This window comes from Mesorhizobium sp. ES1-4 (assembly GCF_020164745.1).
Classification (GTDB): domain Bacteria; phylum Pseudomonadota; class Alphaproteobacteria; order Rhizobiales; family Rhizobiaceae; genus Mesorhizobium.
Map to the genome: position 1 here is coordinate 278,536 of NZ_JAIUGV010000007.1, position 57,131 is coordinate 335,666.

At 64.0% G+C, this 57,131-nt stretch carries 50 protein-coding genes and 1 pseudogene (2 of these 51 only partly in view); 27 read left to right on the plus strand and 24 right to left on the minus strand.

What is annotated here, in order from left to right; genetic code table 11:
- The 3 genes from LB556_RS15935 to htpX form a co-directional block, all read right to left on the minus strand.
- Positions 1 to 443: the 5' portion of a heparinase II/III family protein gene (locus LB556_RS15935; RefSeq protein WP_224568573.1), read on the minus strand. It extends 1,282 nt beyond the left edge of the window; 443 of the gene's 1,725 nt are visible here — the first part of the coding sequence; its start codon is at positions 441 to 443; the stop codon falls past the left edge of the window.
- Between the two features lie 146 nt (positions 444 to 589).
- The gene (locus tag LB556_RS15940) at positions 590 to 1,978 is read right to left on the minus strand and encodes an RsmB/NOP family class I SAM-dependent RNA methyltransferase (RefSeq protein ID WP_224568575.1); all 1,389 of its coding nucleotides are present in this window, start codon (positions 1,976 to 1,978) and stop codon (positions 590 to 592) included.
- On the minus strand, positions 1,975 to 2,967 hold the full coding sequence (htpX, locus tag LB556_RS15945) for a zinc metalloprotease HtpX (RefSeq protein ID WP_224568576.1): 993 nt from the start codon (positions 2,965 to 2,967) through the stop codon (positions 1,975 to 1,977). The genes LB556_RS15940 and htpX overlap by 4 nt, the downstream gene beginning before the upstream one ends.
- Positions 2,968 to 3,072: 105 nt before the next feature.
- Between htpX and LB556_RS15950 the strand changes: the two genes are divergently transcribed.
- Positions 3,073 to 3,279, plus strand: coding sequence for a DUF1674 domain-containing protein (locus LB556_RS15950; protein ID WP_224568577.1), 207 nt, complete (start codon positions 3,073 to 3,075; stop codon positions 3,277 to 3,279).
- Between the two features lie 165 nt (positions 3,280 to 3,444).
- On the opposite strand, the gene LB556_RS15955 is transcribed toward LB556_RS15950, so the two are convergent.
- A complete protein-coding gene (locus LB556_RS15955; protein WP_224568578.1) occupies positions 3,445 to 4,110 on the minus strand; it encodes an HAD-IA family hydrolase in 666 nt (221 codons plus the stop codon).
- A 169-nt stretch (positions 4,111 to 4,279) separates the two neighbouring features.
- On the opposite strand from LB556_RS15955, the gene LB556_RS15960 reads away from it, so the two are divergent.
- The 3 genes from LB556_RS15960 (at position 4,280) to LB556_RS15970 (ending at position 8,601) form a co-directional block, all read left to right on the plus strand.
- Positions 4,280 to 5,149, plus strand: coding sequence for a transglutaminase-like domain-containing protein (locus tag LB556_RS15960; protein ID WP_224568579.1), 870 nt, complete (start codon positions 4,280 to 4,282; stop codon positions 5,147 to 5,149).
- Positions 5,150 to 5,529: 380 nt separating this feature from the next.
- Positions 5,530 to 6,954: a pilus assembly protein gene (locus LB556_RS15965; RefSeq protein ID WP_224568580.1), complete on the plus strand. Its 1,425-nt coding sequence runs from the start codon at positions 5,530 to 5,532 to the stop codon at positions 6,952 to 6,954.
- A 378-nt stretch (positions 6,955 to 7,332) separates the two neighbouring features.
- Complete coding sequence (locus LB556_RS15970) at positions 7,333 to 8,601, plus strand: SAM-dependent methyltransferase (RefSeq protein WP_224568581.1); 1,269 nt, start codon at positions 7,333 to 7,335, stop codon at positions 8,599 to 8,601.
- A gap of 25 nt (positions 8,602 to 8,626) precedes the next feature.
- Here the strand turns inward: LB556_RS15970 and LB556_RS15975 are convergent, their stop codons facing one another.
- The 3 genes from LB556_RS15975 to acs form a co-directional block, all read right to left on the minus strand.
- Complete coding sequence (locus LB556_RS15975; protein WP_224568582.1) at positions 8,627 to 9,445, minus strand: sugar phosphate isomerase/epimerase family protein; 819 nt, start codon at positions 9,443 to 9,445, stop codon at positions 8,627 to 8,629.
- A gap of 154 nt (positions 9,446 to 9,599) precedes the next feature.
- Complete coding sequence (locus LB556_RS15980) at positions 9,600 to 10,352, minus strand: MOSC domain-containing protein (protein WP_224568583.1); 753 nt, start codon at positions 10,350 to 10,352, stop codon at positions 9,600 to 9,602.
- Complete coding sequence (acs, locus tag LB556_RS15985) at positions 10,352 to 12,307, minus strand: acetate--CoA ligase (protein WP_224568584.1); 1,956 nt, start codon at positions 12,305 to 12,307, stop codon at positions 10,352 to 10,354. The genes LB556_RS15980 and acs overlap by 1 nt, the downstream gene beginning before the upstream one ends.
- Before the next feature lie 305 nt (positions 12,308 to 12,612).
- Between acs and LB556_RS15990 the strand changes: the two genes are divergently transcribed.
- Positions 12,613 to 12,885: an usg protein gene (locus tag LB556_RS15990; protein WP_224568586.1), complete on the plus strand. Its 273-nt coding sequence runs from the start codon at positions 12,613 to 12,615 to the stop codon at positions 12,883 to 12,885.
- A gap of 42 nt (positions 12,886 to 12,927) precedes the next feature.
- Here LB556_RS15990 and LB556_RS15995 read toward each other — a convergent pair whose 3' ends face one another.
- Together LB556_RS15995 and LB556_RS16000 are read right to left on the minus strand one after the other, a co-directional pair.
- A complete protein-coding gene (locus LB556_RS15995; protein ID WP_224568588.1) occupies positions 12,928 to 13,962 on the minus strand; it encodes an aldo/keto reductase in 1,035 nt (344 codons plus the stop codon).
- 40 nt (positions 13,963 to 14,002) lie between these two features.
- A complete protein-coding gene (locus LB556_RS16000; RefSeq protein WP_224568589.1) occupies positions 14,003 to 15,190 on the minus strand; it encodes an MFS transporter in 1,188 nt (395 codons plus the stop codon).
- A gap of 121 nt (positions 15,191 to 15,311) precedes the next feature.
- Between LB556_RS16000 and LB556_RS16005 the strand changes: the two genes are divergently transcribed.
- Positions 15,312 to 16,217, plus strand: a complete 906-nt coding sequence (locus tag LB556_RS16005; protein ID WP_224568591.1) for a LysR family transcriptional regulator — start codon at positions 15,312 to 15,314, stop codon at positions 16,215 to 16,217.
- Between the two features lie 61 nt (positions 16,218 to 16,278).
- Here the strand turns inward: LB556_RS16005 and LB556_RS16010 are convergent, their stop codons facing one another.
- Positions 16,279 to 17,328 (minus strand): aldo/keto reductase, encoded by a 1,050-nt coding sequence (locus tag LB556_RS16010; RefSeq protein WP_224568593.1) that lies wholly within the window; start codon positions 17,326 to 17,328, stop codon positions 16,279 to 16,281.
- A 129-nt stretch (positions 17,329 to 17,457) separates the two neighbouring features.
- Positions 17,458 to 18,120 carry a YggS family pyridoxal phosphate-dependent enzyme gene (locus LB556_RS16015; RefSeq protein ID WP_224568595.1) on the minus strand — a complete coding sequence of 221 codons (663 nt, stop codon included), beginning with the start codon at positions 18,118 to 18,120 and terminating at the stop codon, positions 17,458 to 17,460.
- Positions 18,121 to 18,267: 147 nt separating this feature from the next.
- On the opposite strand from LB556_RS16015, the gene leuS reads away from it, so the two are divergent.
- The 3 genes from leuS to LB556_RS16030 all read left to right on the plus strand — a co-directional run bounded on the left by leuS (position 18,268) and on the right by LB556_RS16030 (position 24,225).
- Entirely contained in the window at positions 18,268 to 20,892 is a 2,625-nt protein-coding gene (leuS, locus tag LB556_RS16020; protein WP_224568597.1) for a leucine--tRNA ligase, read from the plus strand.
- On the plus strand, positions 20,879 to 21,457 hold the full coding sequence (locus tag LB556_RS16025; protein ID WP_224568598.1) for an LPS assembly lipoprotein LptE: 579 nt from the start codon (positions 20,879 to 20,881) through the stop codon (positions 21,455 to 21,457). Before leuS ends, LB556_RS16025 begins: the two co-directional genes overlap by 14 nt.
- 296 nt (positions 21,458 to 21,753) lie before the next feature.
- On the plus strand, positions 21,754 to 24,225 hold the full coding sequence (locus tag LB556_RS16030) for a DNA translocase FtsK (RefSeq protein ID WP_224568600.1): 2,472 nt from the start codon (positions 21,754 to 21,756) through the stop codon (positions 24,223 to 24,225).
- Between the two features lie 74 nt (positions 24,226 to 24,299).
- Here LB556_RS16030 and fsa read toward each other — a convergent pair whose 3' ends face one another.
- Positions 24,300 to 24,956, minus strand: coding sequence for a fructose-6-phosphate aldolase (fsa, locus tag LB556_RS16035; RefSeq protein WP_224568602.1), 657 nt, complete (start codon positions 24,954 to 24,956; stop codon positions 24,300 to 24,302).
- A gap of 91 nt (positions 24,957 to 25,047) precedes the next feature.
- Here fsa and LB556_RS16040 point away from each other — a divergent pair, with 91 nt between their 5' ends.
- The 8 genes from LB556_RS16040 (at position 25,048) to LB556_RS16075 (ending at position 33,932) form a co-directional block, all read left to right on the plus strand.
- Entirely contained in the window at positions 25,048 to 27,231 is a 2,184-nt protein-coding gene (locus tag LB556_RS16040; protein ID WP_224568604.1) for a primosomal protein N', read from the plus strand.
- A gap of 50 nt (positions 27,232 to 27,281) precedes the next feature.
- A complete protein-coding gene (locus tag LB556_RS16045) occupies positions 27,282 to 27,977 on the plus strand; it encodes an aspartate/glutamate racemase family protein (protein ID WP_224568606.1) in 696 nt (231 codons plus the stop codon).
- 109 nt (positions 27,978 to 28,086) lie between these two features.
- On the plus strand, positions 28,087 to 28,482 hold the full coding sequence (locus tag LB556_RS16050; protein WP_224568608.1) for a DUF4345 family protein: 396 nt from the start codon (positions 28,087 to 28,089) through the stop codon (positions 28,480 to 28,482).
- Positions 28,483 to 28,728: 246 nt separating this feature from the next.
- Positions 28,729 to 29,289: a F0F1 ATP synthase subunit delta gene (locus tag LB556_RS16055; RefSeq protein WP_224568610.1), complete on the plus strand. Its 561-nt coding sequence runs from the start codon at positions 28,729 to 28,731 to the stop codon at positions 29,287 to 29,289.
- Positions 29,289 to 30,818 carry a F0F1 ATP synthase subunit alpha gene (atpA, locus tag LB556_RS16060; protein ID WP_127275643.1) on the plus strand — a complete coding sequence of 510 codons (1,530 nt, stop codon included), beginning with the start codon at positions 29,289 to 29,291 and terminating at the stop codon, positions 30,816 to 30,818. Before LB556_RS16055 ends, atpA begins: the two co-directional genes overlap by 1 nt.
- A gap of 46 nt (positions 30,819 to 30,864) precedes the next feature.
- A complete protein-coding gene (locus LB556_RS16065; RefSeq protein WP_224568612.1) occupies positions 30,865 to 31,749 on the plus strand; it encodes a F0F1 ATP synthase subunit gamma in 885 nt (294 codons plus the stop codon).
- A 70-nt stretch (positions 31,750 to 31,819) separates the two neighbouring features.
- Positions 31,820 to 33,415, plus strand: coding sequence for a F0F1 ATP synthase subunit beta (gene atpD / locus LB556_RS16070; RefSeq protein WP_224568613.1), 1,596 nt, complete (start codon positions 31,820 to 31,822; stop codon positions 33,413 to 33,415).
- Between the two features lie 109 nt (positions 33,416 to 33,524).
- Positions 33,525 to 33,932, plus strand: coding sequence for a F0F1 ATP synthase subunit epsilon (locus LB556_RS16075; protein ID WP_224568615.1), 408 nt, complete (start codon positions 33,525 to 33,527; stop codon positions 33,930 to 33,932).
- 136 nt (positions 33,933 to 34,068) lie between these two features.
- On the opposite strand, the gene LB556_RS16080 is transcribed toward LB556_RS16075, so the two are convergent.
- Entirely contained in the window at positions 34,069 to 35,574 is a 1,506-nt protein-coding gene (locus tag LB556_RS16080) for a mannitol dehydrogenase family protein (protein ID WP_224568617.1), read from the minus strand.
- A gap of 173 nt (positions 35,575 to 35,747) precedes the next feature.
- Between LB556_RS16080 and uxaC the strand changes: the two genes are divergently transcribed.
- The 8 genes from uxaC to LB556_RS16120 all read left to right on the plus strand — a co-directional run bounded on the left by uxaC (position 35,748) and on the right by LB556_RS16120 (position 42,915).
- Positions 35,748 to 37,160, plus strand: coding sequence for a glucuronate isomerase (uxaC, locus tag LB556_RS16085; RefSeq protein WP_224568618.1), 1,413 nt, complete (start codon positions 35,748 to 35,750; stop codon positions 37,158 to 37,160).
- A 33-nt stretch (positions 37,161 to 37,193) separates the two neighbouring features.
- On the plus strand, positions 37,194 to 38,171 hold the full coding sequence (locus LB556_RS16090) for a TRAP transporter substrate-binding protein (RefSeq protein WP_224568619.1): 978 nt from the start codon (positions 37,194 to 37,196) through the stop codon (positions 38,169 to 38,171).
- Positions 38,172 to 38,233: 62 nt separating this feature from the next.
- Entirely contained in the window at positions 38,234 to 38,758 is a 525-nt protein-coding gene (locus tag LB556_RS16095; RefSeq protein WP_224568719.1) for a TRAP transporter small permease, read from the plus strand.
- A 3-nt stretch (positions 38,759 to 38,761) separates the two neighbouring features.
- Positions 38,762 to 40,042 carry a TRAP transporter large permease gene (locus LB556_RS16100; RefSeq protein ID WP_224568620.1) on the plus strand — a complete coding sequence of 427 codons (1,281 nt, stop codon included), beginning with the start codon at positions 38,762 to 38,764 and terminating at the stop codon, positions 40,040 to 40,042.
- Positions 40,043 to 40,157: 115 nt separating this feature from the next.
- A complete protein-coding gene (locus LB556_RS16105; protein WP_224568621.1) occupies positions 40,158 to 40,931 on the plus strand; it encodes a FadR/GntR family transcriptional regulator in 774 nt (257 codons plus the stop codon).
- Positions 40,932 to 40,953: 22 nt separating this feature from the next.
- Complete coding sequence (kduI, locus tag LB556_RS16110; protein WP_224568622.1) at positions 40,954 to 41,805, plus strand: 5-dehydro-4-deoxy-D-glucuronate isomerase; 852 nt, start codon at positions 40,954 to 40,956, stop codon at positions 41,803 to 41,805.
- Entirely contained in the window at positions 41,802 to 42,566 is a 765-nt protein-coding gene (kduD, locus tag LB556_RS16115) for a 2-dehydro-3-deoxy-D-gluconate 5-dehydrogenase KduD (protein ID WP_224568623.1), read from the plus strand. The genes kduI and kduD overlap by 4 nt, the downstream gene beginning before the upstream one ends.
- A gap of 10 nt (positions 42,567 to 42,576) precedes the next feature.
- A complete protein-coding gene (locus LB556_RS16120; protein ID WP_224568624.1) occupies positions 42,577 to 42,915 on the plus strand; it encodes a cupin domain-containing protein in 339 nt (112 codons plus the stop codon).
- 176 nt (positions 42,916 to 43,091) lie between these two features.
- Here the strand turns inward: LB556_RS16120 and LB556_RS16125 are convergent, their stop codons facing one another.
- Complete coding sequence (locus LB556_RS16125) at positions 43,092 to 44,114, minus strand: glycosyltransferase family 9 protein (RefSeq protein ID WP_224568626.1); 1,023 nt, start codon at positions 44,112 to 44,114, stop codon at positions 43,092 to 43,094.
- A 178-nt stretch (positions 44,115 to 44,292) separates the two neighbouring features.
- Complete coding sequence (locus tag LB556_RS16130) at positions 44,293 to 45,714, minus strand: coniferyl aldehyde dehydrogenase (protein ID WP_224568628.1); 1,422 nt, start codon at positions 45,712 to 45,714, stop codon at positions 44,293 to 44,295.
- A gap of 258 nt (positions 45,715 to 45,972) precedes the next feature.
- On the opposite strand from LB556_RS16130, the gene recQ reads away from it, so the two are divergent.
- A complete protein-coding gene (gene recQ / locus LB556_RS16135) occupies positions 45,973 to 47,817 on the plus strand; it encodes a DNA helicase RecQ (protein ID WP_224568630.1) in 1,845 nt (614 codons plus the stop codon).
- Positions 47,818 to 47,880: 63 nt separating this feature from the next.
- Here the strand turns inward: recQ and LB556_RS16140 are convergent, their stop codons facing one another.
- Entirely contained in the window at positions 47,881 to 48,207 is a 327-nt protein-coding gene (locus LB556_RS16140) for a low affinity iron permease family protein (RefSeq protein WP_224568632.1), read from the minus strand.
- 136 nt (positions 48,208 to 48,343) lie between these two features.
- Complete coding sequence (locus LB556_RS16145; protein WP_224568634.1) at positions 48,344 to 48,637, minus strand: hypothetical protein; 294 nt, start codon at positions 48,635 to 48,637, stop codon at positions 48,344 to 48,346.
- Between the two features lie 362 nt (positions 48,638 to 48,999).
- On the opposite strand from LB556_RS16145, the pseudogene scpB reads away from it, so the two are divergent.
- Positions 49,000 to 49,354, plus strand: a pseudogene (gene scpB / locus LB556_RS16150) (SMC-Scp complex subunit ScpB); the annotation flags it as partial.
- Between the two features lie 207 nt (positions 49,355 to 49,561).
- On the opposite strand, the gene LB556_RS16155 reads toward scpB, so the two are convergent.
- From LB556_RS16155 to LB556_RS16185, 7 genes are all read right to left on the minus strand, one after another.
- Positions 49,562 to 50,143 (minus strand): NAD(P)H-dependent oxidoreductase, encoded by a 582-nt coding sequence (locus LB556_RS16155; RefSeq protein WP_224568636.1) that lies wholly within the window; start codon positions 50,141 to 50,143, stop codon positions 49,562 to 49,564.
- A gap of 99 nt (positions 50,144 to 50,242) precedes the next feature.
- Entirely contained in the window at positions 50,243 to 51,172 is a 930-nt protein-coding gene (locus LB556_RS16160) for a LysR family transcriptional regulator (RefSeq protein ID WP_224568637.1), read from the minus strand.
- A gap of 179 nt (positions 51,173 to 51,351) precedes the next feature.
- Positions 51,352 to 52,893 (minus strand): ABC transporter ATP-binding protein, encoded by a 1,542-nt coding sequence (locus LB556_RS16165; protein WP_224568639.1) that lies wholly within the window; start codon positions 52,891 to 52,893, stop codon positions 51,352 to 51,354.
- A 9-nt stretch (positions 52,894 to 52,902) separates the two neighbouring features.
- Positions 52,903 to 53,835 carry an ABC transporter permease gene (locus LB556_RS16170; RefSeq protein WP_224568640.1) on the minus strand — a complete coding sequence of 311 codons (933 nt, stop codon included), beginning with the start codon at positions 53,833 to 53,835 and terminating at the stop codon, positions 52,903 to 52,905.
- A gap of 5 nt (positions 53,836 to 53,840) precedes the next feature.
- The gene (locus LB556_RS16175; RefSeq protein ID WP_224568641.1) at positions 53,841 to 54,941 is read right to left on the minus strand and encodes an ABC transporter permease; all 1,101 of its coding nucleotides are present in this window, start codon (positions 54,939 to 54,941) and stop codon (positions 53,841 to 53,843) included.
- Positions 54,942 to 55,003: 62 nt separating this feature from the next.
- Positions 55,004 to 55,894: a BMP family protein gene (locus LB556_RS16180; RefSeq protein WP_224568642.1), complete on the minus strand. Its 891-nt coding sequence runs from the start codon at positions 55,892 to 55,894 to the stop codon at positions 55,004 to 55,006.
- A gap of 156 nt (positions 55,895 to 56,050) precedes the next feature.
- Positions 56,051 to 57,131 carry the 3' portion of an amidohydrolase family protein gene (locus LB556_RS16185; protein ID WP_263485287.1) on the minus strand. The gene runs 230 nt beyond the window's last position, so the window shows 1,081 of its 1,311 coding nt (coding positions 231-1,311); its start codon lies off the right edge, out of view; its stop codon occupies positions 56,051 to 56,053.

Here is a 57,131-nt window from a genome sequence, read left to right on the forward strand (position 1 = left end):
GCGATGATGCGTTTGGCCGTCGTGCCCGGCTCCCAGGCAATGCCCGAAATATGGCTGCCATGCATGGCGATCCAGTCGGAAACCAGCGCGCGGGCGTTTGCCGCGGCAAGCTCCGTGCCGGCGGCACGCATATGGCGCAGCCAGCGGAAGCCATGCAGCGTCTTTTGCCAACCGTGATTGGGGACATTGATCTGGAAAGGGGATTTGCCGCCGGTCTCGACCAGATGGCCAGACAGCGGATAGCGGCCGTAATAGATTTCGAGCGCGATCTGCGGATCGGCCAGGCGCAGGTCGGGCGGCGCGATCAGGACGCGTTCGGGCGTGCGTCCGGAATAGCGCCAGCGATAGATCGGCCCGGCACGCAGGCGCCGGCGCGTCTTGCGCCAGAACTCCTTCGCGACCAGCGTCCACAGACGCGTCGTGTTGCCGGCAGCAACTGCCAAAACCCCTCCTGATCGTCCTCTACCCCGGCACAAGCTACATGATCGAACGTTTCGTGCGAAGACGAATTCCTGACAACGGTTCCGGTTAACTAGTCCTTAACCCGGATCCGCCCTAAAAAAGTCAGCAAATACGGATGTTTACACGCTTAGCCGGCACGACGCATGCGCGCAGCGAAGAAGCCGTCCAGACCGGAGCGCTCCGGCGCGCCGAGATCGAGATCGGCGGGCGTGGTACGCAGCGTGCCTTGCGGCGTCAGGAACAAGTCGATCCCGGCGATCTCGCCGTGCCGCAGCGGATCGTCGATGATTGCAGCCGTGTCCTTGAGGAAGGAACGATGCAGTTCTTCGCCTTCAAGCGGGTCGAGCGAACAATTGGAAAAGACGATCCGGCCGCCGGGCCTGACCAGCGTAGCGGCGCGGGCGAGCAGCCTGCGTTGCAGGTCGGCGAGCTTCTCGACGTCCGCCGCCGTCTTTGTCCACGGCACGTCGGGATGCCGGCGTACCGTGCCGGTCGAGGAGCACGGCGCATCGAGCAGCACGGCGTCAAACAATTCGCCGGGCTCAAACTTGAGCAGGTCGGCCTGGACGATGTCGGCCGACAGGGCAAGGCGAGCGAGGTTCTGCGCCAGCCGCGCCAGCCGGTTCTTCGAAGTGTCGATGGCGGTCACCCTGGCGCCGGCGAGAATGAGCTGCGCGGTCTTGCCGCCAGGCGCGGCGCAGAGATCGGCGACGCGCAGGCCGGTGACGTCGCCGAACAGCCGTGCCGGCAGGCTGGCCGCGGCATCCTGGACCCACCACGCGCCCTCTGCGAAGCCAGGCAATTCGGTGACGGCGCCGGCAAGCTTTTCCACCCGGACCGTTCCCGTGGGCAGGACGATGCCGCCGAGCTTTTCGGCCCAGAGTTCGGCATCGGCCTTGACCGAGAAATCGACTGGCGCCTCGTGGCGATGGGCAGCCAGGATCTGCCGGGCCTTCTCGGGGCCGTAGGCGGCCTTCAGCCGGTCGGAAAACCATTTTGGCGCTTCGTCGGTGGCGGCAAGCGCGGCCGGAAGCTCGGCTTCCTTGGCGCGCGCCAGCGTGCGCAGCACGCCGTTGACCAGACCGGAAAAGCGCTGGGTGCGGGGGTCGGACTTGGCGTGGGTCACGGCGAGGTCGACGGCGGCGCTGTCGGGAATGTCGAGGAACAGGATCTGCGCGGCCGCCACGTGCAGGATGTGCGACAAGGCAGTGGCATTGGGCGGCAGCGGCTTTTCCAGGCGCCGCGACAGCAGTCCCGATATGGTCATGCGGTAGCGCAGCGCGGTGACCAGGATGGCGCGTACCAGGCCGCGGTCGCGCAAATCGAGCGCCCTGTATTGCGGATGGCCGTTTTCATGATCGGTCAGGCCGTCGAGCGGCGTACGCGCGTCGATGACGGCGGCCAGCAGTCGCGCCGCCGCCTTGCGCGCCGCGAGACCGGCAACGAATTCGCCGCCGGCATTGTGTTCCTGATCGCTTGAAACCGTGCGCCGAGGTGCCCTGCCCGCCACGCTCACGACCACGGGCCCCTGGGCCCGGTCGGATTGCGGCCCCACGGATTGGATGTGGGCCTGGCCGGTTCCGCCGGCGGTTCAGGGGGGAGTGGCTTGCCCTGCGGTGGCGTCGGCGCCTGGCGCTGCGTCGCCCGTGGCGCGCCATCGCCTATCTGCTGAGCCATCGCCTGCAGCGCTGCGATGCGGTTGTCGGTGCTCGGATGGGTGGAGAACAGACTGTCCATGCGCTCGCCATGCAGGGGGTTGATGATGAAGAGATGCGCCATCGCCGGATTGCGCTCGGCGTCGGGGTTGGGAATGCGTTCGGCCCCTCGGGCGATCTTGTCAAGCGCGGAGGCCAGCCACAGCGGGTGTCCACAGATTTCGGCGCCGCGCCGGTCGGCCTCGTATTCGCGGGTGCGGCTGACCGCCATCTGCACGATCATGGCGGCAAAAGGCGCCACGATCATCGCCGCCAGCACGCCGACGAAGCCGAACGGGTTGTTGTTGTCGCGGTTGCCGCCGAAGAAAAAGGCGAAACTGCCGAGCATCGAGATGGCTCCGGCAAAGGTTGCGACGATGGTCATGGTCAGCGTGTCGCGGTGCTGGACGTGGGCGAGCTCATGCGCCATCACGGCGGCGACCTCTTCATGGGTCAGCCGCTGCAACAGGCCGGTGGAGGCGGCGACCGCCGCGTTCCGCGGATTGCGGCCGGTGGCGAAGGCATTCGGCTGCGGACTGTCGATCAGATAGGTCCTGGGCATCGGCAACCCGGCCTGCTTGGCCAGTGCCTGGACGATGGCGTAATATTCCGGGGCGTTCTTCTCATCGACCTCGACGGCGTGGTTCATCGACAGCACCATCTTGTCGGCGTTCCAGTAGCTGAACAAATTGGTGCCGGCGGCGATCACCAGCGCGATCATCATGCCGCCCGAGCCGCCGATCAAAAACCCAACGCCCATGAACAGCGCTGTCATCGCGGCAAGCAGCATGGCGGTGCGAATGGTGTTCATCGTCTGCTCCTGTCTCGACGGTGGCAAAAAAGGGTCGATCCTTGTGTGGTCATCGCTATATGATGGGAAACGCCCGTTCCTGTTTCAATCCGCCCGAGACGTCGCATGCACGAGGAAACCAGCAAAACGCCCGCCGCCGGCCCGAAGGAACTGACGCCGGCTGCCCGCCGCGCGCTGCAGGAAGCCGAGGCAAGGCGGCAGGACTACCGCCGCAGGGAAGCAGCGCTTCCCCGCGAGATCGGCGGCCGTGGCGGCAAGGAACCCGGCCGCTATGGCGACTGGGAGGTGAAGGGCCTGACCAGCGATTTTTAGAGCAATTCCAGGAAAAGTGCGTAGCGGTTTTCCGTCCGGAATTGCGCGAAAACAAAGAGTTAGAGCGGTTCGGCGATTCAAACGCTCACCGCTTTAGAGTGAGTTGATATTCGGGGTGAGGCCGGCCTGACCTGAATATCGACACGCTCCCGGCAGCGTTGCGTTTTATGCAGCGTCGCGCTGAGGCTCGAGCGCAATCCAGCCACGTTCGTCGAGAGCGATGTCGATCGCATCGTAACCTGCGATCGCGGCATGATGCGTCGCCAGCGGATGCTGGTGCGTGGCGTTGATCACCATGACCGACGCGCCCGCCGCCTCCGCCGCCGCGATGCCGGCCGGGGCATCCTCGAACACCAGACAATCGCGCGCCTCGAAGCCAAGTCGTCTTGCGCCGAGCTGGAAGCAATCGGGCGCCGGCTTGCCGCGGGAAACGTCCTCCGCCGTGACGAGGACCCCGGGGACAGGAATGCCGGCGACCTTCATGCGTGCAAGCGCCAAAGAGCGTGGCGCCGAGGTCACGATCGCCCAGCGCTCCGGCGGCAGCGCGTTGAGAAACGCCACGGCGCCGGCGATCTGGAGGATGCCATCGAGATCGGCCGCCTCCGCCTCCAGGAGCAGATCGGCTTCGTGCGCCGGATCGACGCCTGGGAGTGCCAGGGCGGTGATGGTTTCGATCGCCCGCACGCCATGGATCGTCGGCAGGAAGGCAGCGACGTCGAGGCCGTGACGCCGCGCCCAATCGCCCCAGACGCGCTCCGCCGAGGCGATGGAATTGATGAGCGTGCCGTCCATATCGAAGAGGAAGGCGGCGAATTTTCTGCCTGCGAACATGATTTTCCTTGAAGTGCGGGGAGGTGCGGTGGGAAGGACGCAACCGTAACGGCTGGGCGCCGATATGGAAAGACGCCAGAGCGCGCGTTGGGCGCGATCGAGGGAACAACCGTCACCTTGCGACGTTGAACGGCACCATCCCCTCCATGCGAACCAAGGGACGACGCCCATGCTGATCCGCCTCGGCTATGAGATTGCCATTGAATGCGCCGAGGCCACTCCGGTGATTTCGTTGCTCGAGATCCACAAGGACAGGCAGGCCGACATCAAGCGCCAGACGCGTGTGCTCACCTCGCCATCGGTGCCGTCCAGGCTCTATCACGACCTGCATGGCAACGCCTGCCGCCGGTTCACCGCGCCCGCCGGAGGCTTTCGCATCCTCTACGACGCCGTCGTCGAGGACAGCGGCGAGACGGACGAGGTCAACACGCTGGCCAGGGAAGTGCCGGTGGCGGAATTGCCGGATGAGGTGCTGGGCTATCTCCTGGGCAGCCGCTACTGCGAGACGGATCATCTGAGCAATCTCGCCTGGCAGCTTTTCGGGCACCTTCCATCCGGTTGGGCCCGGGTGCAGGCGATCGTCGATTATGTCCATAATCGCCTGTCCTTCGGCTATGGCTATGCGCGGTCGACCCGCACCGCCGCGCAGGCGCACGAGGAACGCGTCGGCGTGTGCCGCGACTTCGCCCATCTGGCGATCACGCTTTGCCGCTGCATGAACATTCCGGCGCGCTACGTGAACGGCTATCTCGGCGACATCGGCGTGTCGGCGGACCCGGCGCCAATGGATTTCTCGGCCTGGATGGAAGTTTTCCTCGACGGCAAGTGGTACACGTTCGATCCGCGCCACAACCGGCCCAGGATCGGTCGTGTCGTCATCGCGCGCGGCCGCGACGCCACCGACGTGCCTTTGCTGCACAGCTTCGGCCCGCACCAGCTCAGCCTTTTCAAGGTGTGGACATATGAGCAGGAAGGCAGGCTGTTCAATCCGCCCCACCACGGCATCGACAGGACCGTCAGCACACAGATGCTGGCCTAGGTATGTCGTTGTCCGGGTGAGGCCGGCCTTGCTGGCTGGCCCTCCTTCCAAACGCATTCGCCGCTCACCAGCGCACGGGATCGTGGCCTGCAACCATGGGACAGTTGGTCCGCTTCGGCACACAAAAGCCTGTGCCGCAACAGGACGTCGGCCCGCTTCGGCAATTGTCTCGTCGCCGGTATGGTAAGCGCCCCGTTAACGCGACGGTCGGCCCGGCTTTTCCGTTTACCGGCCGTTCACCTTTGCGAAGGGCGAAAGCAAGCAAAATCAAATGGTTGATGTTTGGCCGAAGGGGCCCCGGCCGGAGGCGGCGTCGTCCGGCTGGAATCCTGCATTGCCCTCTCCGCGGCGACGAGGCCGAGGCAAGCGGAGGCTGTTGGATGCGAAATTACGGGGGTCTTGTTCACGCGGTCGGCGGGTTCGCCAGGGACCGCGGTGGAAATTTCGCGGTCCTGTTCGGCTTTGCTGCCTCGGTCTTGGCGCTGGCCGCGGGCTTTTCGGTCAATGTCACTCAGCTCTACAATGCCAAATCGAGCCTGCAGGGCGTGGTCGATGCGGCCGTGACATCGACGGCGCGTGACCTGACCACCGGCGCCATCAAGGAAGCCGACGCCAACAAGTCGGTGCAGGCCTTTCTCGACGCCAACGACAGCGCCGGAATTCTGCACCCCGGCCAGATCGTGCTCGACAAGCTGATCGTCGACAGGACAGCCAATACGGTGCAGGCGGATGCCCACGTCGATGTCTCCCTGTTTTTCCCGATTTTCGGTATGGCGGACATGAAGCGCGTTACCGCCTCGACGACATCGCTCTATTCGGACAAGAACATCGAAGTGGCGATGATGCTTGATGTGACCGGTTCGATGGCCGCCAACTGGTGGGCCAAGACCGACAAGATCGGCGACCTGCGGGCTGCCGCTTCCGGCGCCGTCGAGGACCTGCTCGACAATAACATCGACCCCAACAATCCGCGCGTGCGCGTGGCGATCGTTCCTTATGCCGAAGCGGTGAACACCGGCGGCCTCGCGAACAGCGTCTTCGTCGAGCAGCCGGGTGGTTCCGATGTGCCGCCAGCAGTGGACGCACCGATACAGGTGGGTTCATCCGCACCCACCCGACCCGACAACTGTGCCACCGAGCGCAAGGACAAGGATGGCTATGCGGATTATTCGTCCGACGGGCCCTCGGCGCCGCGACTGAACAAACAGGGCAAGACCTATCTCGCCAAGATCAACCGGGACGATCGCATGGGAAGCTGCCCGAAGCCGGAGCTTATTCCGCTCTCAGCCGACAAGCAGAAATTGCTGAGCACTATCGCCAGTTTCAAGGCAGGTGGCGTGACCGCCGGCGGTATTGCCGTGCAATGGGGTTACTACATGCTTTCACCCACATGGCGCTCGACCATTGTCGACGCAAGGCTGGGCGCCGGCCCTGCCAATTTCGACAGCAGGAGAGTGGGCAAGGTCGCCATCCTGATGACGGACGGTCAGTTCAATACAGCTTTCGCCGGCGGGCGCGGCGCGCCAAGATCGCAGAATGCGGGCCAGATGTCGCGAAGCAATGCCGAAAGCATTTGCGATAACATGAAACGCGACGGCATCGAGATATTCACGATCGGCTTCGATCTCGACGATCCGTCCATGACATCGACCGAACGCGACCAGGCCAAGAGCGTGCTTCGGGACTGTTCCACTGCGGACACGTCCTCGCTGAAGCATTATTACGAAGCGGCAACGGGTCCGGAACTGAATGATGCCTTTAGCGCTATCGTACAAAACATCGAGCGTCTGACGCTGACCAAATAGCGGATGCGCCAAAAGGAAAAGGCCGCCGCTTCTTTCGAAGCCGGCGGCCTTCCGTGTTTCCGTCCATGGCGCGGCTCAATGGCGGTGACGCCCACGTCACCCGCCGCGCATCTCGCGCCTTAACGGGAAGACTGCTTCCCGAAAGTGCAATCCGCTGAGGCCACGTTCTGGAAAACGAAATCACTCGACATCGGATCACCTCCTTTCAGTTTGTTGAACACACCTTCATGATGGGGTGCGTCGCAGCAAATGACAAGGAGCCACGCTGAAAAAGGCACACCGTCAGCAACGCCGTTGAGAAGAGGGCCTCTCGCTCGGCTTGCGATCCACGGCCCAAACGGACAAGATCGTCCCATCTCGGGCCATGGGGAAACGAGCATGGACGCCACAGAAAGAGCCGCGCGCATCGTTCGAACGGCGATCGAGACCCTGAAACCGGGTTTCGCCGTCAGGCTGTGGACCGGCGAGCGCATCGGCCCCGCCGACGGGCCGGTTCTGGCGATCAATGATCAGGATATCGTCTGGCAGTTGGCCCGGCGGCCAAGCTTCTCGACGCTGGTCGAGATGTGGATTTCCAAAACCATCGATGTCGAAGAGGGGTCGCTGTTCGACCTCTATGCCCTGCCGTCCCAGGGCAAGCTGCGGGCGAAGCTTGGATCATTGCCCAAGCTGGCGATCCTGCGGGACTTGCCGGCCGTGCTGTTTTCGCGAAAGCAGATGACGGCACGGACCGACTTGTCCGGTCGCAACCCTTATGTCAGCGGGTCGAACAAGGAAGCGATCCAACATCATTACGACATTTCGAATGCTTTCTACCGGCTCTTCCTCGACGAACGGATGGTTTACAGCTGCGGCTACTTCAAGGATTTCGCCAATGACATCGATCAGGCGCAAATCGACAAGCTCGACCATATCTGCCGTAAGCTGAGGCTAAAGCCGGGCGAAAGCCTGCTGGACATAGGTTGCGGCTGGGGGGCGATGCTGATCCACGCCGCGAAGCATTACGGCGTCGTCGGTCATGGCGTGTCGCTGTCAGAAGAGCAGACGAAGTTGGCGCGCGAGCGCATCCGCGCCGAGGGGCTTGAGGAGCGGATCACCATCGAGATAAAATCCTACGCCGAGCTCTCCGGCACTTTCGACAAGATATCGTCGATCGGCATGTTCGAGCATTTGGGCCTCGCCAACCACGCTGCCTATTTTTCCGCGGTGCACCGTTTGCTGAAACCTGGCGGCATCTACCTGCACCACGCCATCACGCGGCGCAGCAAGGGCGACCTGAGGAAGACCTTGCGCAAGGGGCCGGAATACAAGGCGCTGATCAAATACATTTTTCCGGGCGGCGAGCTCGACACGATCGGGATGACGCTCGGCAATCTCGAAGCGCATAGCTTCCTCGTCCACGACGTCGAAAACCTGCGCGAGCACTACGCCCGCACCTGCGGGCTATGGGCCGAGCGCCTGCATGCGCGATTTGACGAGGCCATTGCCGAGGTGGGCGAGCCCAGGGCAAGGCTTTGGCTGCTCTACCTGACCGGCTGCTCCATCACCTTCGAACGCGCCTCGGCACAGATATTCCAGACGGTCGCCACCAAGCGCGCGCGAGGACCGAGCGGCCTGCCGCCGACGCGGGCCGATCTTTACCGGTAGCCGGCGCTGGGCGCTCGCCGCCGTCTCACTCGGCGATGCCCAGCGAAGCCATATAGGCCGCCGAAGCCGGGATCTTGGACTTGTCCTTGATCTCGATGATGAGGCGCGGATTGCTGTCGAGTTTGGCGAGCGCGGCAAACACCGAACGCCATGGGATCGTGCCTTCGCCGAGGCTCCAGTGACGATCGGCGTAGCCGTCGGCGTCCTGCAGATGGACATGCCGCAGGCGGTTGCCGGCGGCGTGCACGTAGTAGTCGACCGGCGGTGCCTCGGTCGAGCCATGGGCATAGTACGCGTGGCCGGTGTCGATGGAGACTGCGACCGCGGGCGACTTGAAGCTGTCGGCCAATGCCACGCGGATATGCGGATCCTTGTCCTCGATGTTTTCCAGAACCATGGTGCAGCCGATGTCTTCGGCCCGCCCGACCGCTTCGCTCAGCGTCAACCGACAGTATTCGATGATTTTTTCGCGCTCGCCAGGATTGTTGTCGAGGTTGTTGTAGGACCAGGTCGTATAGGGGCTGTGGACAACCATGTGCGTCGCCCCGATGGTGGCACAGACATCGAGGCCTTGCAGCAGGCGTTTGCTGACGACGTCGCGAATATCGGCGTCCTGCGAGGCGATGGTGAAGCCCCAGAATGGCCCGTGGATCCCGAGCCGTCCCTCATAGCCATCGAGAAGCTTTTTGGCCCGGGCCGCGAGCGGCCCCCAGTCGCCATTGAGAACACTGGCCTCGGTGAAGCTTTGCAATTCGAGGTCGCGCTGCTTTTCGAAAAGCCAGTCGCGATGGATTTCGAGGTCGTCCAGGGTCATGGCGGCGCCAAGGATGGGCAGGGACGTCATAGGCACTCCGGTTGGCGGGATGTGAAATGGATGCCGACGGAAGCGGCAAGGCGGGTCGCGCCAGCTGTATGGCGCGGTTTTCTGTCACCCGTATTACAAGCCGCGCGAACGGCGACGCCACACCTCGATCGCACCGGGCGGCGAGCTCCGAAAACTATGCCGTTACAAATCGCATCGGCGCGCCGATCTCGAGACGGCCGGGCTGGTCGACGGTGCAATAGACGCCGAGATTGTGCGCGTTGTGGCGGACAAGGTTGCGCAGGATGGCCGGATCATTGTCGAAGCCGTCCTGGGCGACGATGGTAAAGCCGCAGCGGCGGCAGGGTTCGGAGATGGTCAGGACGAGGTCGCCGATGGCGAGCTTGCGGCCGATCCATTCGGTTTCGGGAAACGAGCCGTCGACAGGAGCCATGTCGACGACGATATTGGGGCGGAAACGGCGGGGATCGGCGGCACCGTCCGGATGAAGCGCCTTCAGCCGCGCCAGGGAGGCCGTGGTCAGGAGATGGACCGGCGCCTTGCGATAGCGCTCCGCGGTCAACGGCCCGGCATAGCCGGCCGCATTCTGCCCGCGGAACGGCCGGATCGAGGCGCCGAAGCCGAGATAGGCAGACACGGCGCGGTCGCATTCGGCCCCGGGAGCGGCGAGCCAGGCGCCGTCCGGGACGGCGATTTCCAGTTCGCCGTCGCGGTTCAACCGGGTCCGGATGCGCGGCACCTTGTGCCACTTGGCGTCACGGTCGGGCCGGGCGATCTCGTTGTCGGCGGTATCGACGAGGCCGAACATGCGGTCGCCCTCGATGCTGTCGGTGCCGACCATGATGGCGTCCTGGCGCTCGCCGGCGAGCGAACTCGCCGGATAGCGCCACAACTGGGTGACGGTGCCCAATGCCGGGTCTTCCCGCATCAGCCCTTCTTGTTCTGCCGGTTGGCGACGAGGTCGTCGACGACGGCCGGATCGGCCAGCGTCGAGGTGTCGCCAAGGGCGGCGAAGTCGTCCTCGGCGATCTTGCGCAGGATGCGGCGCATGATCTTGCCCGAGCGCGTCTTGGGCAGGCCCGGCGCGAACTGGATCTTGTCGGGCGAGGCGATGGCGCCGATCTCCTTGCGGACGTGGGCGACGAGCTCCTTGCGCAGCTCCTCGGTTGCCTCGACGCCCTTCATCAAGGTGACGTAGCTGTAGATGCCCTGGCCCTTTATGTCGTGAGGATAGCCGACGACGGCGGCTTCCGAGACCTTCTCATGGCTGACCAGTGCCGATTCGACCTCGGCCGTGCCCATGCGGTGGCCGGAAACGTTGATGACGTCGTCGACGCGGCCGGTGATCCAGTAATAGCCATCGGCGTCGCGGCGGCAGCCGTCGCCGGTGAAGTATTTTCCCTTGTAGGTCGAAAAATAGGTCTGCACGAAGCGGTCGTGGTCGCCATAGACGGTGCGCATCTGGCCGGGCCAGGAATCGGTGATGCAGAGATTGCCGTCGGCGGCGCCTTCCAGCACCTTGCCTTCGCCGTCGACCAGCTGCGGCTTGACACCGAAGAACGGCCGCGTCGCCGAGCCCGGCTTGAGGTCGGTGGCGCCCGGCAGCGGCGTGATCAGGATGCCGCCGGTCTCGGTCTGCCACCAGGTGTCGACGATCGGCACCTTGCCGTTGCCGACGACGTTGAAATACCACTCCCAGGCTTCCGGATTGATCGGCTCGCCGACCGAACCCAGCACGCGCAACGATTTGCGCGATGTCTTCTTCACGGGATCGTCGCCGGCGCCCATCAGCGCGCGCAACGCCGTCGGAGCGGTGTAGAAGATGTTGACCTTGTGCTTGTCGATGACTTCCCAGAAGCGCGACTGCGATGGATAGTTGGGCACACCTTCGAACATAAGCGTGGTGGCCCCATTCGCCAGCGGTCCGTAGACGATGTAGCTGTGGCCGGTGACCCAACCGACATCGGCCGTGCACCAGTAGATGTCGCCGTCATGGTAGTCGAAGACATATTGGTGCGTCATCGAGGCATAGACGAGATAGCCGGCGGTGGTGTGCAGCACGCCCTTCGGCTTGCCGGTCGAGCCGGATGTGTAGAGGATGAACAGCGGATCCTCCGCCTTCATCTTCTCCGGCTTGCACTCGGGTTTCACGGTCGCTACTTCGTCGTGATACCAGACGTCGCGCCCCGGCGCCCAGGCGATCTTGCCGCCGGTGCGGCGCACGACGACAACGCTCTTGACCGTGACATGGTTCTTGGCGGCGATGTCGATCGCCTTGTCGGTGTTCTCCTTCAGCGGGATCGGCTTGCCGCCACGAAGGCCCTCGTCCGATGTGATGACGAAGGTCGATTCGCAGTCGACGATGCGGCCGGCCAGCGCATCCGGCGAAAAACCGCCAAAGACGATCGAATGGATGGCGCCGATGCGCGTGCAGGCCAGCATCGCATAGGCGGCCTCGGGGATCATCGGCATGTAGATGGTGACGCGGTCGCCCTTCTTGACGCCGTGCTTCTTCATCACATTGGCGAGCCGGCAGACATGCTCATGGAGCTCGTTGTAGGTGATCTTCTTGTCGTCATAGGGGTTGTCGCCTTCCCAGATGATGGCGGTCTGGTTGCCGCGTTTCTTCAGGTGGCGGTCGATGCAGTTGTAGGAAACGTTGGTCAGCCCGTCCTCGAACCACTTGATCGACACCTTGCCGTCGAACGAGGTGTTCTTGACCTTGGAAAAGGGCTTGAACCAGTCGATGCGCTTGCCGTGCTTGCCCCAGAATTTATCCGGGTTCTTGACGCTGTCGGCGTACCATTTGAGATAGGTGTCGTTGTCGATCAGCGCGTTCTTCTTCCACGCCGGCTGGACGCGATGCACATGCACTTCGGACATTTCTTGACTTCCCTCCCGAATCGATCCGCCGGCTTGCAACGCCGTCAGGATCGCGGCGACGCGGCCACGAATTCGCGCGCATTATTAACAGTTCCGCGAAGACGGCAATATTAGACGTTGGATTCGCGTGGCGCGATGCCGCAGCGGTTGCGCAAAGCGCTGTCAGCACTCCCGGAGCATCGCTGCTAAGCGCATGTTTTGCCGTAGAAAAAGCCCGGCGTGGTCGCGAGAAATCAATAGACAGTTAAGCAACCGCGCGCACAATCCGACGTTGGGAGGAAAGGAGAATCAATCTGGGGACCGCAATGCGCGACCATTCCGAAATGGATCTGATGCTCAAGGGCTATGGCCTGACCACCGCCAAGATCCTCTATCATTTCCCCGACCATCCGCATTTGCTGCAGAGCTTCATCTGGCAGGACTACGACATCGCCCCGAAATTTCCGGTGCTGATCAAATTCATCGAGTTCTGGAAGGCAAGGCTCGACGGGCCGCTGCATTCGGTGTGCTACACCCACCAGAAGCTGATCGCGCCAAATGAATGGCGCAAGGTCGATGGCGAGTTCGTGTTGCACTGAACGGAGTAATCTCCCCCCTCGAGGGGGAGATCAGCGGCTTCATCACACCGCCGGCGGATTCAGCCGGGCAAATCCTTCCTGGCGGCGATAAGGGAAATACGGATAGGGCGCGGTGACTTCGCTTGCCGCGTCGAGTTTTTTCATCTGTTCCGGCGTCAGGGTCCAGCCGACGGCGCCGAGATTCTGGCGCAGCTGCTCCTCGTTGCGGGCGCCGATGATCACCGATGAAACGGTCGGGCGCCGCAGCAGCCAGTTGATGGCGATCTGCGGCACCGTCTTGCCGGTTTCCCGCGCCACCGCATCGAGGGCATCCATGACCCGGTAGAGATGCTCGTCCTCGACCGGCGGGCCGAAGCTCGCGGTCTCGTGCAGCCGGCTCCTTTCCGGCAGAGGCTGGCCACGGCGGATCTTGCCGGTCAGGCGGCCCCAGCCCAGCGGGCTCCACACCAGAGCGCCGACGCCCTGGTCGAGGCCGAGCGGCATCAGCTCCCACTCATAGTCGCGGCCGAGCAGGGAATAGTAGACCTGATGCGCGACATAGCGGGGATAGCCATGTTTCTCCGCCAGGCCGAGCGACTTCATCACTTGCCAGCCGGAGAAGTTGGAGACGCCGACATAACGCAGCTTGCCGGCGCGTACGAGGTTGTCGAGCGTGGACAGCACTTCCTCGATCGGCGTCACGGCATCGAAGGCATGCAGCTGCAGCAGGTCGATATAGTCGGTGCCGAGGCGCTTCAGCGCGGCGTCGACGGACTTGATCAGCCGCGAACGTGACGAGCCATGGTCCGCCGGCCCGTCGCCCATGGGCAGCGCGGTCTTGGTCGAGATCAGCACGGCGTCGCGGCGGCCCTTGATCGCTTCACCAAGCACGTCCTCCGAGGCGCCGTTCGAATAGACGTCGGCGGTGTCGAACAAGTTGACGCCGGCCTCGAGGCAGATGTCGATCAGCCGCCGCGCCTCTTGCGCGTCGCTGTTGCCCCAGGCGCCGAACAGCGGGCCGGAGCCGCCGAAGGTGCCCGCGCCGAATGATAGCACCGGCACCTTGAGACCCGATGCGCCGAGAGGTCGATAGTCCATGATTTCGCTCCTTGTAATGTCGGTTGTGGATTGGCGTCTGTCAGCACCCGGCCGTGGCCGGGACGGCGATCGCGGCGCCGCGCTCCAGGCGCAGCGCCAGAAACACCACGGCGAGTGCCGCGAGCGGCACGATGCCGGCGATCAAGGGAACAAAGCCGAGGCCAGGGCCATGATCGATGACGAACCCGCCGAGCCACGCGCCAATCGCATTGCCGAGGTTGAAGGCGGCGATGTTGAAGGAAGAGGCGAGACCCTGGCCGGCGCCCTTGGCCTTCTCCAGCACCCATATCTGCAGCGGCGCTACGGTGGCGAAGGCGGCCGCGCCCAGCAGACCGACGGCGATGATCGCCGCGATCGGCTGGTGCATGGCCACGGTCATGACGAACAGGACGGCTGAAAGCGCGACCAGCGTGCCGATGACCGTCGGCATGAGATGCCGGTCGGCGAGGCGCCCGCCGAGCAGATTGCCGGCGACCAGCCCGCCGCCGAAGACGAGCAGGATCGGCGACACGGCGGCTTCTGAAAAGCCGCTTATGCGGGTGAGGATCGGCGCCAGATAGGTGAAGGCGGCAAAGACGCCGACCCAGCTCAGCACCGTGGTCAAAAGGCCAAGCAGCACCGGCCGGCGGCCAAGCACGGCAAGCGCGCCCTCGGAACTCTCCTCGTCGTTTGCCGCGGCCGGTTCGTCGCGCGGCACCAGCAGCGCGATCACTGCGAAGGCGACGACGCCGACCAGGGTCACGGCAAGGAAAGTCGAGCGCCAGCCATAGGCCTGGCCGAGCCAGGTGCCGAACGGCACGCCCAGGATGTTGGCGACTGTCAGGCCGGTGAACATCAGCGCGATGGCCGAAGCCTTCTTGTTGGGGGCGACGAGACCGGTGGCAACGACCGAGCCGACGCCGAAGAAGGAGGCATGGGCGAAGGCGGTGAGCACGCGCGCGGCCATCAGCGTCCAGTAGTCGGGCGCCAGCGCGCAGGCGAGGTTGCCGACGGTGAAAACCACCATCAGGGCGAGCAGCAAGGTCTTGCGCGACAGCCGGCCGGCTACCGCGCCGAGCAGCGGCGCGCCGACCACCACGCCCAGCGCATAACCGGAAATGAGCAGGCCCGCCGCCGAGATCGAGACGCCGAGATCGGCGCTGACGTCGAGCAGCAGGCCCATGATGACGAATTCGGTGACGCCGATGCCGAAGGCGCCGGCGGTCAGAGCGTAAAGAGCAAGAGGCATGGCGGTGGGTCCATCTTTCAGCAGAGGACGCCTGGTTCGCGCCCCGGCCTGGAACATCGTGATCCGCCATGTTGTGAACCAGACTTGCGCAAGGCATATTTCTTGTGAAATAGATTCACAGATGGCCAGGCCCGATATCAACCGCTCCGGCGAGATCGAAGTCTTCGTGCGCGTCGTCGAGGCGGGCAGTTTCTCGGCCGCGGCGCGACGGCTGCGCATGACGCCATCGGCGGTCAGCAAGCTGATCGCGCGGCTGGAGGCGCGGCTCGGGGCACGGCTGGTCAGCCGCTCGACGCGCAAGCTGCAACTGACGCCGGAAGGGACGGCTTTCTACGAAAGCGGAGTGCGCGTCCTGGCCGATCTCGATGCGGCCGAGCGGGAAGCCGCGGCGGGTGCGGCGCCGCGCGGCCGGCTGAGGGTCAACGCCTATGTGCCGTTTGGCCAGCATCGGCTGCTGCCGCTGCTGCCACGGTTTCTCGAACGCCATCGCGAAATTTCCGTCGAGGCGGTGCTGACCGACAACGTCATCGATCTCATGGAAGAGCGCGCGGACGTCGCGATCCGCGCCGGGCCGCTTCGCGAGTCACGATTGGTGGCGCGCAAGCTCGGCCAGAGCCGGATGGCGGTGGTTGCCGCGCCCTTCTATCTCGAAGCGCGCGGCACGCCGCTGACGCCCGGCGATCTCGTCCACCACAACATGCTTGCCTTCGGCTTCGTCCGGTACATCGACGGCTGGCCGTTCATCGACGCGGCCGGCGCATCGGTCATGGTGCCGATCAAGGGCAACGCCACGGTGAGCGACGGCGAGGCGATGCGGCTCTCCGCCCTTGCGGGAGCGGGCATTGCGCGGCTGGCACGCTGGCATGTCGAGCCCGACATCGCCGCCGGCCGGCTGGTGCCGCTGCTGGAGGACTTCAACCCCGGTGACGAAGAGCCGACACATGCGGTCTATGTCGGCCAGGGCAAGCATCTTCCTGCACGCGTGCGGGCCTTCCTCGACTTTCTTGCCGAAAGCGTCCGGTTGTAAACGAAAGCCGCACCCATGAGACACACGGCTTTCGAACAGGCCGGCTTGCCCGCGGCCCGAACTATGCCTTCGGCACGAAAGGCGCCGGACGACGGCCAGCACCCTGGCGTTCGACCATCCAGCCGGGATATTCGGCCGGCAGAGCGCTCACGTCATCCAGTCTGGCGAGGTCGTCGGCGTCGAGCTTTACTTCGGTCGCGGCAAGGTTCTGCTCGAGCTGCTCCATGCGGCTGGCGCCGATGATCACGCTCATCACGAAAGGCTTGGCCAGGACATAGCCGAGCGCCACCGTGGCGACGCTGACATCATGCTTCCCAGCGATTTCGCGCATGACAGCGACAGACGCCCAGGCGCGATCCTCGTTGACCGGCGGGAAGTTGAACGAGGCGCGGCGGCCCTCGCCATTGCCGGGCGCACCCGGCCCATATTTGCCGGACAGCAAGCCGCCAGCCATCGGCGACCACACCATCAGGCCGAGCTTTTCCTCGTTGATCAGCGGCACGATCTCGCGTTCGAGGTCGCGGCCGGCGATCGAATAATAGGACTGGATGGTCTCGAAACGGGCAAAGCCCTTGCGGTCAGCGATGCCGAGCGCCTTGGCGATGCGCCAGGCCTGCCAGTTGGAGACGCCGACATAGCGGACCTTGCCACTGGAGACGAGATCATCAAGCGCCCGCAGCGTCTCGTCGATCGGCGTCACGGCATCGGTGCCGTGCAGCTGATAGAGGTCGATATGGTCGAGCTGCAACCGTTCGAGGCTGGCATCGACCGAATCCATGATATGGCCGCGCGAGGAGCCACGCTGGTTCGGGCCTTGGCCCGTGGCGCCGTGGACCTTGGTGGCGATGACCACGTTCGTTCTGGCCACGCCGAGGTCCCTGAGCGACTGGCCGAGCAGGCGTTCGGACTCGCCGAAGGAATAGACGTCGGCCGTGTCGAAGAAGTTGACGCCGGCGGCAAGCGAGCGGCCGACGATCTCGTTGACGCCTTTCTGGTCGAGGCTGGCGATCAGGCCCCATTGGGCGTTCTGGCCGGCGGCGCCGAAGGTCATGGTGCCGAGGCAAAGTTCGGAGACGAATAGCCCGGTATTTCCAAGCTGGTTGTAACGCATGGTGAGGCTCCAGGAGAATGTGTGTGATACACAAGACAAATAGGAACGGTACGTTTCGTTTCAAGCGTCGGCATAGTGGCGCTCGTTGAGCAGGGCTTATAGCACAGCAAGCTGGAGATTCGGGTCGGACTACCTGCTGCCGAAGATCGCCGACCCGACCCGGACGCTGGTGGCGCCGAAGGCGATCGCCGTCTCGTAGTCGCCCGACATGCCCATCGAGAGCTTCGCGACGCCAGCCTCTCTCGCCAGTTTTTCCAGCAGCGCGAAATGCGGGCCGGGATTCTCGTCCGCCGGCGGAATACACATCAGACCTTCGATGGCGAGACCGTGGACTTCCCGGCAGCGCTTGACGAAGGCGACCGCCTCGCGCGGCTCGATGCCGGCCTTCTGCGGCTCGGAGCCTGTATTCACCTGGACATAAAGCTTTGGCGCACGGCCTTGCCGGATAGTTTCCTTGGCGAGTTCGGCGGCGATCTTCTCGCGGTCCACCGTCTCGATGACGTCGAACAGCGCCACCGCCTCCCTGGCCTTGTTCGACTGCAGCGGACCGATCAGGTGCAGTTCGATATCCGCAAATGCCTCTTTCAGATCAGGCCACTTGCCTTGCGCCTCCTGTACGCGGTTTTCGCCGAAGACGCGCTGGCCGGCCTCGATCACCGGCCGGATGTCGGCAGCGTCGAAGGTCTTGGAAACCGCCACCAGCGTCACCGCGCCGGCTTCGCGACCGGCTTCCCGCTCGGCGGCGGCGATCTTCGCCTTTACCGCGAAAAACTGCTGAACGGTGTCACCCATATGCAAATCCCGCTGTTTTGACCCGCGTTTTTGACCGCCAAGATGCCCATATGGTTGACGGGTTTGCCAAACCATGGTGAACACCCGGACCACAATCCATGACTGCCGCGCCCGGCAGTCCGCATGCTTTTAAGTGAAAAACGTCCCATGGCAACCGAACGATACAATCCGCGCGCGTCAGAGCCCAAATGGCAGAAGGCCTGGGCCGAAAAGAAGCTTTTCGAAGCGCACAATGACGATCCGCGCCCGAAATACTACGTGCTGGAGATGTTCCCTTATCCATCGGGGAAGATCCATATCGGCCATACGCGCAACTACACGATGGGCGACGTGGTGGCGCGCTACAAGCGGGCCAAGGGTTTCAACGTGCTGCATCCGATGGGCTGGGACGCGTTCGGCATGCCGGCCGAGAACGCCGCCATGCAGAACAAGGTCCATCCCAAGGAATGGACCTACCAGAACATCGCCACCATGCGCGAGCAGCTCAAGGTCATGGGTTTGTCGCTGGACTGGGCGCGCGAGTTCGCGACCTGCGATGTCGATTACTATCACCGCCAGCAGATGCTGTTCCTCGACTTCGTCGCGAAAGGGCTGGTGACGCGCAAATCCTCCAAGGTCAACTGGGACCCGGAGGACATGACGGTGCTCGCCAACGAGCAGGTCATCGACGGGCGCGGCTGGCGCTCGGGCGCGCTGGTCGAACAGCGCGAACTGACGCAGTGGTTCTTCAAGATAACCGACTTTGCCCAGGACCTGCTGGACTCGCTCGACGGTCTCGACGAATGGCCCGAAAAAGTGAAGCTGATGCAGCAGAACTGGATCGGCCGATCGGAAGGCCTGCTGATCCGCTGGCCGCTCGCCTCGGACGTTGCCGGCGAGCATGAGCTGGAAGTCTACACGACGCGGCCCGATACCATTTTTGGCGCCTCGTTCATGGCGATCGCCGCCGACCACCCGCTGGCCAAAAAGGCCGCCGATGGCAATCCGGCTTTGGCCAAATTCATCGAGGAGGTCCGTCATATGGGCACTTCGGTGGCGGCGCTGGAGACGGCCGAGAAAAAGGGTTTCGACACCGGCATCCGCGTCGTCCATCCGTTCGACGACAGCTGGACGCTGCCCGTCTATGTCGCCAATTTCGTGCTGATGGAATACGGCACCGGCGCCATTTTCGGCTGCCCGGCGCATGACCAGCGCGACCTCGACTTTGCCAACAAATACGGCCTGCCGGTGGTGCCGGTGGTGATGCCGGACGGCGAGAACCCAGCGACCTTCCAGGTGATCGACGAGGCCTATGTCGATGACGGTGCGATGATCAATTCGCGCTTCCTCGACGGCAAGAAGCCGGCCGAGGCCTTCGACGAGGTCGCCACGCTGCTGGAGCAGAAGACCATCGGCAACCGGCCAATGGCCGAGCGCAAGGTGAATTTCCGCCTGCGCGATTGGGGTATTTCGCGTCAGCGCTATTGGGGCTGCCCGATCCCGATGATCCATTGCGAGGATTGCGGCGTGGTGCCGGTGCCGAAGGCCGACCTGCCGGTCAGGCTGCCGGACGATGTCGATTTCGACCGGCCGGGCAATCCGCTCGACCGGCATCCGACATGGCGGCATGTGAAATGCCCGCAATGCGGCAAGGACGCGCGGCGCGAAACCGATACGATGGACACGTTCGTCGATTCGTCCTGGTATTTCGCCCGCTTCACCGCGCCCTGGGCGTATGAGCCGACCGATCCCAAGGCCGCGAACGAATGGCTGGCTGTCGACCAGTACATCGGCGGCATCGAGCACGCGATCCTGCATCTGCTCTATTCGCGCTTCTTCACCCGCGCCATGCGGGAGACCGGCCATGTCGACCTGGCCGAGCCGTTCAAGGGCCTGTTCACGCAAGGGATGGTGGTGCACGAAACCTACCGTGTCGGCTCGGCATCGAACGGCCGTTGGCTGGCGCCGGCCGAAGTCCGGCTGGAGGATGTCGACGGCAAGCGCCGCGCCATCGACGTCGCCACCGGCGAGGCGGTCACCATCGGCCCGCTCGAGAAGATGTCGAAGTCGAAGAAGAACACGGTGAGCCCGGAAGACATCACCGATGGCTACGGCGCCGACACGGCGCGCTGGTTCATGCTGTCGGATTCGCCGCCCGAGCGTGACGTCGAATGGACCGACGACGGTGCCGCCGGCGCGCATCGCTTCATGCAACGCATCTGGCGGCTGGTGTCGACGGCGGCCGAGACGCTGGCAGGGGTCAAGCCCGCCGCGGCCGCCGCCGGCGAGGCGGGAGTGGTCTCCAAGGCCACGCACAAGATCCTGAAGGCGGTCGGCGAGGATATCGAGAAGCTCGCCTTCAACCGTGCCATCGCCCGCATCTATGAACTGGCCAATGCGCTGACCACGCCGCTCAACGACGTGGCGGAAGGCAAGGCCGATCCGGCACTCAAGAGCGCCTGCCGTCAGGCCGTGGAGATCCTGGTGCATCTGGTCGCGCCCGTCATGCCGCATCTGGCAGAGGAGTGCTGGGAGACGCTCGGCGGCACCGAACTGGTCGCCGAACGGCCATGGCCGCTCTTCGATCCGGCGCTGGTCGTCGACAACGAAGTCACCTATCCGGTGCAGGTCAACGGCAAGAAGCGGGGGGATTTGACAATTGCCCGCGACGCGGACCAAGGTGCGGTCGAAAAAGCGGTACTGGCTCTCGACTTCGTGCAGAAAGCACTTGAAGGGAAGGCTCCGCGCAAGGTGATCATCGTGCCGCAGAGGATCGTCAATGTCGTTGCCTGATCGGGAAAAGACAGCGTTGAGCCGGTTGCTGCGCCGCATCGCGCTTGCCGGCCTTGTCGGCTCGCTTGCGCTGGTGTCGGCCTGCCAGGTGCGGCCGCTCTATTCGAGCGCGCCGCTGTCGACAGGCTCCACCGCCAATGCCGAACTGGCGTCGATCGCCATCAAGCCGGTCAAGACGCGTTATGCCCAGCAGGTGCGAAACAATCTGATCTTCGGATTCGGGCGCGGCGCCGGCGAACCGGCCTCACCCCTCTATTCGCTCGATCTCAGCGTGACCGAAGCTGTTGAATCCTCGGCACTCGTCCAGGTCGGAACCGACCAGGACGAGCCGACCGCCGGTTCGGTGACGCTGACCGCCGGCTATACGCTGACCGATGCGAGAACCGGCGTGGTCATCACCGTCGGCAAGCGGGCGATCACCTCGTCCTTCGACAAGCCGCGTCAGGAGTTTGCTTCCTACCGGGCGCAGATCGACGCCGAGAACCGTGCCGCGCGCGAATTGGCCGCAGCCCTGCAACTGTCCATCGCCCAGGATCTGGCCAGGTACGGCAGGGCGGCCAGCTAGCGCCATCGCCGTCTCGAAGGAGGGCCGAATCACCCTCTCTCGTTGCTCTCCGTTTCCTGTATCCAGCGCTCGAATCCGTCCGCGGGTTGCCATGCGAGCAAAGGCTCGCCCTCCTTTCCAGTAAGACGCATGCGGATGAGCAAGCGGCCGTGGAAACACGATCGGTTCCTCGAATCATCGTCGCGCGGCATCGTCGTGAAAGATGCGTCCCGATCGCTTCAGCGACGCTGACGGGAAGCAACTGTTAACCACTCGCTCCCTATTGCTCAGCAGACGTTTCACAGTGAGTCTTGAGCATGGAAGCCAGGCGTTTTTCTCGGGTCAATTCGTTGCACACAGCTTCGCCCGATGATCCCCAAGGGGTGCGTCCCGGCGGCGACGGAAGAGCCACCGCGGGGCCGAATGGGAAGCCTGCCGCGGACGCTGTTTTCCCGCACGGCGGCGATACCGAAAGCCCTGCCTGGCAGGAGTATTTCTTCCTTGCGCCCAATGTGCGTTTTACCCGCACGCCGGACTATGAGCCCAAGCATCGCCAGCCGCACCACGAAGTCGCCGAGCAGGGTCCACCGTCGCTCGCCACGCAGCACGTGGCGCCTGGCGCGGTGATGCATAATGGACCGTCACCGGACGCGGCCGCCCGGTCAGCGCGCGGCGGCGAGACGACCCCGAGCGTTCCGCCGGGGGCTCGGAAGGTGTCCGCGGCGGCACGAGCGGCCACGCGTCCGGCGCCGGTTGTCGGGGCGGGCGCGCCGGTCAAACCAGCCACCACTGAAAAAACCCGGCGGCCCTATCTCTCGGATCACGCCTTCTTCGAAGGCCTGGCGCCGCTGCTGGTCGACGTAACGTCGCCGGGCCGCCAAATCAGCCCGGCCGCGCCTGCGCCGGTCCCCGCTCCGCCGGTTGCCGCCGCGCGGGCCGATATCTCCGCGCTCGCCGCGGCCGATGTCACGGCCTTGTTCCGTGTCATCGAATGCCTTCCGGGCCAGGCTCCGTCCGCCTTGCCGGAGGTCTTTCCGGCCAACTCCAACAAAGCCGTGAGCGAGCCGCCCGCTCCGGCGGGCAGGGCCGCCCGACAGGCTCGGACGACGGCTGCCATCGCGCCTGCTGGCAGCGCCGCTCCGGCGCCAAGTCTACGGCGGGTGGAGGAAACGGTTCCCGCCGTGCGAGCGCCTTCGCTGCCGATGGCTGGCAAGGTTGCGCAACCGGTCACAGGCGAACGCTATGAGCTCCCCTCGGAGGAACTGCTGCAGCAGCCCCCGGAAGGGCAGGGCTTCTACATGTCGCAGGAGCGGCTCGAGCAGAATGCCGATCTCCTGGAAAGCGTGCTCGAGGATTTCGGCGTGCGCGGCGAGATCATCCACGTCCGCCCCGGTCCGGTCGTCACCCTTTACGAGTTCGAGCCGGCACCGGGCGTCAAATCGTCACGCGTCATCGGTCTCGCCGACGATATCGCCCGCTCCATGTCGGCGGTCTCGGCGCGCGTCGCCGTGGTGCCCGGCCGCAACGTCATCGGGATCGAGCTGCCGAACGAGACCCGCGAGACCGTCTATTTTCGCGAACTGATCGAATCGCAGGGCTTTCGCAAGACCAGCTGCAAGCTGGCGCTTTGCTTGGGCAAGACGATCGGCGGCGAACCTGTCATCGCCGAGCTGGCGAAGATGCCGCACCTGCTCGTCGCCGGCACCACCGGCTCCGGCAAGTCTGTCGCCATCAACACCATGATCCTGTCGCTGCTCTACCGGCTGAAGCCGGAAGAATGCCGGCTGATCATGGTCGACCCGAAGATGCTCGAGCTGTCCGTCTATGACGGCATCCCGCACCTTCTGACCCCTGTCGTCACAGATCCCAAGAAGGCCGTCACCGCGCTCAAATGGGCGGTGCGCGAGATGGAGGACCGCTATCGCAAGATGGCGCGGCTCGGCGTGCGCAACATCGACGGCTACAACGAGCGCGCGGCCCAGGCCCGCGACAAGGGCGAGACGGTCGTCATGACCGTGCAGGCCGGCTTCGAGAAGGGCACCGGCGAACCGCTGTTCGAACAGCAGGAGATCGACCTCGCGCCGATGCCCTACATCGTCGTCATCGTCGACGAGATGGCCGACCTGATGATGGTCGCCGGCAAGGAGATCGAAGGCGCCATCCAGCGCCTGGCGCAGATGGCGCGCGCCGCCGGCATCCACCTGATCATGGCAACGCAGCGGCCTTCGGTCGACGTTATCACCGGCACGATCAAGGCCAATTTCCCGACCCGCATCTCCTTCCAGGTGACGTCGAAGATCGACAGCCGCACCATCCTGGGCGAGCAAGGCGCCGAGCAACTGCTCGGCCAGGGCGACATGCTGCACATGATGGGCGGCGGCCGCATTGCCCGCGTACACGGCCCCTTTGTCTCCGACGCCGAGGTCGAGCATGTCGTGGCGCATCTGAAGGCGCAGGGCCGGCCGGAATATCTGGAGACCGTGACGGCCGACGAGGATGAAGAGGAAGAGGAAACCGACCAGGGAGCGGTCTTCGACAAGGGAGCCGTTGCCGCCGAGGACGGCGATTCCAGCTATGACGAGGCTGTCAAGGTGGTGTTGCGCGACAAGAAATGCTCGACATCCTACATCCAGCGCCGCCTCGGCATCGGTTATAACCGCGCCGCTTCACTGGTCGAACGCATGGAAAAGGAAGGTCTGGTCGGCGCACCCAATCATGTCGGCAAGCGCGAGATCATGGCGGGCAAGCGCCAGCCGGTTGCCGCGCCCGGCGACGACGGCACGGACTGAACGGGCAGGCTGCCACGAGACCCCAACAAAAAAGGCCGGTTGCCCGGCCTTTTTCGCATCTGGTATCGGGCAGCTCAGCCGATCTTCTGGCCGGTCTTGGCCCAGTCGGCGAGGAACGCGGCAAGGCCCTTGTCGGTCAGCGGATGGCTGACCAGCGCCTTCAGCGTCGCCGGCGGCGCGGTGATGACGTCGGCGCCGATCAGAGCCGCCTGCTTGACGTGGTTCACCGTGCGCACGGAAGCGGTCAGGATCTCGGTCTGGTAATCGTAATTGTCGTAGATCTGACGGATCTCCTGGATCAGCTCCATGCCGTCCGAGCCGGTGTCGTCGATGCGGCCGACGAAGGGCGAGATGAAGGAAGCGCCGGCCTTGGCGGCGAGCAGCGCCTGGTTGGCCGAGAAGCACAGCGTGACGTTCACCATGCGGTTCATCTGGGTGCGGATGGTCTTGCAGGCCTTCAGGCCATCCAGCGTCAACGGCACCTTGATGCAGACATTGGGTGCGATCTTGGCCAGCACCTCGGCCTCCGCCATCATCTGCTTGTATTCGGTGGCCACCACTTCGGCCGAAACCGGACCTTCGACGATGTCGCAGATCTGCTTGGTGACCTCGGCGATCTTGCCACCCGATTTCAGGATCAGCGAGGGGTTGGTGGTGACGCCATCGAGTAGCCCCAGATCGTTCAGTTCACGGATTTCCTTGATATCGGCTGTGTCGACAAAAAATTTCATGGCGGGTCTCCTGACGATTTCGCTGTGCTTGGGAAGGCACGTTCAGCCTTGCTCTTTGATCTAGACCAAAGTCGGGGCAAGGTCACGCCTCATGATCGAAGATTCGCCCTTTGTCGCGGCCGCGCCGGTGCTGGTGCCGATGCCGGCCGAACGCCCCTACACCTATGCCGTGCCTGCCGGCATGCGCGTGGTCCCAGGGTCGATCGTGCGCGTGCCGCTCGGGCCGCGCCAGGTCGCCGGTATCGTCTGGGACGGCGCGGTCGAGACTGTCGACGCCAAGAAGCTGCGCCCGATCGAACAGGTTTTCGACTGCCCGCCGATCGACCGCGCCATGCGCCGCTTCGTAGACTGGGTCGCGCAATACACGCTGTCGGCACCCGGCATGGTGGCGCGCATGCTGCTCAGGGCACCGGAGGCCTTTGATCCCGAACCCTGGATCGAAGGGCTGCAGCGCACGCTCCTTTTACCCGACCGGATGACGGATGCCAGGGCACGCGTGCTGGAAACGGCCGAAGGCGGGCTCGCCTGGACACGCTCCGGCCTCGCGCACGCCGCGGGCGTGTCGTCGACGGTGATCGAGGGGCTCAGGGCACAAGGCGTGTTCGAGACGGTGATGATCCCGCCGCGCCCGGTGGTGGCCGCGCCCGATCCCACTTACGCGATACCGGAGCTGATGCCGGACCAGAACGAGGCCGCGTCGATGCTGCGCGCCAATGTCGTGGCCGGCGCATTCAATGTCGCGCTGCTCGACGGCGTCACCGGTTCGGGCAAGACGGAGGTTTATTTCGAGGCGGTGGCGGCGGCGCTCGACCGGGGCAGCCAAGTGCTCATCCTGCTGCCGGAAATCGCGCTGACACATGCTTTCCTCGAACGCTTCCAGCAGCGTTTCGGCGCCAAGCCGGCCGAGTGGCATTCCGACCTGCCACCGCGAATGCGTGAAAAAGTCTGGCGGCAGGTGGCGGAAGGCGGCGTGCGCGTCGTCGCCGGCGCCCGCTCGGCGCTGTTCCTGCCGTTCAGGGACCTTGGCCTGATCGTCGTCGACGAGGAACACGACCCTGCCTACAAGCAGGAAGACCGCGTCTTCTACAATGCGCGCGACATGGCCGTCGTGCGCGGCCATATAGGCGGCTTCCCTGTCGTCCTGGCGTCGGCGACGCCGTCGGTCGAGAGCCGGGTCAACGCCAGCCAGGGGCGGTACGCGAGGGCTGTCCTCTCCGCCCGCTTCGCCGAGGCGGCACTGCCGGATCTCAAGTCGATCGACATGCGGCGCGCGCCGCCGGCGCGTGGCGGGTTCCTGTCGCCGGTGCTGATCGACCATATGCGCCGGACGCTGGAGAAGAAGGAACAGTCGCTGCTGTTCCTCAACCGGCGCGGCTATGCGCCGCTGACGCTGTGCCGGGTCTGCGGCCACCGCTTCGGCTGCCCAGTGTGCTCGGCCTGGCTGGTCGAGCATCGCTTTCGCGGCCAGTTGGTGTGTCACCACTGCGGTCACAATGAGCGCCGTCCGGAGGCCTGTCCGGAATGCGGCACGCTCGACCATCTGGTTGCCTGCGGGCCGGGGGTGGAACGCATCGCCGAGGAGGTCGTGACGCATTTTCCGGACGCGCGCACCATCGTGCTGTCATCGGACATCATGGGGGGTGTACGACGGCTGCGGCTGGAACTGGAGGCAATCGCCAATGGCGAAGCCGATATCGTCATCGGCACGCAACTGGTCGCCAAGGGCCACAATTTCCCCAACATGACGCTGGTCGGCGTCGTCGATGCCGATCTCGGCCTTGCCAATGGCGATCCGCGCGCCGCCGAGCGCACCTTCCAACTGCTCAGCCAGGTGACCGGCCGCGCTGGCCGCACAGGGAAGAAAAGCCTTGGCCTGCTGCAGACCTTCCAGCCCGATCATCCGGTGATGCGGGCGATCGTCTCTGGCGATTCGGAAGCGTTTTACGAGCGCGAGATCGCGGAGCGCGAGCGCGCTGCCTTGCCGCCCTTCGGCCGGCTTGCCGGCGTCATCGTCAGCGCCGTGACGCGAGCGGAAGCGGAAGGCCATGCACGCGGCCTGCGCCGCGCGGCGCCCGAAGCATCGGACCTGTTCGTGCTTGGGCCGGCCGAGGCGCCGCTGTCCCTGCTCGGCGGCCGCCACCGCTTCCGCCTGCTGATCCAGGGCGAACGGCGCGCCGACATGCAAGGTTTCATAAGAGCCATGCTGGCCAATGGACCGAAGCAGCGCGGCTCGGTCCGGGTGCAGGTCGACATCGATCCGCAGAGTTTTCTGTGAGGGCGCAATTTCATCTACAGCTGTCCTGGCGAGAAAAACGGAAAGATCACATGAAAACCCTTGGCCTGCTCGGCGGCATGAGCTGGGAATCGACCGCCATCTACTACCGCCTGCTTAACGAGATCGTGCGCTCGCGGCTGGGTGGGCTGCATTCGGCCAAGCTGCTGCTCTGGTCGTTCGATTTTGCCGAAATCGCCGAGCGGCAGCATCACGGCGACTGGGACGGGGCCGGCGCGCTGCTGACCGGGGCCGCGCGCAAGCTCGAGGCCGGCGGGGCGCAAGGCCTGCTTCTGTGCACCAACACCATGCACAAACTGGCCGACCAGGTGCAGGCGGCCATGTCGATCCCGCTGATCCACATCGCCGACGCCACCGCGATGGCGATAAGAAAAGCCGGCTTGCAGCGGCCGGCATTGCTGGCGACACGCTTCACCATGGAGCAGGATTTCTACACAGGGCGGCTCGCTGACAAATACGGGCTCTCGCCAGTGGTGCCCGACGACGCCGGGCGCGACATGGTCCATCGCGTCATCTATGACGAGCTCTGCCAGGGCGTTGTTTCCGAGGTTTCGAAGGCAGCGTTTATCGTCGAGGCCAACCGTCTGCGCCGGGAAGAGGCCACCGACAGCCTCATCATGGGATGCACCGAGATCACCATGCTGATCGGACAGCGCGATTTCGATATTCCCGTCTTCGACACGACACGCATCCATGCCGAGGCGGCAGTGGAATTCGCGCTTAGTTGATGCGCTTGCCCTCTCGGCGCCTGTCCTAAAGTCGGGTAGCCATCTGGTGAAACGCTTTTCCTCGGCTAGAATGCCGGAAAATTTCAAAGCAGGCATTTCGAGGGACAAGATGGATTTTGCGCTTCCATGGCCGACGAGCCAGGGCGAATGGCTGGCCTGGTCGAGCGCGGTGTTCACCGTGCTGCTCGGGCTTCTGTTTTTCCTGGCGCCGGGGCTGGCATTCCGTATCCTGCGCCTGCAGGCGAAACCCGAGAAGGCGGCCGCGATCGCCGAAGGGCGGGGCCGCATGTCGGGCTTCTATCTCGGGGTCGGCCTGTGCTGCATCCTGCTCGCGCAGCCGCTGGTCTACATGGCGCTCGGCTTCTCCTGGCTGTTCACCGCCTTCGGCCGTCTGCTGTCGATGATGTCGGATGGCGCCAATACACCTTTCAATTGGGCCTCCATTGTGGTGGAATTGGCGCTCGCGGCCTTGCCGCTCGCCTTTGCCTTCGGCTTTGTGCCCTGAATCCAAGCCTATTCCGGCGCGCAGGATGCTGATCTTTCGCCGGATGCGACAATAGTGCCTGAAAACCATGCGGAACGACGCATTGCGGTCTTAAAATGCCTGTGCTAGACGGCAATCGACTTTCGGTCGGGGATAGCGGAAGCCGCGCCTCCGTGCTTGAAAAAATGCAGTAAGGTCAAAGATTTAGCCAGAGTTTTTGCTCGCGCCAACAATCTGCGGCCTGTCAGACAAGAGAAAAGACGGTCCGTGGCTCAATCGTCATCGCCAATCTCAGGTGTCGCAGAACGCTATGCCGGTTCGCTGTTCGAACTGGCATCGCAGGCAAATACCGTGGCCAAGGTCGAGGCCGACCTCAACGGTTTCGAGGCACTGCTCGCCGGCAGCGCGGACCTTACCCGGCTGATCAACAGCCCGGTGTTTTCCAGCGAGGACCAGGCCAAGGCCATCGCGGCGATCGCCGACAGGGCCGGCATCACCGGCCTGACCGGCAATTTCCTGCGCGTCGTCGCCAAGAACCGCCGCCTGTTCGCCGTGCCCGGCATGATCAAGGCGTTCCGCCAGATCGCCGCAGAGCACCGTGGCGAGGCCGCCGCCGAAGTTACGTCGGCGCATGAACTCACCGCGGCCCAGGAAACCGAACTCAAGGCGGCGCTGAAGAGCGTTGCCGGCAAGGACGTGGCCATTTCCGTCACCGTCGATCCGTCGCTGCTCGGCGGGCTGGTGGTCAAGATGGGCTCGCGCCAGATCGACACGTCGCTCAAAACCAAACTCAATTCGCTCAAGCTTGCACTGAAAGAGGTCGGCTGATGGACATCCGCGCCGCGGAAATTTCCGCAATTCTGAAAGACCAGATCAAGAATTTCGGCAAGGAGGCCGAGGTCTCCGAAGTCGGACAGGTGCTGTCCGTCGGTGACGGTATCGCCCGCGTCTACGGCCTCGACAATGTCCAGGCCGGTGAAATGGTCGAATTCCCCGGCGGCATCCGCGGCATGGCGCTCAACCTCGAAGCCGACAATGTCGGCGTCGTCATCTTCGGCGCCGACCGCGACATCAAGGAAGGCGACACCGTCAAGCGCACCGGCGCCATCGTCGACGCCCCCGTCGGCCCCGGCCTGCTCGGCCGCGTCGTCGACGCGCTCGGCAACCCGATCGACGGCAAGGGCCCGATCAAGGCGGTCGAGCGCAAGCGCGTCGACGTCAAGGCGCCCGGCATCATTCCGCGCAAGTCGGTGAACGAGCCGATGTCGACCGGCCTCAAGGCCATCGACGCGCTGATCCCGGTCGGCCGCGGCCAGCGCGAGCTGGTCATCGGCGATCGCCAGACCGGCAAGACCGCCATCATCCTCGACACGATGCTCAACCAGAAGTCGGTGCACGACAACGGTCCCGAGAAGGAAAAGCTCTACTGCGTCTACGTCGCCGTCGGCCAGAAGCGCTCGACCGTCGCGCAGTTCGTCAAGGTGCTGGAAGAGCGCGGCGCGCTCGAATATTCGATCATCGTCGCCGCCACCGCTTCCGATCCGGCGCCGATGCAGTTTCTGGCGCCGTTCACGGCCTGCACCATGGGCGAATATTTCCGCGACAACGGCATGCATGCGCTGATCAGCTATGACGATCTGTCGAAGCAAGCCGTGGCCTATCGCCAGATGTCGCTGTTGCTGCGCCGTCCGCCGGGCCGCGAAGCCTATCCGGGCGACGTCTTCTACCTGCACTCGCGCCTGCTTGAGCGTGCCGCCAAGCTCAATGACGATCTCGGCGGCGGCTCGCTGACCGCCCTGCCGGTCATCGAAACGCAGGCCAACGACGTGTCGGCCTACATCCCGACCAACGTGATCTCGATCACCGACGGCCAGATCTTCCTCGAAACCAACCTGTTCTTCCAGGGCATCCGTCCGGCCGTCAACGTCGGCCTGTCGGTGTCGCGCGTCGGCTCCTCGGCGCAGATCAAGGCGATGAAGCAGGTTGCCGGCTCGATCAAGGGCGAGCTCGCGCAGTACCGTGAAATGGCGGCCTTCGCGCAGTTCGGCTCGGACCTCGATGCCGCCACGCAGCGCCTGCTCAACCGCGGCTCTCGCCTGACCGAACTCCTGAAGCAGCCGCAGTTCTCGCCGCTGAAGACGGAAGAGCAGGTCGCGGTGATCTTCGCCGGCGTCAACGGCTATCTCGACAAGCTGCCGGTCAACCAGGTCGGAAAGTTCGAGCACGGGCTGCTCAGCCACATGCGTTCGGCCGGCAAGGACGTCCTCGACGCCATCCGCAAGGAAAAGGCGCTGTCGGACGATCTGCGCGCCAAGCTGAAGGCCGAGATCGACGCTTTCGCCAAGACCTTCGCCTGAGCGAAGCGCCAGTCCGGATGAGAGAAGACGGGATCAGGTTTGAAGCATGCCTTCATTAAAAGACCTTCGTAACCGTATCGCCTCGGTCAAGGCGACGCAGAAGATCACCAAGGCGATGCAGATGGTCGCCGCGGCGAAGCTGCGCCGTGCGCAAGAGGCAGCGGAAGCGGCGCGTCCCTATTCGGAGCGCATGGGTTCCGTCCTGGCCAACATCACCCAGGCGGTCGGCGGCGGTGGCGATGCTCCGGCGCTGATGACCGGAACCGGCAAGGATGACGTGCATCTGCTCGTCGTCTGCACCGCCGAGCGTGGCCTGTGCGGCGGCTTCAATTCGCAGATCGCCCGTCATGCCCGCGACCATATCCGCCGGCTTCTGGCCGACGGCAAGCAGGTCAAGATCATCTGCGTCGGCAAGAAGGGTTTCGACATCCTGCGCCGCGATTACGCCTCGATGATCATCGACCGCGTCGATCTGCGCGAGGTCAAGACGCTCGGCTTCGTCAATGCCGACGCGATCGCCCGCAAGGTCATCCACCTGTTCAACGAGGGCGCCTTCGACGTCTGCACGCTGTTCTACTCGCAGTTCAAGTCGGTGATCAGCCAGATTCCGACCGCCCAGCAGATCATTCCTGCCGGGTTGGCCTCCACGCCTGCCGCAGCAACGGATGGCGGCAATGCCGTTTATGAATACGAGCCGGAGCCGGGCGAAATCCTCTCCGACCTCATCCCGCGCAACATCGCGGTTCAGGTTTTCCGTGCGCTGCTCGAGAACGCGGCGGGCGAGATGGGCGCCAAGATGAGCGCCATGGACAATGCGACGCGCAACGCCGGCGAGATGATCAACAAGCTGTCGATCACCTACAACCGCCAGCGGCAGGCGCAGATCACCAAGGAACTGATCGAAATCATTTCGGGCGCCGAGGCGCTCTAGGCGCGGTCGGCGGGTCATTGTCCCGCGAACCGGACCGCGTGAGAAACAAAGGACGAAAAGGGTAAAGACGATGGCGAAAGCAGCGACCCCAAAGACGGCGGCCCCCAAGATGGCGACCCCAAAGGCAGCGGCTCCCGCGAAGGCGGCAAAGGCTCCAGCGGCAGCCGCGAAGGCGGCTCCGGCCAAAGCGGCGGCAGCGCCGGCCAAGGCAGCCGCGGCCAAGACCTCGGCAGTGGCGATCAAGGCAACTGGTGTTGTCGGCAAAGTCCGGCAGGTCATCGGCGCCGTCGTCGACGTGCAGTTCGGCGAGCAGCTGCCGCCGATCCTGAATGCGCTCGAGACCAGCAATGTCGGCAACCGCCTGGTGCTCGAAGTTGCCCAGCATCTGGGTGAAAACACCGTGCGCTGCATCGCCATGGACTCCACCGAAGGTCTGGTGCGCGGCCAGGAAGTGCGCGACACCGGCGGCCCGATCGCCGTTCCGGTTGGCCCGGGCATGCTCGGCCGCATCATCAACGTCATCGGCGAACCGGTCGACGAAGCAGGCCCGGTCGACGCGGTCGAACTGCGCTCGATCCATCAGCCGGCTCCGGCCTATATCGAACAGTCGACGGAAGCGCAGATCCTGATCACCGGCATCAAGGTGCTCGACCTCCTGGCTCCCTACGCAAAGGGCGGCAAGATCGGCCTGTTCGGCGGCGCCGGTGTCGGCAAGACCGTGCTGATCCAGGAACTGATCAACAACATCGCCAAGGCGCATGGCGGTTACTCGGTGTTCGCCGGCGTCGGCGAGCGCACCCGCGAAGGCAACGACCTTTACCACGAGTTCATCGAATCCGGCGTCAACAAGAAGGGCGGCGGCGAAGGCTCGAAGGCGGCGCTGGTGTACGGCCAGATGAACGAGCCGCCGGGCGCGCGCGCCCGCGTCGGCCTGACCGGCCTGACGGTCGCCGAATATTTCCGCGACCAGGGCCAGGACGTGCTGTTCTTCGTCGACAACATCTTCCGCTTCACGCAGGCGGGCTCGGAAGTGTCGGCGCTGCTCGGCCGCATCCCGTCGGCCGTGGGTTATCAGCCGACGCTCGCCACCGACATGGGCGCGCTGCAGGAACGCATCACCACCACCACCAAGGGCTCGATCACCTCGGTGCAGGCGATCTACGTGCCGGCCGACGACTTGACCGACCCGGCGCCGGCGACCTCGTTCGCTCACCTTGACGCGACGACGACGCTGAACCGTTCGATCGCCGAAAAGGGCATCTATCCGGCCGTCGATCCGCTCGATTCCACCTCGCGCATGCTCGACCCGCTGGTCGTTGGCGAAGAGCACTATGGCGTCGCCCGCCAGGTGCAGTCGATCCTCCAGCGCTACAAGTCGCTGCAGGACATCATCGCCATCCTTGGCATGGACGAGCTCTCGGAAGAGGACAAGCAGACGGTGGCCCGCGCGCGCAAGATCGAGCGCTTCCTGTCGCAGCCGTTCTTCGTCGCCGAAGTGTTCACCGGCGCGCCGGGCAAGCTCGTCGACCTCGCCGACACCATCAAGGGCTTCAAGGGCCTCTGCAACGGCGACTACGACCACCTGCCGGAAGCCGCCTTCTACATGGTCGGCGGTATCGACGAGGCGGTCGAGAAGGCACAGCGCCTGGCGGCTGAAGCGGCTTAATCAGGGAATAGGGAGTAGTCAGTAGTCAGTCGTGAATGGTGGCTGGGCGATCGGATAGTTGTCCTCTCTCCCTACTTCCTACTCACTATTACCTACTCACTAAATTGACATGGCTGAAGCTTTCAAGTTCGAACTGGTTTCTCCGGAGCGCCTGCTGGTTTCCGCCGAGGTCGAATCCGTCGTCATTCCGGGTGCAGAAGGCGAGATGACCGTCATGGCCCATCACGCACCGGTCATGACCACGATCAAGCCGGGTGTCGTCACGGTGAAGAGCGCCTCGGGCAGCGAAGAACGCTATGTCGTGTTCGGCGGCTTCGCCGACATCGTTCCGGCCGGCTGCACGCTGCTGGCGGAGTCGGCTGTCGCGGTGAAGGATCTGGATCGCGCTGATCTCGCCCGCCGCATCCAGGAAGCCAGGGAAGACGCCAACGACGCCAAGGACGACCAGGTGCGCAGCAAGGCGGAACAGTTCCTTAGCCAGCTCACCACGCTGGAAGGCGCCATTCTGCCGGCCTGAAGTTCTTCTGGAGTAAGTGACTGAAAGCGGGGCCTTGCCTCGCTTTTTGTTGAGCTGGCGGGAATTCAAGTGGCTGCGATGCCGTCGCGCCGCCCTCAAAGTCCTCTGGCGCCTGCCGATCCGCGCCAGTTCCGCCCTACGACCCTGCGCCCTCTATGCCGAGCGCGGCGAAGGCCAAGGTCGTGCCGTCCCGTCGCAGGTGGACGAGATGGATGGCGACAAGTTCGATCAGCGTCTGGCGCTCGGCGTGGTCCCTGGCGAAGCCGGCCAGGTCGAACACTCCGGTCACGGTTTCGTTCGCCGGCAGTTGCTGGCTCAAAAGCGCCGTCAGCGGCGCATCGAGCGGATCGGTGAAATGGCCCTCCGGCAATGTCTTTCCCCGCGCCGTGCAAGCGGCGATCCAGGCTGCAACCACCAGCGTGAGGTGGACCAGTTCGGTGCCGGCCTCGAGGCACTCGATAGCCGAGGCGATGATGCGCTGCGGCAGTTTCTGGCTGCCGTCATTGGCGATCTGCGCCGTGCGGTGGGCAAGGGCCGTGTTCGAGAAACGCTCGGCAAGCTCGGCCGTATAGGCCGATGGGTCGAGGCCGGCATCGTCCGGCAATGTCGATTTGGCCTCTTCCCACAGCGCATTGACGAACCGCCTTATCGCCGGATCGGCGAAGGCGCTGTCGACCGTGGCGTGGCCACTGAGCAGGCCGAGATAGGCGATGCCCGAATGCGCGCCGTTGAGCAACCTCAGTTTCATGTCCTCGAAGGGGGCGACATCCCCGACCATGGTGACGCCGAATTTCTCCCAGGCCGGACGGCCTGTCGGGAAATCGTCTTCGATCACCCATTGGCGGAAGGGTTCGGTCATCACGGGCCAGGCGTCCTCGACACCAAGTTCGCCCGATATCCGCGCCCGGTCGGCGTCGGTCGTCGCCGGCACGATGCGGTCGACCATGCTCGAGGGAAACGCGACATGATCGGCAATGTGGCCGGCGATTGCGGCATCGCCCGCCGAACCGGGGTCGGCATCGCGCAGCGTGGCGAATTCGATCAGCAGCCTGTGCAAGGTGGCGCCGTTGGCCGGCAGGTTGTCGCAGCAGAGCACGGTGAAGGGCGGTGTGCCTGCAGCCAGCCTGCGGATGAGCGCTTCGGTCAGAAAACCATGCGCGGTCTTGGGCGTTTGCGGATTGGCGAGGTCGTGGACGATGTCGGGATGCGCCGCGTCCAATCCGCCGCCGGCCGCCCGCAGATAGGCCTTCTCGGTGATGGTCAGCGTCACGATGCGGGTTCCCGGATCGGTCAGCGCCGCCAGCACCGCGACCGGGTCTTCCGGGGCGACCAGCATCGAACCGATGGAGCCGATGACATGCAGTTCCTCGCCGCCGCTGTCGCGCACCGCCAAGGTGTACAGCCCGTCTTGCGGCGCCAACGCGTCGCGCGTATCGGCGCTGCGTAGCGACACGCCTGTTATGCCCCAGCCCGTCTCGCCGGCCGCCAGGCATTCATCGATATAGGCGGCCTGGTGGGCGCGGTGAAAGGCGCCGACGCCGAGATGCACGATGCCCGGTTCAACCGTGCTGCGATCGTAGCGGGGCGCGGCGACCTCGGTGGGCAATGCGTGCGCCGTGCGGTTGGAAAGGCGATCCGTCATCGGTCGGGGTGCTCTTCTGCTGAAAAACGTGATCTTCGGGCGCGTCGCAAGCGGCGTAACACCGGTGGCGCTTACCGACAATGCTCAGCTTGGCTCAAAAGTCATCATACAACAATCGGATTTTTGTATGTTGACATTATTTCCGGCCAACCCTACCGATAGGGACCGGGAGGATGGCCGTGGCACTGACGAATGCGGATTTGCTGTTTCCAGCCGAGGCGCGCGCGCTGTCGGTCGCCCGCGATCTCCATGCCGGCATCAAGGACCTCCCCATCATCAGCCCGCACGGGCACACCGATCCGCGCTGGTATGCGCTGAACGAGCCGTTCCTCGATCCCGCGCAACTGCTGATCGTGCCTGACCATTACATCTTCCGCATGCTGTTCAGCCAGGGCGTACGGCTGGAGGCTCTCGGCGTGCCGACCCTCGACGGGTCGCCCGTCGAGACCGACGGCAGGGCGATCTGGCGGCTGTTCGCCGAACATTATTATCTCTTCCGTGGCACGCCGACCCGGCTTTGGTTCGACCATGTGCTTGCCGATCTGTTCGGCATCGAGGAGCCGCTGAGCGCAGCAACCGCCGATCGCCACTTCGACACGATCGCGACGGTGCTGCAGTGGGAGAACTACCGTCCTCGCGCCCTTTTCGAGCGCTTCAACATCGAGGTCATCGCGACGACCGAAGGCGCGCTCGACGATCTCAAATGGCACCAGACGATCCGCGACAGCGGCTGGGAGGGCCGCGTCGTCACCGCCTATCGGCCGGACGCCGTCGTGGATCCCGATTTCGAGGGTTTTGCGGCCAATCTCGACCGGCTCGGCGAAATCACCGGCTGCGACACCGGGACCTGGGCCGGCTATCTCGATGCGCACCGCCAGCGGCGCGCCTTCTTCAAGAGCTTCGGGGCGACCTCGTCGGACCACGGCCATCCGACGGCGGAGACCGCCAACCTTTCCGACGCCGCGGCACAGGAACTGTTCAACCGGATTCGCGCCGGCTCGCAGGAGGAGCGCGAGCGCAAGCTGTTTCGCGCCCAGATGCTGACCGAGATGGCCAAGATGAGCCGGGATGACGGGCTGGTCATGCAGATCCATCCCGGCTCCATGCGCAATCATTCGCCTGGTGTTTTCCAGAAATTCGGCAGGGACAAGGGTTTCGACATACCGACCCGCACCGACTATGTGACGGCGCTGAAGCCGCTGCTCGATTGCGTCGGGCTGGAGCGCGACCTGACCGTCATCCTGTTCACTCTTGATGAGACCAGCTACGCGCGCGAGTTGGCGCCCCTGGCCGGCGTCTATCCGGCGCTGAAGCTCGGGCCGGCCTGGTGGTTCCACGACAGCCCGGAAGGCATGCGCCGTTTCCGCGAGATGACCACCGAGACCGCCGGCTTCTACAACACTGTCGGCTTCAACGACGACACGCGCGCCTTTCCATCAATTCCGGCCCGCCACGACGTGGCGCGGCGGGTCGATTGCGCGTTCCTGGCGCGTCTCGTCGCGGAGCACCGGCTGCGCGAGGACGAGGCGCATGAACTCGCGAAGGAGCTTGCCTACACGCTTGCCAAGAATGCGTACCGGCTCTGAGCCGGACGTTCCGATTTCAAAAGGGAGGAAGTCATGTTGCATTTTTCGAAGTTGACGGCGGCCACGTTTGCCTTCGGCTCGCTGCTGATCGGCATCGCCAACGCCGAAACCGTGCTGCGATCCTCGGATACCCATCCGGACGGCTACCCGACCGTCGAGGCGGTCAAGTACATGGGCGACCTGATCAAGCAGCGCACCGGCGGCCGCTATTCGATCGAGGTCTATCACTCGGCGCAGCTCGGCGAAGAGAAAGACACGATCGAGCAGACCCAGGCCGGCGTGATCGACCTCGACCGTGTCTCGATGGGACCGTTCAACGGCATCGTGCCGGAGACCGCCGTGCCGTCGCTGCCCTATATATTCCGCTCGGTCGAGCACATGCGCCACGTCATGGACGGGCCGATCGGCGACCAGATCCTGAAAGCGTTCGAGGCGCATGATCTCGTCGGTCTCGCCTTCTACGATTCGGGCGCGCGGTCCTTCTACAACACCAAGAAGGACATCACCTCGATGGCGGACATGAAAGGCATGAAGTTCCGCGTCATCCAGTCGGACGTCTTCGTCGACATGGTCAACGCGCTTGGCGCCAATGCGACGCCGATGGCCTATGGCGAAGTCTATTCGGCGCTGCAGACCGGCGTCATCGACGGCGCGGAAAACAACTGGCCGAGCTTCGAGTCCGCCAAGCACTACGAAGTCGCCAAGCATTACACGCTGGACGAACACCAGATCGTGCCGGAAGTGCTGGTCATGTCGAAGGCAAGCTGGGACAAGCTGTCGCCGGAAGACCAGGCGATCGTGCGCCAGGCGGCCAAGGACAGCGTCGGCAAGATGCGCGAACTCTGGGACGCGCAGGAGAAGAAGTCGCGCGGCATCGTCGAGGCCGCCGGCGTCAAGGTCAGCCAAATCGACAAGCAGCCGCTGATCGACGCGATGAAGCCGGTCTACGACAAGTATCTGTCGACGCCCGAGCTGAAGGACCTGGCCGCGCGCATACAGGCCGAGAAATGAACCACGCAGGCAACGAACCGAGCAGCGCGGAGGTCCCCGCGCTGCCTTCGGGCGAGCCGCGCATGCGAGGGTTCTGGCTGGGCGCGGAACGCGTGCTCTCCGGGCTCGCCCGACTGTCACTTTGGGTCAGTGGCGCCGGGCTGACGGTGATGACGATCATCATCTTCTGGCAGGTGTTCTCGCGCTATGTGCTGAACCGTTCGCCGAGCTGGACCGAATCCTTCTCGGTCCTGCTGATGGGCTGGTTCATCTTTCTCGGTGCCGCCGTCGGGGTGCGCGAGCGCACGCATCTCGGCTTCGACGTGCTGCTCTATATCCTGCCTGCTTCGGCCAAGGCGGTGCTGCGCAGCATTTCCGATCTTGTCGTGCTGGCGTTCGGGGCCGGCATGATCGTCTATGGCGTCCAACTGGCCAGGCTGACCTGGAACACGGTGATGCCTTCGCTTGCCCTGCCGGGGGGCGTCAGCTTCCTGCCGGTCATCCTGGGCGGCGCGCTGGTCTGCCTGTTTTCGCTGGAGCGGCTGGCCGGACGTTTTGCCGGCTTGCCCGTCGATGCCGACATCCATGCGACCGGCGAGGAGCTTTGAGCCATGGCACTCACCGTTCTCTTCGGCACCTTCGTCTTCCTGCTGCTCATCGGCACACCGATCGCGTTCTGCCTCGGCGTCGCCAGCTTCGCGACCATCCTCACGCTTGGCCTGCCTCCGGTCGTGGTGTTCCAGCGGCTGAATTCCGGCGTCAGCGTCTTTTCGCTGATGGCCATTCCGTTCTTCATCTTCGCCGGCGACCTGATGGTGCGTGGCGGCATCGCCGCGCGGCTGGTCGCTCTGGCGGGCTCCCTGGTCGGCCATCTGCGCGGCGGCCTGGGGCAGGTCAACATCGCTGCATCGACATTGTTCGGCGGCATTTCGGGATCGGCGGTGGCCGATGCCTCGGCGGTCGGCGGACTGATGATCCCGCAGATGAAGGCGCGCGGCTATGGCGTCGACTATGCCGTCAACATCACATCGGTCGGCGCCATCATCGCGCTGCTGATCCCGCCCTCGCACAATATGATCATCTATTCGATCTCGGCCGGCGGCCGCATCTCGATCGCCGACCTGTTCACGGCCGGTATCATCCCAGGCCTGCTGCTGGCGCTATCGCTGATGGCGACGGCCTATTGGGTCGCCAGCCGGCGCGGCTATCCCACGGAGCCGTTCGCCGGGTTCGGCCGGGCCTTGCAACTGCTTGTCGCCGCCATTCCCGGCCTGATCCTGATCGGCATCATTTTCGGGGGCGTCCGCTCGGGCATCTTCACCGCCACCGAAAGCTCCTGCATCGCCATCGTCTACGCCTTCCTGGTGACGCTGGTCATCTACCGCTCGATGGGCTGGAGCGACTTCGTCGCCGCCACGACGGCAGCGGTGCGGACAACGGCGATGGTGCTGATGATCATCGGCTGCGCGGCCGCCTTCGGCTGGCTGCTCGCCTATCTCAGGGTGCCGGCCTCGCTCGTCGCCTTCCTGCACTCGGTATCCGACAACAAGCTTGTCATCCTGCTGCTGCTCAATCTCATCCTGCTCATCCTCGGCACGTTCATGGACATGTCGCCGCTGATCATCATCACCACGCCGATCTTCCTGCCGGTGGTCATGGCCTATGGCGTCGATCCGGTGCATTTCGGCGTGATCCTCATCCTCAATCTCGGCATCGGGCTTTGCACGCCACCGGTCGGCGCGGTCCTGTTCGTCAGCTGCGCCATCGGCCGCATTCCGATCTGGACCGCGATGCGCTCGATCTGGCCGTTCTATGGCGCCGCCTTCGCCGTGCTGATGCTTGTCACCTACATACCGGAAATCTCATTGTGGCTGCCGGGCCTGTTCCATTAGGGCGGTTCAGCGATCGGTCGGATCGCTGAACCGCTACAATTCGTTGTTTTTACGCAATCCCGGACGGGGAAACAGCCATGCATCTGTCCCGGAATTGCTTTAGGAGGTCACCCAGGTGTCCGATACGGCAAACGACCTCAGGGTCGAAAGAAAGCCCAAGCTGTCGGAGACAGTCGTGGCGGCGATCCGCAGGCAGCTGCAGGCCGGGGAGATCCTGCCCGGCCACAAGCTGCCGACCGAGGGTCAGTTGACCGAGACCTTCGGCGTCAGCCGCACCGTCATCCGCGAGGCGTTGGCCAAGCTTGCCGCCGACGGCCTCGTCGAGCCGCGGCAGGGCGCCGGCGTCTTCGTCACCGAGCACATCTCGACCATGTTCGGCGCGCTGGCGGCCGACATGGGCAGCAAGGATTCCATCGCGCTCAACGTGCTCGAAGTGCGGCTGGCGATCGAGATCGAATCGGCCGGGCTCGCCGCGATCCGCCGCAACGCCGCGCAGGAGGCGGCGATCCAGGAAGCCTTCTTCGAGTTCGAGCGGCTGCTGCTCGACAGCCAGCCGACCGGACCGGCCGACCTCGCCTTTCATCGCGCCATCGCCAGCGCCACCAACAACCCGTTCTATGTCGAGATGCTCGACGTGCTCGGCCGGCGCGCCATTCCGTGCGACGTGACCTCGCCATGGTCGACCGAACTGGTGCAATCCGATGATTATCAGCGTGGGCTGCAGCGCGAGCATCTGGTGATCCTGAACGCGATCACGGCGGGCGATGCCGAAGCCGCGCGCGAGGCGATGCGCACCCATCTCGGCGCCAGCCAGCAACGCTACCGCGAGCGCCTGCAGGCGCGGCAAGCCTATTACGCCAGCACGGTCAAGGCGGCCGCCGGCGAATGATCCACCAGAAGTCAGGACAGAGATGAGCCAGAACCACACCGACTACACTTCGCGCTTCGCCATCGACCCGGCGGCCGCCGCCGCCATGGGAACGGACGAACTGCGCCACAATTTCCATATCGGGGATCTCTTCCAGCCCGACCGCATCAGCCTTACCTACACGCACTACGACCGCATGATCGTCGGCGGCGCCATGCCGGTGGCGGCGGCATTGCCGTTGGAAGCGATCAAGCCGACCGGCACCAAGGGTTTTCTCGACCGGCGCGAACTGATCGCCGTCAATATCGGCGGCGCCGGCACGATCGAAGCCGGCGGCCAGTCCTTCGACCTGCAGGCGCGCGACATGCTCTATCTCGGCATGGGCTCCAGCGATGTGTCATTCGCTTCAGCCGACAAGGCCACGCCGGCCAAGTTCTATCTGCTCAGCGCACCGGCGCATCAGGCCCATCCCAGCCGGCTGATCCGCATCGGTGACGCCAAGCGCCTCGATCTCGGCAGCAAGGAAGCCTGCAACGAACGTTCGATCTTCCAGTTCATCCATGCCGGAGGAACAAAAACCTGCCAGCTCGTCGTCGGCATGACGCAGTTGGCGCCAGGCTCGATCTGGAACACCATGCCGTGCCATGTGCATGACCGGCGCATGGAGGCCTATCTCTATTTCGACTTGCCGGAGGCGGCGCGTGTCTTCCATTTCATGGGCGAGCCGGACGAGACACGCCACATCGTCATGCGCAACGAGGAGGCGGTGCTGTCGCCGGGGTGGTCGATCCACTCGGGCGCCGGCACGTCCAATTACGCCTTCATCTGGGCCATGGCCGGCGATAATGTCGACTATACCGATGTCGATCCGGTGGCGATGGACGCGCTGCGGTGAGCGACTTCACGGCCTTCAGCCTGGCCGGCAGGCGCATCCTGGTGACCGGCGCCAACACCGGCATCGGCCAAGGCATCGCGGTCTCGATCGCGCGCGCGGGGGGCGCGGTGATCGGTGTCGGCCGCTCGTCGATGGCCGAGACGGCGGAGAGGGTTTCAGAAGTGGGCGGGCAGTTCGAGGCCGTTGCCGCCGACCTCGCGGACACGGCGGCGGCTGGACCTATGCTCGACCGGGTCTGGCAAGACAGCGGACCGCTCGACGGCCTGGTCAACAATGCCGGCATCATCCGGCGCGCCGATGCCGTCGAATTCGGCGAAGCCGATTGGGACCACGTGCTCGACGTCAATCTGAAGACGGTCTTCCTGCTCTGCCAGTCCTTTGCCCGGCGCGTCCTTGCCGGCGGCCGCCAGGGCAAGATCGTCAACATCGCCTCGGTGCTGAGTTTCCAGGGCGGCATCCGGGTCGCGTCGTACACGGCTTCCAAGCATGGCGTGCTCGGCATCACCCGTCTGCTCGCCTGCGAGTGGGCGGCCAAAGGCATCAACGTCAACGGCATAGCGCCGGGCTATATCGAGACCAACAACACGCAGGCACTGCGCGCCGATCCCGACCGCAGTGCCGCCATCCTCGGACGCATCCCGGCCGGCCGCTGGGGCGAGCCGGAAGACATTGGCGATGCCGCCGTCTTCCTGCTGGCGCCGGCCTCGAACTACATGCATGGCGCGGTGGTGCCGGTCGACGGCGGCTGGCTGGCGCGGTGAGGAGATGACGATGACCGAGCCGAAGATTTTCGCGCACGCCGGGGAAGGCGCCTGGACGCCGACCCCGGACGGCAATCGCCGGCGCGTTCTGCTCTACACCGAAGACCTGATGATGGTCGAATTCGGCTTCGACAAGGGTGGCGTCGGCGCGCTGCATTCGCATCCGCATGTGCAGGCAAGCTATGTCGCCGAAGGCCGCTTCGAAGTGACCATCGGCGGACGGACCGACATCCTGGAGACCGGCGGCAGCTTCATCGTGCCGTCCGGCCTCGTGCATGGCGTCAAGGCGCTGGAGGCGGGGCGGCTGGTCGACAGCTTTACGCCGCGCCGGTCTGATTTTCTGACCTGACGACGCCGCCAGTTTGCCGTGAGCCGGGCGAAGGATGCGTGCTTGCGTGATCCCTTGCGCAAATCAAAACCCGCTCCTCCGAAGAGGCGCGGGCGTTGCCTGGGCGCTTGTGACGCCGCGGTGCTCAAAACATCACCGCAGGACTGCAAACTTGCCGGATCGTGGTGAATATAAGCTTAACTTAATAGACCTAAATCCGCGTGGTCACGGCGACCGGCGGCGAGCAAGCGGTGCGTGGCCTCGAGAATGGCCTCGACCGGCGTGTCGGCGACGTTGGCTGTTCTGCCGCGCCTCGGCGCCGTCACCACCTCGACCCGGTTTGACAGCGGCCGCCACCGCTCGAGATTGGCGCCGTTGTTGACGATCACCGTCGGTGTCATGACCGTGGCGAACAGGTGCCCCAGCCCGCCTTCCATGCCGACATAGGCGGCAGCCATCTCGCCAAGCGCCAGCAGGAGGTCGCCGAACGCCTCGACTCCGAGCCCGAGTTCCGGACCGATCACCGAAAGACGGCTCTCCCTGGCGAGAAGGGCCTGCGGAGTCGGTCCGTCGCCCGGGGTTGCCAGATACAGAACCTGATAACCGGCATCGATGAGATTGCCGGCTACGGCAGCGACCTGGGCCTCGCTCATGAACTTGGCGCCGCTGGCATTGCCGCCAAGCAAGATCAGCGGCCGGTCGCCGGTTCCGCGAAGCCGGCGCGCCTGGGTCCGGGCGGCCTGCGGGACATCGAGCCGATGGTCGAATGGCAAGTGCCGGCCGGCGAGGCGCTCGATCAGCCGGTGGTAGCGCCAGGCATTGTGTTCGGGCCGCAAGGTCCATCTTGTGCCCCACCGCAGCGACAGGAGGTGGCCGGCAAAATTGGGCTCGTAGCGGACGCCGCGGCCGAAAAGCTGTAATCCGGTCACCATCAGCCCGGGCACGCCCGCCCGGAAGTCGACGACCGTCGTTCGTCCGCCGGGCCGGGCGAACTCAGCCAGAATGGCGGAAAGCGGCACAATCGTCCTGAAATCGTCGACGAGGGGAGCGGCATGCTTGTGCAACATGCCCGTAAGCGAGGACTTGCCCTGGCTGCCATAGACGATATGGCTTCGCGGGAAGGCCGTTCTTGCCGCCCGCAAGGCCGGTATCCTCAGCAACCCGTCGCCGAGGGCGTCGTTGCGGCCGTAGAAGATAAGCAGCGGCGCGGGCAAATCCATGGCCAGGCGGATCCGTTAGCTATGAGGTCGGGAATAAGCCGGAAAAGATCGTGCAAAAAGACAGCAAATCCCGACCGAATCCAGAGGGAACATGCTTCAAACGCAACGATAGGGAGCGGTATCAACCGATATCGTCGCCGATGCGCTGGTCATTGCGGCACTAAAACGCCGACGATGGTCAGGTGATGCGCCTGAGCAGACCGAAAAGCCGTTCGAACGTCCTGCCGTAGGGAGGGCGCAGCAGGGCTCCCGCGCTCAAGCGCGACTGCAGGAAGACCGGCTTCTCCTTGCTGAAGGTACGGAACCCCCATTCGCCGTGATAGGCGCCCATGCCGCTGGCGCCGACGCCGCCGAAGGGCTGGTTCTCCTGCACCAGGTGCAGCATGCAGTCGTTGATGGTGACGCCACCGGCGACGGTCTCGCGCAGGATGCGTTGGCGGTTGCCGCTGTCGTTGCCGAACCAGTAGAGCGCCAGCGGCCGGTCGGCCCGGTTCACATGGTCGATGGCGTCGTCGACCGTGGCGTATTCGACGATCGGCAGCACCGGGCCGAAGATCTCCTCGCGCATCAACCGCAGGTCCGGGCCGGCGTTGCCGACCAGGGTCGGCAGAAGCTTGCGGCCCGCAGTGCCGAGGTCTTCGCCGGCCGGGTTGATCTCGGTGATATCGGCGCCGGCGTCGCGGGCTTCCGCGATCATGGCGCGCAGGCGCTGGTAATGCCGGTCGCTGATGATGGCGGTATAGTCGGGGTTGTCGCGCAGCGAGGGGTAGAGCCGCGCCACGGCGGCGGCGAGCTTGGCGGCGACCGTGCCTGCCTGTCCCTTCGGCACCAGCAGGTAGTCCGGTGCGATGCAGGTCTGCCCGGCATTCAACAGCTTGCCGTAGGCGACGCTGGCCGTTGCCGTGTCGAGATCGCAGGAGGGGTCCAGGATCGCCGGCGACTTGCCGCCGAGTTCGAGCGTGACCGGTGTCAGGTTGGCGGCGGCGGCGATCGCGACCTGGCGGCCGACCGCGGTCGAACCGGTAAACAGCAGATGATCGAACGGCATCGCGACGAAGGCCTTCCCCATCTCCGCATCGCCGGCGACGACGCTGAGTTCATCCGGGGCGAAGTGCTCGCCGGCCAGCCTGGCCAACAGTTCGGAGAAAGCAGGCGTCAGTTCGGAGGGCTTTACCAGGACGCGGTTGCCGGCGGCGAGCGCTGCCGTGACCGGCGCGACGGCGAGCTGAAAGGGATAGTTCCAGGGCGAGACGATGCCGACGACGCCGAGCGGCTGCGGCAGAAGGCGGTTCTTGCCCGGCAGGAAGGGCAAGGTGGTGGCAACCCGGCGCTCCCGCATCCAGCCGCCGACATGCGCAAGGGCATGGCGAATGCCGGCACGCACGACAAACAGTTCCGCAAGTCGCGTTTCGTGCGCCGAGCGACCGCCGAAGTCGGCATCGATCGCCGCGCAGATTTCGGTCTCGTGCCGCTCGGTGAGCGCCAGCAGGCGTTTCAGGCGGTCCTTTCTCAGGCCGAGGTCCGCGAAGGGTTGCTTCTCGAAAGCGGCGCGCTGCAGCTGGAGCCGTTCGCTCAGCACATCCTGTTTCACTTGCAGCATCGCGCCCTCCCTGGCGTATCCGCTCAAGCTTACATCGCGGCGCCGAGGAATCCAGCAGGGTGCGTGTGCCGCTGGGGAAGGCGTGGCTTCGCCACACAGGGCGAAGGGCTCGAAACCACGAGGGGTCAAGAAAGTCCCCGCCCTGTTGCGGCCCGGTGGTGGCTGCGCTACTCCAAGGCACCACGCGGAGCGTCTCTTGACCGGTTTCCACATCCTCTCCAATCCCCGAAAAACCGAGCCCAGTCGGGCGGTCGCCTGATGCAGGCACAGGCGGCGAACATTCGGGCCGAGGACCCCAAGCGGCGCGTGCTGAAGGACGTGTTCGGCTTCGACGATTTCCGCCCCGGCCAGGCCGAGGTCATGGACGCGCTGCTCGGCGGGCGCCATGTGCTGGCCGTGATGCCGACGGGGGCGGGAAAATCGCTCTGCTACCAGGTTCCGGCGCTGGTCCTGGGCGGGCTCACCCTCGTCGTCTCGCCGCTGGTGGCGCTTATGCAGGATCAGGTCGCGGCGCTGCGGCTTGCCGGCGTCGCCGCCGATACGATCAATTCCTCGCTCGACCGCGAGGCCAATGTGGCGGCCTGGCGCCGGGTCGCTTCAGGCCAGACGCGGCTGCTCTACCTGGCGCCGGAGCGGCTGATGACCGAGCGCATGCTGGAGGCGCTTTCCAGGCTCGACATCAGCCTGATCGCCATCGACGAGGCGCATTGCATCTCGCAATGGGGCCCGGCATTCCGGCCCGAATATGAAGACCTGTCGCGGTTACGCGGCATCTTTGCCAATGTGCCGATCATCGCGGTGACGGCGACGGCCGACGAGAGCACGCGCGGTGACATCGCCGCCCGGCTGTTCGCCGAGCGGGTCGAAACGCTGGTGCTGGGCTTCGACAGGCCCAACATCAAGCTGGCCATCGCGCCCAAGCAGGACAGCAAGCGGCAGCTGCTCGGCTTCATAGGACGCCATGCCGGCAAGAGCGGCATCATCTACTGCCTGTCACGCAAGAAGACCGAGGAGATCGCGGCCTTTCTGGAGCGCAACGGCGTCACCGCGCTCGCCTATCACGCCGGGATGAGCAAGGAGGCGCGTGAGGCCAATCAAAACGCCTTCATGACCTTGTCCGGTGTCGTCATGGTGGCGACCATCGCCTTCGGCATGGGCATCGACAAGCCTGATGTCGCCTATGTCTTCCACACCGATATGCCGGGCAGCCTCGAGGCCTACTACCAGGAAATCGGCCGTGCCGGCCGCGACGGCCGCGAGGCCGAGGCACATATGCTTTACGGTCTTGGCGACATCCGCATGCGGCGGCTGTTCATCGACGACGAGGACGCCTCGCCAGAGCACAAGAGACGGTCGCATCGCCGCCTCGACACTCTGATCGGCTATTGCGAGACGGCGCAGTGCCGCCGCCAGGTGCTGCTCGGCTATTTCGGCGAGGAGGCCCAGGCCTGCGGCAACTGCGACAATTGCCTCGATCAGGCGCCGCGCGCCGATGGCAGCGCCGAGGCGCGGAAGATCCTGGCGGCGGTCGCGCAAAGCGGCGAGCGCTTCGGCGCGGCGCATGTCATCGACATCCTGCTTGGCCATGAGACCGAGAAGGTGCTGGCGAGAGGCCATCAGAGGCTGAGCAGCTTTGGCGCCGGCGCCGCGCACAGGAGGACAGTGTGGCTGTCGCTGGTCCGGCAACTGGTCGCCGGCGGGTTCCTGATACCGGATCCCGAGGGCCATGGCGGTCTCGCCATCTCCGAAAGCGGCCGCGCGCTCGGCCGCGGCGAGCTTGCATTCCAGTATCGCGTCGAGACGCGGGATCCTCTCGCGCGGGGCAGGAAGCGCTCCGGGGAAAGCGCCGCCGCCGGCGCCGAGGGCGTCGATGCCTCGCTGCTGGCAGCGCTCAAGGCGCTGCGGCTGCGGCTGGCCAAGGAGCGCCAGGTGCCGGCCTATGTGGTGTTTTCTGACCGCACGCTGATCGACATGGCCGACCGCCGGCCGCGCGACCTCGACGCCTTCGCCGAAGTGAATGGCGTGGGAGGGGCGAAGCTCAAGGAATTCGGGGAGGTTTTCCTGGCGGCGATTGCGGCGCATCAATCCGACGGATCGGCCTGATCGCGAGAGATGGCGCGGCTCGAGGCGGTAGGGATGAGCAGCGGGCCGAACTTCCGAGCAATGTCAGTCGCCCTGCTGTTTGCGACTGCGCTCCTTTTCGATTTCCTCCGGTTCTTCATCGTCAATGCGGGTGATGGTCGAAGCCGAAGTGCTTGATCTCAGCATCTCGTCCAACTTGGCATGAATGGCCTGCGTGTCGCGATGCTCCGCCCGCTGAATGAACAGCGTCATGGCCCAGGTGAGGAGCGTGGCCGCTCCATGCCAGTTCAAGCTTTGCCGATCGAAAACTATCCACAAGATCGCATAGGCCAGCAGCACCAGGAATGCTGCTGGACGGGACGTCCACGTGCCGATCGCGGTAAGCGCGCCGGTGATCGGGTGATTTGCCATGACCAGGAACTTTCGACGGCAGCGCAGGTTCCGGCGAGGCACGCCGGCGAAGCTGCCGTGCAACACACTTCTCGGCCGGGAGAGCCATCAGGCCGGGTCGCCTGGGGCTGATGGGCCGTCGCGAATGCCTGAAGCGTCAGAGGCTGCAATGGGAGCCTTGCGGTTGCGAGCCCTTCTCGGAGCGCCCCCGCGCCGCGGTGTCGTCATGCAGGCAGCCCGGCGCGTACTGCGCCAATACCCTTTCCAGGCGCGCCAGAAGCGCCTTGCTCGACTTTATCTCGTACCCCAAACGCAACGCGCCAACGACGGTTTTGCGGTTGGCGGCCAGCTCCTGCTGGAGCACGCCGATGTTGATGCGTACCTCATCGGCCTGCGCTCGAAGCGCTGCCTTGATTGGCCCTCGACCTTGCATGCTGAACTCGATCTCCATGGAAACGGATATCGAACTTGAGGAACATGCTTTGGTTCCCCGGCATCGCCGTCTAATTTTCCGGTCCGCGTAAATCCGGTCGCGCCCGCCGCGCGCGTGTCATCGGGTCTCGACGATGGCGCGAGACTATGACCTCAGCATCTGCAATTAGAGGAAATGGCGGAGAGGGAGGGACTCTAACCCGCAATCGGGCAAAACATCAATTTCCCGCCTTTCTCCCGGCGGCCCATCCTTCCAGCGATACAAACAACGCTACATAGCACGATACATTTTGACCTGAGAGCCTTTCACCATGAACATTCTCGCGGGCACGACTGGGGCCATTCGACCCATGCCGGCGCCGCTGCCGCGAACTATCGGCCGCATATGCGGCCGCCATCAGTACGGCCGTCGGTGGAAGTGAGAAGACGGCCGACCTGACGCAGTCGCACGTGCTGGTGCTGATGTGCATCGCTACTTCCAGCCGATCACCCGCGCCGAACTGTCGTCGTTTTTTGGCAAAGAAGTTTCTTGCGATCTGATCGGCCATCTGCGCGGTGCCGACCTGATCGGCTCCGGTCCGCGCAGCCCGACGCCCGGTCGCCCTACACCTATGTGGCCACGAAAGAATTCTTGCTCGAGTTCGGCCTCGACACGCTACGCGACCTGCCGGATTTCGAGGCACTCGAGGACGCCGGCCTGCTGTCGAAGGAGAAGTTGCTGAGCGGTGCCATCTGAGGTTTCTGGTCAAGTTCGGCATAGAAACCATCCACGCAGGCTTGCTCCCATTCCGAGCTTAAGGCGCAGGGATAGTAACTGCCAAGGCCAAGGTAGGCTGATCGTGCAAGTGTGAGTGTTAAGTTTCTTAATTTCTCCTGCGGCCGCATTTCTGACTCGGTCACAGTATTCAAACCTTCAGGTAGATCATTACCTACCAAATCGTGGTTATAACGCCGCCATCGAAGTCCGCACTCTGGACAGAAACCGTTTGCGGGCGTTGTCGCTAGCAACGTTAAGGTGATAGAGCGCGTAATATTCGGTGCGCGCGCCTTTGGTGAACCATTTCAGGTAGCGTCGGATGATCTTTCGGGGCGGGTCTGCCATGTACAGTGCCATGTAACGCGGCCGGCCATAAGTGACGATACCCACGATTTTGCGGATGTTCGTCAACATGGGGCGCACATTGGTTGGGTCGCTGATGTCGAAGGCCACGCCTGGCATCAGCACACGATCGAAGAAACCCTTGAGCATTGCCGGCGGGCCGAAGCACCAGGTCGGGAACTGGACGACCAGCGCTTCCGCTTGCTGGAGACGTTCGATAGGTTCCTCCAACCCCTCCCGATTGCTTGGAGTTTCGTGGTAGTGACGCCGACCTTCAGTGGTGAGGACCGGGTCGAAGTTCTCGGCATAGAGATCCATCAGATCCACGGTATGGCCCGCCTCCCTCATGCCGGCGAGCGCCTGCTCGCGGAGCGCGGCGTGAAAGCTCTCCGGCAAGGGATGACAATAGATATACAGCACTTTCATCGGTCACCCCGCCATCCGAAGCGTCTGCTCCAAGGCGTATTGAAAGTCGCATCCTTGGCGAAAGCAATTTCATTGTCGGGATAAGTGGTTTGGAAAATTTCATCTTTGAGCATGAGCGAGCGGCCCGCGATCTGCCATGGCCATTTGCCGCGCTTGGATGAAAAATTCTTTCATCCGAGCGGCGGCGGGAGACAGCATGAACTGGCGGTTCTGTAGAAGCGATATGTCTCGGCTTATCGTCGGTTGGGTAAGCAGGATCGACTTGACGTTGACCGAGGCGGTGAGCTGTTGCGAATTCTCGGGCAGGATCGACACGCCAAGCCCCTCCGCGATCATGCTGATGGCCGTCGTGGAAAAGCGGACCTCATACTTCGTCCGCAGCTCAGCGCCGGCCTTCAGCAGCGCATGATCAACCATGTCCCGGAGGGGGTTTTCCTTGGCGAGTCCAATCAATGTCTCGCCTTTCAGATCGCTCCAGCGTGCCTCAGTTTGGCACGCCAGGCGATGGTCGGCGCGGCAGACGAGCGTCAGCCGATCGCGACCGAGCAGCGTGGCATCGATCTCGGCGTCGTCGCCGGACAGCGTGCCGATGCCAAGATCGACCTCATTGCGGGTCAAGGCGGGACGGATTTCTTCTTCCGGCATGTCCCTGATCTGTACGACAATGTCCGGATAGCGGCTGACGAAACGCGCGATAACCGGCGGCACCAGCGTCGCTGCAAGTACAATCGCCGAGGCCACCGTGACGCGGCCTCGACCAAGGGTGTTGAGCTCGTGAATATTGCCGACGGCGATCTCAAGGTCGGCGAGGATTTTGCGCGCCTGGGGCAGGAATTCGCGGCCTGCCAGTGTCGGACTTACCATGCGGGTGTGGCGGTCGAACAGGCGCTGCTTCAGCTCGGTTTCGAGATCCTTGATCATGATGCTGACCGCCGACTGCGTCAGACCGAGGTGTGCAGCCGCCAAGTTAAAGCGACCTAGGTCGGCAACGGAGACAAAGGCCTGCAACTGCCTGAGCGTCACATTCATACGCGATTGTCCGTGAAGCCTGTCGACGCCGCCTCGCATAAGGGGCAAGCCTTGTCGTTTCAGATTAGGCGCAGACAGGATCATTGCGCAATCGCGATTGAAGGAAGAAATTGTTTCGTGTGTCTAATTGACGGGCAGCAACCGCTGGCATGACCGCATCACCGACCGACATGGCCGTATTACATCAGCGTCGCGGCGGGTGCTGTGTCGATCCGTTTGCCTGCCATAAGCAGGCCGAGCTCGTCGAGCCGGCTACGGTCGGGTGGTACTTCGCCAATAATGCGCCCCTCATAGATGACCAAGATCCGGTCGCAGATGGCGAAAAGCTCCTCGAGCTCGGTGGAGATCAGCATGATGGCCTTGCCAGCCTCGCGTTCCTTGAGCACCTCCTGCATCACGAACTCCATCGCGCCGATATCAATCCCGCGCGTAAGCTGGTTGATAAGCAGGAAATCCGGACGTCGCGCCAGCTCACGAGCCACAACCAGCTTCTGCTGATTGCCGCCCGAAAGCGTGTGGATGAGCACGTCGACATCGCGCGCTTTCACTTTAAAGCGCCTAACCAGATCGCGTGCGTGGTCGGCGATCGCATTCAGGTCGAGCAGCCCTCGAACCGAAAAAGGCGCCTGATTGTAGCGCTGCAGGATGACGTTTTCTGTCAACGGAAGCGGCAGCACGATCCCCATCTTGTGCCGATCCTCGGGAACATGAGCGAAGGGCCGGCGGTTGATCGCGCTGGGGGAAAGCCCTCGGAGTTCCTCGCCATTCAGCTTTATAGAGCCAGCCGTTGTAGGAACCAGCCCCGTCATGGCGAGCGCCAGCTCGCTCTGACCGTTGCCGGACACGCCTGCGATCCCGACGATCTCGCCTTGCCTGACTTCGAGGGAAATGTCCCGAACCGCAGGCAGGCCAAGCTCGTTGTTGCAGTGAAGATTGGTGACCGCAAGTACTACCCGACCGGGCTGCGCCGCAGTGCGTGGCAAATCCATGAGCACATCGCGGCCCACCATCATGCGGGCGAGTTCGCGCGGGTCCGTCTCACTGGTCTTGGTCGTGAATACGACCCGGCCATCTCGCATGACGCTGACACGATCGCTGACGCGCATCACTTCATCGAGCTTGTGCGAAATGAAAATAACGGTCTTGCCTTCCTTCACCAAACCGCGCAGCAAGTCGAGCAGTCGGTCCGTTTCCTGAGGCGTCAGCACGGCGGTCGGTTCGTCCAGGATCAGCAGGTCGATGCCATGGTAGAGCACTTTTAGAATTTCGACACGCTGTTGCTCGCCCACCGACAGATTCCGCACCACCGAATCCGGTCGCACGTCTAGTCCGTAGCGATCGCTGAGTTCGCTAATGCGCGATGAGACGGCCCGCATCCGGCTGAGCAGCCGAAGTGGCGAACCTTGGCCCAGCATATAGTTCTCGGTCACCGTCAAACTGGGGACGAGCATGAAGTGCTGATGCACCATGCCTATGCGGTGGCGGACCGCTTGCTCCGGCGAACCGAGCCTGAGCGGCGCGCCGCGGAAGACGATCTCGCCCTCGTCCGGCGTGAGGATACCACACAGGATGTTCATCAGAACACTCTTGCCGGCGCCGTTTTCGCCGAGCAGCGCATAGATCTCACCCTCTTCGACCTCGATCGTCGCGCCGGCGCTTGCGATGACGCTGCCGAACCGCTTGCGGATGTTGTCCATGCGGAGGAAGGGCTGCACATGCATAGTTCTCTCCTAGACCTTGCGGTAGGGAACGCCGAGAGTCGCCGGAGTGTCGGTCCGGTTACGCACCAGAAGCAGGGCAACGATGGTGGCGAGATAGGGCATGGCCTGCAGCACCTGATAAGGAATGTGGATGCTCGGCTCCGCCTGCAACTGCAATTGTAGGGCGTAAAACATGCCGAAGAGCAGCGACACGAAGAAGGCGCCGATGGGCGACCATCTCGCAAACACGACGACCGCGAGCGCGATGAATCCGCGGCCAGACGTCATGCCCTCGACGAACTGGTTCGCGTGCGCCAGTGTCAGATAGGCGCCGCCCAGCCCGGCGAGCGAACAGCCGATTAGGACCGCCGCGTATCGGTAGAGTGCCACGCTTCGACCGCCAACATCGACGGCCTTGGGGTGTTCGCCCACCGCCCTCAGTGTCAGGCCGAAAGAGGTGCGGAAGAGCAGGAAATAGGCGCCGAGCGCTACGAGGATCGTCGAATAGACGACAACGTTCTGCCGAAAGAGCGGTGTTCCGAAATATGGGATTTGGCTGAGCAAAGGAACATCCATCGCTGGAACGATCTGCACGCCTTGACCTGTCTGGACTAGATAGGTTCGGAAGAGAAATGAGGTCAATCCAAGGCCAAGAAGGTTGAGCGCGGCGCCGACGATGATCTGGTTCGCCTTGATGGTGATCGCGAAGAACGCGAAGAGAAGGCCGGCCAAGGCCCCGGCGGCCCCAGCGGCGAGGAAGCCTAGCGGTAGATTGCCTGTCGCGTAGACTGTGGCAAATCCCGTAAACGCGCCGATAAGCATGGTGCCTTCAAGGCCTATGTTAAGCACACCAGCACGTTCAGAGATTACCTCGCCCACCGAGGCGAAGATGATCGGGGTGGCGAGCCGCCAGGTCGCGCCGAGGGTGGTGGCCAGAAAGCCGAGTGTGAGGATGTGATCCATGGCTTTTACTCCTGCGGACGCGCGGACTGGAATTTCAATGCCGCGAACCCGACGACCGACAAGATCACCATGCCCTGTATGATGAAAACCAGCACTTGCGGCACCTGGGCGTTGATCTGCATCAGCTCCGATCCTGAATCCAGCACTGCGAAGAGAATGCCTGAAAATATCGCGCCGACCGGGTTGTTGTTCGCAAGTAAGGCGACTGCGATGGCCTCGAAGCCGTAGCCGGGTGAAATATCCTGGTAGAGCCGATGGGTGACGCCGGCGATCTGCATCGCGCCGGCGAGTCCCGCCATGGAGCCGCTTATGGAGATGGCGAGCAGGATGCTCCGGCGCACGCTGATGCCGGCATAGCGCGCGGCGTGCGAGTTGATGCCCACGATTCGTACCGCATAGCCGGCGCTGCTGCGGAACAGGAAAACGTAGATGATCATTGCAAGCGCTACCGCAATAAGGATGCCAATATGCAGCCTGGTAGAAGGTACAACACGTGGCAGCCAGACTTCGCGCAGAAGTTTTGCAGACTGCGGATAGGCAGCACCAGACTCCATCAACGGGCCTGTGACTAGATAGCTGGTCATGAAGATCGCGATATAGTTCAGCATGATCGTCGTGACGATCTCGCTGGCGTTGAAAAGAACCTTCAGCAGGCCGGCAATCGCCGCCCAAAGCGCGCCTGCGGCTGCGCCGGCGACCAGAATGAGCAGGATATGGGCCCATGACGGCAGGCCGGCGAACTGGACACCGCAGAATGTCGCTGCGCAGGAGCCGGCATAGAACTGCCCCTCTGCGCCGATATTCCAGATGCTGCAGCGGAAAGCCACGCAAAGGCCGATGCCGATCAGGATCAACGGTGTCGCCCTGAGCAGCATTTCGGCGATGGAGCCGACATCCTGGAACACGCCATTCACCATTACGGTGAAGATGTCGAACGCGTAGAAGCCGGTCACCGCAAGAAGAACCGCCCCCGCTAGGAGTGCGAGCAGCACCGCCACGACAGGAGGTGCAGTTGCTTTGGCGAGCCTGCTCAAGCCGGCGCGGAGCGACGCGCCGGCCAATATCGATGTGGCATTCGTGGGTGGGGGGATGTTGATGTCGGCCATTGAACTCCACCTGGAGACGGGAGGACGAAGCGCCGGGCAGCCGGCGCTCCGGAAGGCGAGCCTTACTGTCGATGACGCGTTTTGATTTCGCCAGCGATTATCTTGGCCCTTACATCCTCGACATATTTGCGCACGTCCTCCGACACGGGATGAGCGGCCTTGTCGTTGTAGGAGAACTTGACGACGTCTGTGTCCTTCAGGCCGAAATCGACGTTCGAGGTCGGCACCGTCCCTTCCTTTATGCCCTTGACGATGCGCACCACGCCCTGTCCGTAATCGGCAATGTAAGTGCCGAGAATGTTCTTGGGCGCGATCTCCGTCTGGTCGCTGAAGATACTGAATGTGCTTATCTCGGGGCCGGCCTCGCGCACCGCCTGGATTGTGCCGAGACCGGCGGCATCAGCGTCGGGCACGACAAAATCGGCGCCGCCGTGGATCATGTTAATGGCAGCTTCCTTCGCGGCGGTGGCATCGGTAAAGTTGCCGAGATAGACTTGGCTCACCTTGAAATCCGCGCTGGCATCCTTGGCACCGTTGACGAAACCTTCGAGCGCCTCCTTGATCGGCGGGATTTCCATCCCGCCGATCAGCCCCGCTGCCTTACCCATCTTCGCGGCGATCGCTCCCATCAGGTAGAAAGGCTGGCTGGAATCGGTATTGAGGCCAATGACCTTGCCGTCATGGACGTTGCTCGATGATATGAGAAACACCGTATCGGGATATTCCTCGGCAACGGTCTGGGCAGAATCCTGAAACTCGAAGCCGTGGCCCAGGATCACTTGGTAGCCTTGGCTTGCATAGTCGCGGAACGCCTTCTCGAAGGACGCCGGATTCTGTTGCAGCTCGACATAGCTGATCTTGGCGCCGAGTTCCTTCTCCACGCGCTTCAGCGCTTCGTAGGCGATACGGTTCCAACCCTCCTCGGCTACACTGCCGGTTACGAGCAACCCCATTTTGAAGTCTTGGGCATGGGCAAGGCCCGACCAGATCGTTCCGGCGAGCGTTAATCCGAGAGCGGACGCAAGGAGCGACCGGCGTGAAATTGCAGTTTTCTTCATTTTGTTCCTCCCATTAGATTGTGTTTCAATCCCCCCGGAGTCGCCGATCGGCTATGCGTCCTCCTTCAGGCAGCTGTTTTCGACGCGCGTGAGTGCGGTCGTCGTTTCCGAAACGAGGCGTCCTCTCGAGAAAATGAAGGCGCGATCCGGCCCGCCTGCAACCAGCGTGTCGGTATCGGTGCAATCGGTGACGACGAAGTCGGCCCGGGCACATGAGCGCAGCCCGTAGTCCTTGCCGAGACCCATCAGATGGGCAGGGGCGGTCGTGATCATGCGGTGGGCGGCGGCAAGCTCGTCGCCGCGCAGGTGGCCTGCGAGGAGTGTCCAGCGGGCGATTTCCAGCATGTCACCCGAGCCGGTTGGCACGAACGGGTCCTGGATGTTGTCGGATGCCGTGGCGATGGTGACGCCGGCCCGGTGCAACTCGGCGACGCGCGTTAGGCCGCGCGGCGGCAGCATCTCGGCGTCGCGGCCTTGCAGGTAGAGGTTGGCGGCAGGCAGCGTGACAACACCGACATCGAGGGCGCGGATGCGCTCGGCGATACGCTGGAATTCCCGGCGGGGGAGGGCGCTGAGCACCGACACATGGCTGAAGACGGTGCGTCCCTGCATGCCGAAGCGCTCGACCCTCTCGATGGCGGCATCCAGCAGGTGCACGCCGGCATTAAGGTGCTCGTCCAGATGCAGGTCGACCGGCTTGCCGGCCTTCACCGCAGCGGAAAACAGGATGTCGAGATAACGCGGCGGGTCTTCGGAAACGGCAGGCGTGCCGCCGACGGCATCAGCGAGCGCCACCGCGCCATCGATGTTCTTCTCAAGCCAGTCGAAGTCCTGGCCGGGATGTGGCGTCATGAAAGCAACGAGTTGGAGGGTGATACGGTCTCTTTCGGCATCGCGGATCGCCGCCAGTGTCTCCATGCCGTGGAAACGGGCATCCTTGTCTACGTTGATATGACTGCGGATGGCCGTCGTGCCACGAGACAGACATCGCTCGACCGTGCGCGTCGCCCGCTTGTGAATGTCTTCGGGGCCGGCGGTTCGGGCGTACTTGGCAAAGGCCTCACGGGCGCCCTGCAGCGTGCCGGAAGGATTGGGCGTGAAGCGCAGCACGCCGGTCTTGTCCAAATGCTGG

What these genes read in the sequence shown, in the direction of transcription:
- LB556_RS16040 (WP_224568604.1), top strand. Translation starts at nt 25,048, where the DNA reads ATGATCGAAGATTCGCCCTTTGTCGCGGCCGCGCCGGTGCTGGTGCCG.
- LB556_RS16140 (WP_224568632.1), bottom strand. Translation starts at nt 48,207, where the DNA reads ATGGCAAATCACCCGATCACCGGCGCGCTTACCGCGATCGGCACGTGG.
- LB556_RS16090 (WP_224568619.1), top strand. Translation starts at nt 37,194, where the DNA reads ATGTTGCATTTTTCGAAGTTGACGGCGGCCACGTTTGCCTTCGGCTCG.
- LB556_RS16015 (WP_224568595.1), bottom strand. Translation starts at nt 18,120, where the DNA reads ATGGGTGACACCGTTCAGCAGTTTTTCGCGGTAAAGGCGAAGATCGCC.
- LB556_RS16165 (WP_224568639.1), bottom strand. Translation starts at nt 52,893, where the DNA reads ATGCATGTGCAGCCCTTCCTCCGCATGGACAACATCCGCAAGCGGTTC.
- LB556_RS16005 (WP_224568591.1), top strand. Translation starts at nt 15,312, where the DNA reads ATGGCCAGGCCCGATATCAACCGCTCCGGCGAGATCGAAGTCTTCGTG.
- fsa (WP_224568602.1), bottom strand. Translation starts at nt 24,956, where the DNA reads ATGAAATTTTTTGTCGACACAGCCGATATCAAGGAAATCCGTGAACTG.
- LB556_RS16045 (WP_224568606.1), top strand. Translation starts at nt 27,282, where the DNA reads ATGAAAACCCTTGGCCTGCTCGGCGGCATGAGCTGGGAATCGACCGCC.
- leuS (WP_224568597.1), top strand. Translation starts at nt 18,268, where the DNA reads ATGGCAACCGAACGATACAATCCGCGCGCGTCAGAGCCCAAATGGCAG.
- atpD (WP_224568613.1), top strand. Translation starts at nt 31,820, where the DNA reads ATGGCGAAAGCAGCGACCCCAAAGACGGCGGCCCCCAAGATGGCGACC.
- recQ (WP_224568630.1), top strand. Translation starts at nt 45,973, where the DNA reads ATGCAGGCACAGGCGGCGAACATTCGGGCCGAGGACCCCAAGCGGCGC.
- LB556_RS16170 (WP_224568640.1), bottom strand. Translation starts at nt 53,835, where the DNA reads ATGGATCACATCCTCACACTCGGCTTTCTGGCCACCACCCTCGGCGCG.
- LB556_RS16025 (WP_224568598.1), top strand. Translation starts at nt 20,879, where the DNA reads ATGTCGTTGCCTGATCGGGAAAAGACAGCGTTGAGCCGGTTGCTGCGC.
- LB556_RS16030 (WP_224568600.1), top strand. Translation starts at nt 21,754, where the DNA reads ATGGAAGCCAGGCGTTTTTCTCGGGTCAATTCGTTGCACACAGCTTCG.
- LB556_RS15960 (WP_224568579.1), top strand. Translation starts at nt 4,280, where the DNA reads ATGCTGATCCGCCTCGGCTATGAGATTGCCATTGAATGCGCCGAGGCC.
- LB556_RS16130 (WP_224568628.1), bottom strand. Translation starts at nt 45,714, where the DNA reads ATGCTGCAAGTGAAACAGGATGTGCTGAGCGAACGGCTCCAGCTGCAG.
- LB556_RS15980 (WP_224568583.1), bottom strand. Translation starts at nt 10,352, where the DNA reads ATGCGGGAAGACCCGGCATTGGGCACCGTCACCCAGTTGTGGCGCTAT.
- acs (WP_224568584.1), bottom strand. Translation starts at nt 12,307, where the DNA reads ATGTCCGAAGTGCATGTGCATCGCGTCCAGCCGGCGTGGAAGAAGAAC.
- LB556_RS16065 (WP_224568612.1), top strand. Translation starts at nt 30,865, where the DNA reads ATGCCTTCATTAAAAGACCTTCGTAACCGTATCGCCTCGGTCAAGGCG.
- LB556_RS15995 (WP_224568588.1), bottom strand. Translation starts at nt 13,962, where the DNA reads ATGGACTATCGACCTCTCGGCGCATCGGGTCTCAAGGTGCCGGTGCTA.
- LB556_RS16120 (WP_224568624.1), top strand. Translation starts at nt 42,577, where the DNA reads ATGACCGAGCCGAAGATTTTCGCGCACGCCGGGGAAGGCGCCTGGACG.
- LB556_RS16125 (WP_224568626.1), bottom strand. Translation starts at nt 44,114, where the DNA reads ATGGATTTGCCCGCGCCGCTGCTTATCTTCTACGGCCGCAACGACGCC.
- LB556_RS16160 (WP_224568637.1), bottom strand. Translation starts at nt 51,172, where the DNA reads ATGAATGTGACGCTCAGGCAGTTGCAGGCCTTTGTCTCCGTTGCCGAC.
- LB556_RS16095 (WP_224568719.1), top strand. Translation starts at nt 38,234, where the DNA reads ATGCGAGGGTTCTGGCTGGGCGCGGAACGCGTGCTCTCCGGGCTCGCC.
- LB556_RS16155 (WP_224568636.1), bottom strand. Translation starts at nt 50,143, where the DNA reads ATGAAAGTGCTGTATATCTATTGTCATCCCTTGCCGGAGAGCTTTCAC.
- LB556_RS15975 (WP_224568582.1), bottom strand. Translation starts at nt 9,445, where the DNA reads ATGACGTCCCTGCCCATCCTTGGCGCCGCCATGACCCTGGACGACCTC.
- LB556_RS16010 (WP_224568593.1), bottom strand. Translation starts at nt 17,328, where the DNA reads ATGCGTTACAACCAGCTTGGAAATACCGGGCTATTCGTCTCCGAACTT.
- LB556_RS16100 (WP_224568620.1), top strand. Translation starts at nt 38,762, where the DNA reads ATGGCACTCACCGTTCTCTTCGGCACCTTCGTCTTCCTGCTGCTCATC.
- kduI (WP_224568622.1), top strand. Translation starts at nt 40,954, where the DNA reads ATGAGCCAGAACCACACCGACTACACTTCGCGCTTCGCCATCGACCCG.
- htpX (WP_224568576.1), bottom strand. Translation starts at nt 2,967, where the DNA reads ATGAACACCATTCGCACCGCCATGCTGCTTGCCGCGATGACAGCGCTG.
- LB556_RS15965 (WP_224568580.1), top strand. Translation starts at nt 5,530, where the DNA reads ATGCGAAATTACGGGGGTCTTGTTCACGCGGTCGGCGGGTTCGCCAGG.
- LB556_RS15990 (WP_224568586.1), top strand. Translation starts at nt 12,613, where the DNA reads ATGCGCGACCATTCCGAAATGGATCTGATGCTCAAGGGCTATGGCCTG.
- LB556_RS16075 (WP_224568615.1), top strand. Translation starts at nt 33,525, where the DNA reads ATGGCTGAAGCTTTCAAGTTCGAACTGGTTTCTCCGGAGCGCCTGCTG.
- LB556_RS16145 (WP_224568634.1), bottom strand. Translation starts at nt 48,637, where the DNA reads ATGGAGATCGAGTTCAGCATGCAAGGTCGAGGGCCAATCAAGGCAGCG.
- LB556_RS15950 (WP_224568577.1), top strand. Translation starts at nt 3,073, where the DNA reads ATGCACGAGGAAACCAGCAAAACGCCCGCCGCCGGCCCGAAGGAACTG.
- LB556_RS15970 (WP_224568581.1), top strand. Translation starts at nt 7,333, where the DNA reads ATGGACGCCACAGAAAGAGCCGCGCGCATCGTTCGAACGGCGATCGAG.
- LB556_RS16050 (WP_224568608.1), top strand. Translation starts at nt 28,087, where the DNA reads ATGGATTTTGCGCTTCCATGGCCGACGAGCCAGGGCGAATGGCTGGCC.
- uxaC (WP_224568618.1), top strand. Translation starts at nt 35,748, where the DNA reads ATGGCCGTGGCACTGACGAATGCGGATTTGCTGTTTCCAGCCGAGGCG.
- LB556_RS16080 (WP_224568617.1), bottom strand. Translation starts at nt 35,574, where the DNA reads ATGACGGATCGCCTTTCCAACCGCACGGCGCACGCATTGCCCACCGAG.
- atpA (WP_127275643.1), top strand. Translation starts at nt 29,289, where the DNA reads ATGGACATCCGCGCCGCGGAAATTTCCGCAATTCTGAAAGACCAGATC.
- LB556_RS16000 (WP_224568589.1), bottom strand. Translation starts at nt 15,190, where the DNA reads ATGCCTCTTGCTCTTTACGCTCTGACCGCCGGCGCCTTCGGCATCGGC.
- LB556_RS15955 (WP_224568578.1), bottom strand. Translation starts at nt 4,110, where the DNA reads ATGTTCGCAGGCAGAAAATTCGCCGCCTTCCTCTTCGATATGGACGGC.
- LB556_RS16175 (WP_224568641.1), bottom strand. Translation starts at nt 54,941, where the DNA reads ATGGCCGACATCAACATCCCCCCACCCACGAATGCCACATCGATATTG.
- LB556_RS16180 (WP_224568642.1), bottom strand. Translation starts at nt 55,894, where the DNA reads ATGGGGTTGCTCGTAACCGGCAGTGTAGCCGAGGAGGGTTGGAACCGT.